70 protein-coding genes and 6 pseudogenes (2 of these 76 running past the window's edge) are annotated in these 55,841 nt (G+C 37.6%); 66 read left to right on the forward strand and 10 right to left on the reverse strand.

What is annotated here, in order from left to right:
* The 9 genes from NSQ37_RS15315 to NSQ37_RS15355 form a co-directional block, all read left to right on the forward strand.
* Nucleotides 1-87 carry the end of a DnaB-like helicase C-terminal domain-containing protein gene (locus tag NSQ37_RS15315; RefSeq protein WP_122503984.1) on the forward strand. 1,425 nt of this gene lie to the left of the window's left edge, so the window shows 87 of its 1,512 coding nt (coding positions 1,426-1,512); the start codon falls outside the window, past its left edge; its stop codon occupies nt 85-87.
* Nucleotides 88-101: 14 nt separating this feature from the next.
* The gene (locus tag NSQ37_RS15320; RefSeq protein ID WP_341124013.1) at nt 102-1,166 is read left to right on the forward strand and encodes a DNA primase; all 1,065 of its coding nucleotides are present in this window, start codon (nt 102-104) and stop codon (nt 1,164-1,166) included.
* A gap of 12 nt (nt 1,167-1,178) precedes the next feature.
* Entirely contained in the window at nt 1,179-2,867 is a 1,689-nt protein-coding gene (locus NSQ37_RS15325; RefSeq protein WP_341124014.1) for a DHH family phosphoesterase, read from the forward strand.
* A 19-nt stretch (nt 2,868-2,886) separates the two neighbouring features.
* A complete protein-coding gene (locus NSQ37_RS15330; RefSeq protein ID WP_341124016.1) occupies nt 2,887-5,178 on the forward strand; it encodes a DNA polymerase in 2,292 nt (763 codons plus the stop codon).
* Nucleotides 5,179-5,192: 14 nt separating this feature from the next.
* On the forward strand, nt 5,193-5,945 hold the full coding sequence (locus NSQ37_RS15335; protein WP_122503990.1) for a 3D domain-containing protein: 753 nt from the start codon (nt 5,193-5,195) through the stop codon (nt 5,943-5,945).
* Between the two features lie 113 nt (nt 5,946-6,058).
* Entirely contained in the window at nt 6,059-6,232 is a 174-nt protein-coding gene (locus NSQ37_RS15340) for a hypothetical protein (protein ID WP_240034130.1), read from the forward strand.
* A 255-nt stretch (nt 6,233-6,487) separates the two neighbouring features.
* On the forward strand, nt 6,488-6,691 hold the full coding sequence (locus NSQ37_RS15345) for a YorP family protein (RefSeq protein ID WP_122503991.1): 204 nt from the start codon (nt 6,488-6,490) through the stop codon (nt 6,689-6,691).
* 5 nt (nt 6,692-6,696) lie between these two features.
* Nucleotides 6,697-6,855, forward strand: coding sequence for a hypothetical protein (locus tag NSQ37_RS15350; protein WP_341124019.1), 159 nt, complete (start codon nt 6,697-6,699; stop codon nt 6,853-6,855).
* On the forward strand, nt 6,852-7,349 hold the full coding sequence (locus NSQ37_RS15355) for an AAA family ATPase (RefSeq protein WP_122503993.1): 498 nt from the start codon (nt 6,852-6,854) through the stop codon (nt 7,347-7,349). The genes NSQ37_RS15350 and NSQ37_RS15355 overlap by 4 nt, the downstream gene beginning before the upstream one ends.
* Nucleotides 7,350-7,387: 38 nt before the next feature.
* Here NSQ37_RS15355 and NSQ37_RS15360 read toward each other — a convergent pair whose 3' ends face one another.
* Nucleotides 7,388-7,735 carry a hypothetical protein gene (locus tag NSQ37_RS15360; RefSeq protein WP_072589229.1) on the reverse strand — a complete coding sequence of 116 codons (348 nt, stop codon included), beginning with the start codon at nt 7,733-7,735 and terminating at the stop codon, nt 7,388-7,390.
* Between the two features lie 78 nt (nt 7,736-7,813).
* On the opposite strand from NSQ37_RS15360, the gene NSQ37_RS15365 reads away from it, so the two are divergent.
* From NSQ37_RS15365 to NSQ37_RS15495, 27 genes and pseudogenes are all read left to right on the forward strand, one after another.
* Nucleotides 7,814-8,128: a hypothetical protein gene (locus NSQ37_RS15365; RefSeq protein WP_341124021.1), complete on the forward strand. Its 315-nt coding sequence runs from the start codon at nt 7,814-7,816 to the stop codon at nt 8,126-8,128.
* Nucleotides 8,129-8,175: 47 nt separating this feature from the next.
* Nucleotides 8,176-8,394, forward strand: coding sequence for a hypothetical protein (locus tag NSQ37_RS15370; protein ID WP_326252553.1), 219 nt, complete (start codon nt 8,176-8,178; stop codon nt 8,392-8,394).
* 1,030 nt (nt 8,395-9,424) lie between these two features.
* The gene (locus tag NSQ37_RS15375) at nt 9,425-9,580 is read left to right on the forward strand and encodes a hypothetical protein (protein ID WP_341124024.1); all 156 of its coding nucleotides are present in this window, start codon (nt 9,425-9,427) and stop codon (nt 9,578-9,580) included.
* A 49-nt stretch (nt 9,581-9,629) separates the two neighbouring features.
* Nucleotides 9,630-10,040, forward strand: coding sequence for a hypothetical protein (locus NSQ37_RS15380; RefSeq protein WP_341124025.1), 411 nt, complete (start codon nt 9,630-9,632; stop codon nt 10,038-10,040).
* 72 nt (nt 10,041-10,112) lie between these two features.
* Nucleotides 10,113-10,385 carry a hypothetical protein gene (locus tag NSQ37_RS15385; RefSeq protein ID WP_038458560.1) on the forward strand — a complete coding sequence of 91 codons (273 nt, stop codon included), beginning with the start codon at nt 10,113-10,115 and terminating at the stop codon, nt 10,383-10,385.
* Between the two features lie 36 nt (nt 10,386-10,421).
* Nucleotides 10,422-10,775 carry a hypothetical protein gene (locus NSQ37_RS15390; RefSeq protein ID WP_341124026.1) on the forward strand — a complete coding sequence of 118 codons (354 nt, stop codon included), beginning with the start codon at nt 10,422-10,424 and terminating at the stop codon, nt 10,773-10,775.
* A 219-nt stretch (nt 10,776-10,994) separates the two neighbouring features.
* Nucleotides 10,995-11,303, forward strand: a complete 309-nt coding sequence (locus NSQ37_RS15395; protein ID WP_341124028.1) for a hypothetical protein — start codon at nt 10,995-10,997, stop codon at nt 11,301-11,303.
* A gap of 21 nt (nt 11,304-11,324) precedes the next feature.
* On the forward strand, nt 11,325-11,684 hold the full coding sequence (locus NSQ37_RS15400) for a hypothetical protein (protein WP_341124029.1): 360 nt from the start codon (nt 11,325-11,327) through the stop codon (nt 11,682-11,684).
* A gap of 28 nt (nt 11,685-11,712) precedes the next feature.
* A complete protein-coding gene (locus tag NSQ37_RS15405) occupies nt 11,713-11,862 on the forward strand; it encodes a hypothetical protein (RefSeq protein WP_215532360.1) in 150 nt (49 codons plus the stop codon).
* A gap of 18 nt (nt 11,863-11,880) precedes the next feature.
* Nucleotides 11,881-12,231: a hypothetical protein gene (locus NSQ37_RS15410; RefSeq protein ID WP_215532359.1), complete on the forward strand. Its 351-nt coding sequence runs from the start codon at nt 11,881-11,883 to the stop codon at nt 12,229-12,231.
* Nucleotides 12,228-12,620, forward strand: a pseudogene (gene nrdI, locus NSQ37_RS15415) (class Ib ribonucleoside-diphosphate reductase assembly flavoprotein NrdI); the annotation flags it as partial. The gene NSQ37_RS15410 and the pseudogene nrdI, both read left to right, overlap by 4 nt.
* Nucleotides 12,586-13,728 (forward strand): annotated as a pseudogene (locus NSQ37_RS15420) (ribonucleotide reductase N-terminal alpha domain-containing protein); the annotation flags it as partial. The pseudogenes nrdI and NSQ37_RS15420, both read left to right, overlap by 35 nt.
* A 280-nt stretch (nt 13,729-14,008) precedes the next feature.
* Nucleotides 14,009-14,965 (forward strand): annotated as a pseudogene (locus tag NSQ37_RS15425) (ribonucleotide-diphosphate reductase subunit alpha); the annotation flags it as partial.
* Nucleotides 14,966-15,294: 329 nt separating this feature from the next.
* Nucleotides 15,295-16,269, forward strand: a complete 975-nt coding sequence (gene nrdF / locus NSQ37_RS15430) for a class 1b ribonucleoside-diphosphate reductase subunit beta (RefSeq protein ID WP_341124034.1) — start codon at nt 15,295-15,297, stop codon at nt 16,267-16,269.
* Entirely contained in the window at nt 16,259-16,996 is a 738-nt protein-coding gene (locus NSQ37_RS15435; protein WP_341124035.1) for a hypothetical protein, read from the forward strand. Before nrdF ends, NSQ37_RS15435 begins: the two co-directional genes overlap by 11 nt.
* A 24-nt stretch (nt 16,997-17,020) precedes the next feature.
* Nucleotides 17,021-17,269, forward strand: a complete 249-nt coding sequence (locus tag NSQ37_RS15440) for a thioredoxin domain-containing protein (RefSeq protein WP_341124037.1) — start codon at nt 17,021-17,023, stop codon at nt 17,267-17,269.
* Entirely contained in the window at nt 17,269-17,445 is a 177-nt protein-coding gene (locus NSQ37_RS15445) for a hypothetical protein (RefSeq protein ID WP_341124039.1), read from the forward strand. The genes NSQ37_RS15440 and NSQ37_RS15445 overlap by 1 nt, the downstream gene beginning before the upstream one ends.
* Nucleotides 17,446-17,822: 377 nt before the next feature.
* The gene (locus NSQ37_RS15450) at nt 17,823-18,185 is read left to right on the forward strand and encodes a hypothetical protein (protein WP_341124041.1); all 363 of its coding nucleotides are present in this window, start codon (nt 17,823-17,825) and stop codon (nt 18,183-18,185) included.
* A gap of 58 nt (nt 18,186-18,243) precedes the next feature.
* The gene (locus NSQ37_RS15455; protein WP_224988173.1) at nt 18,244-18,858 is read left to right on the forward strand and encodes a hypothetical protein; all 615 of its coding nucleotides are present in this window, start codon (nt 18,244-18,246) and stop codon (nt 18,856-18,858) included.
* Nucleotides 18,859-18,968: 110 nt separating this feature from the next.
* Nucleotides 18,969-19,133: a hypothetical protein gene (locus NSQ37_RS15460; RefSeq protein WP_224988171.1), complete on the forward strand. Its 165-nt coding sequence runs from the start codon at nt 18,969-18,971 to the stop codon at nt 19,131-19,133.
* A gap of 17 nt (nt 19,134-19,150) precedes the next feature.
* Entirely contained in the window at nt 19,151-19,456 is a 306-nt protein-coding gene (locus NSQ37_RS21265) for a hypothetical protein (protein ID WP_445661287.1), read from the forward strand.
* A gap of 19 nt (nt 19,457-19,475) precedes the next feature.
* Entirely contained in the window at nt 19,476-19,742 is a 267-nt protein-coding gene (locus tag NSQ37_RS15470; RefSeq protein ID WP_069007305.1) for a hypothetical protein, read from the forward strand.
* Nucleotides 19,735-20,034 carry a hypothetical protein gene (locus NSQ37_RS15475; RefSeq protein ID WP_124692967.1) on the forward strand — a complete coding sequence of 100 codons (300 nt, stop codon included), beginning with the start codon at nt 19,735-19,737 and terminating at the stop codon, nt 20,032-20,034. Before NSQ37_RS15470 ends, NSQ37_RS15475 begins: the two co-directional genes overlap by 8 nt.
* A gap of 473 nt (nt 20,035-20,507) precedes the next feature.
* On the forward strand, nt 20,508-21,347 hold the full coding sequence (locus NSQ37_RS15480) for a thymidylate synthase (RefSeq protein WP_341124047.1): 840 nt from the start codon (nt 20,508-20,510) through the stop codon (nt 21,345-21,347).
* Nucleotides 21,347-21,865 carry a dihydrofolate reductase gene (locus NSQ37_RS15485; RefSeq protein WP_341124048.1) on the forward strand — a complete coding sequence of 173 codons (519 nt, stop codon included), beginning with the start codon at nt 21,347-21,349 and terminating at the stop codon, nt 21,863-21,865. Before NSQ37_RS15480 ends, NSQ37_RS15485 begins: the two co-directional genes overlap by 1 nt.
* Nucleotides 21,866-21,963: 98 nt before the next feature.
* Entirely contained in the window at nt 21,964-22,290 is a 327-nt protein-coding gene (locus NSQ37_RS15490) for a hypothetical protein (protein ID WP_341124050.1), read from the forward strand.
* Nucleotides 22,291-22,307: 17 nt separating this feature from the next.
* Complete coding sequence (locus tag NSQ37_RS15495) at nt 22,308-23,039, forward strand: hypothetical protein (protein ID WP_341124051.1); 732 nt, start codon at nt 22,308-22,310, stop codon at nt 23,037-23,039.
* Nucleotides 23,040-23,706: 667 nt separating this feature from the next.
* Here NSQ37_RS15495 and NSQ37_RS15500 read toward each other — a convergent pair.
* Nucleotides 23,707-23,919, reverse strand: a complete 213-nt coding sequence (locus NSQ37_RS15500) for an alpha/beta-type small acid-soluble spore protein (RefSeq protein ID WP_341124053.1) — start codon at nt 23,917-23,919, stop codon at nt 23,707-23,709.
* 172 nt (nt 23,920-24,091) lie between these two features.
* On the opposite strand from NSQ37_RS15500, the gene NSQ37_RS15505 reads away from it, so the two are divergent.
* From NSQ37_RS15505 to NSQ37_RS15565, 11 genes are all read left to right on the forward strand, one after another.
* Complete coding sequence (locus NSQ37_RS15505) at nt 24,092-24,460, forward strand: hypothetical protein (RefSeq protein WP_341124055.1); 369 nt, start codon at nt 24,092-24,094, stop codon at nt 24,458-24,460.
* 38 nt (nt 24,461-24,498) lie between these two features.
* Nucleotides 24,499-24,861: a hypothetical protein gene (locus tag NSQ37_RS15510; protein WP_341124056.1), complete on the forward strand. Its 363-nt coding sequence runs from the start codon at nt 24,499-24,501 to the stop codon at nt 24,859-24,861.
* Between the two features lie 36 nt (nt 24,862-24,897).
* Nucleotides 24,898-25,050, forward strand: a complete 153-nt coding sequence (locus tag NSQ37_RS15515; RefSeq protein WP_116746180.1) for a hypothetical protein — start codon at nt 24,898-24,900, stop codon at nt 25,048-25,050.
* Nucleotides 25,043-25,477, forward strand: coding sequence for a hypothetical protein (locus NSQ37_RS15520; RefSeq protein WP_341124061.1), 435 nt, complete (start codon nt 25,043-25,045; stop codon nt 25,475-25,477). Before NSQ37_RS15515 ends, NSQ37_RS15520 begins: the two co-directional genes overlap by 8 nt.
* The gene (locus NSQ37_RS15525; RefSeq protein WP_341124063.1) at nt 25,478-25,903 is read left to right on the forward strand and encodes a hypothetical protein; all 426 of its coding nucleotides are present in this window, start codon (nt 25,478-25,480) and stop codon (nt 25,901-25,903) included. It begins immediately after the preceding gene.
* A gap of 1 nt (nt 25,904) precedes the next feature.
* Entirely contained in the window at nt 25,905-26,075 is a 171-nt protein-coding gene (locus tag NSQ37_RS15530; RefSeq protein WP_263625200.1) for a hypothetical protein, read from the forward strand.
* Nucleotides 26,072-26,335 (forward strand): hypothetical protein, encoded by a 264-nt coding sequence (locus NSQ37_RS15535; RefSeq protein ID WP_225046075.1) that lies wholly within the window; start codon nt 26,072-26,074, stop codon nt 26,333-26,335. Before NSQ37_RS15530 ends, NSQ37_RS15535 begins: the two co-directional genes overlap by 4 nt.
* 190 nt (nt 26,336-26,525) lie before the next feature.
* Nucleotides 26,526-26,741, forward strand: a complete 216-nt coding sequence (locus NSQ37_RS15540) for a hypothetical protein (RefSeq protein WP_072692888.1) — start codon at nt 26,526-26,528, stop codon at nt 26,739-26,741.
* Nucleotides 26,742-26,796: 55 nt separating this feature from the next.
* Complete coding sequence (locus tag NSQ37_RS15545) at nt 26,797-26,982, forward strand: hypothetical protein (protein WP_151280617.1); 186 nt, start codon at nt 26,797-26,799, stop codon at nt 26,980-26,982.
* A gap of 417 nt (nt 26,983-27,399) precedes the next feature.
* Complete coding sequence (locus NSQ37_RS15560; protein WP_341124070.1) at nt 27,400-27,936, forward strand: Holliday junction resolvase RecU; 537 nt, start codon at nt 27,400-27,402, stop codon at nt 27,934-27,936.
* Nucleotides 27,937-27,949: 13 nt separating this feature from the next.
* Nucleotides 27,950-28,219, forward strand: coding sequence for a hypothetical protein (locus tag NSQ37_RS15565; RefSeq protein WP_014417981.1), 270 nt, complete (start codon nt 27,950-27,952; stop codon nt 28,217-28,219).
* Between the two features lie 493 nt (nt 28,220-28,712).
* On the opposite strand, the gene NSQ37_RS15570 is transcribed toward NSQ37_RS15565, so the two are convergent.
* Complete coding sequence (locus NSQ37_RS15570) at nt 28,713-29,807, reverse strand: L-dopachrome tautomerase-related protein (protein ID WP_099566756.1); 1,095 nt, start codon at nt 29,805-29,807, stop codon at nt 28,713-28,715.
* Nucleotides 29,808-30,372: 565 nt separating this feature from the next.
* Between NSQ37_RS15570 and NSQ37_RS15575 the strand changes: the two genes are divergently transcribed.
* Entirely contained in the window at nt 30,373-31,764 is a 1,392-nt protein-coding gene (locus tag NSQ37_RS15575; RefSeq protein WP_007410362.1) for an MFS transporter, read from the forward strand.
* A gap of 42 nt (nt 31,765-31,806) precedes the next feature.
* Entirely contained in the window at nt 31,807-33,408 is a 1,602-nt protein-coding gene (gene xynB, locus NSQ37_RS15580) for a xylan 1,4-beta-xylosidase (protein WP_190664295.1), read from the forward strand.
* Between the two features lie 143 nt (nt 33,409-33,551).
* Here xynB and xylR read toward each other — a convergent pair whose 3' ends face one another.
* A complete protein-coding gene (gene xylR, locus NSQ37_RS15585) occupies nt 33,552-34,706 on the reverse strand; it encodes a transcriptional repressor XylR (protein WP_160241991.1) in 1,155 nt (384 codons plus the stop codon).
* A gap of 263 nt (nt 34,707-34,969) precedes the next feature.
* Here xylR and xylA point away from each other — a divergent pair, with 263 nt between their 5' ends.
* The 3 genes from xylA to ppsA all read left to right on the forward strand — a co-directional run bounded on the left by xylA (nt 34,970) and on the right by ppsA (nt 40,713).
* Nucleotides 34,970-36,307 carry a xylose isomerase gene (gene xylA, locus NSQ37_RS15590; protein ID WP_114354635.1) on the forward strand — a complete coding sequence of 446 codons (1,338 nt, stop codon included), beginning with the start codon at nt 34,970-34,972 and terminating at the stop codon, nt 36,305-36,307.
* Between the two features lie 135 nt (nt 36,308-36,442).
* Nucleotides 36,443-37,942 carry a xylulokinase gene (gene xylB, locus NSQ37_RS15595; RefSeq protein WP_015239910.1) on the forward strand — a complete coding sequence of 500 codons (1,500 nt, stop codon included), beginning with the start codon at nt 36,443-36,445 and terminating at the stop codon, nt 37,940-37,942.
* 173 nt (nt 37,943-38,115) lie between these two features.
* Nucleotides 38,116-40,713, forward strand: a complete 2,598-nt coding sequence (ppsA, locus tag NSQ37_RS15600) for a phosphoenolpyruvate synthase (protein ID WP_015239911.1) — start codon at nt 38,116-38,118, stop codon at nt 40,711-40,713.
* 730 nt (nt 40,714-41,443) lie between these two features.
* Here ppsA and NSQ37_RS15605 read toward each other — a convergent pair.
* The gene (locus tag NSQ37_RS15605; protein WP_072589120.1) at nt 41,444-41,542 is read right to left on the reverse strand and encodes a YjcZ family sporulation protein; all 99 of its coding nucleotides are present in this window, start codon (nt 41,540-41,542) and stop codon (nt 41,444-41,446) included.
* A 514-nt stretch (nt 41,543-42,056) separates the two neighbouring features.
* Nucleotides 42,057-42,479 carry a hypothetical protein gene (locus NSQ37_RS15610; protein ID WP_015239912.1) on the reverse strand — a complete coding sequence of 141 codons (423 nt, stop codon included), beginning with the start codon at nt 42,477-42,479 and terminating at the stop codon, nt 42,057-42,059.
* Between the two features lie 125 nt (nt 42,480-42,604).
* On the opposite strand from NSQ37_RS15610, the pseudogene NSQ37_RS21270 reads away from it, so the two are divergent.
* From NSQ37_RS21270 to NSQ37_RS15620, 3 genes and pseudogenes are all read left to right on the forward strand, one after another.
* Nucleotides 42,605-42,717 (forward strand): annotated as a pseudogene (locus NSQ37_RS21270) (class 1b ribonucleoside-diphosphate reductase subunit beta); the annotation flags it as partial.
* A 234-nt stretch (nt 42,718-42,951) separates the two neighbouring features.
* Nucleotides 42,952-43,137, forward strand: a complete 186-nt coding sequence (locus NSQ37_RS15615; RefSeq protein WP_003154035.1) for a hypothetical protein — start codon at nt 42,952-42,954, stop codon at nt 43,135-43,137.
* Nucleotides 43,138-43,483: 346 nt separating this feature from the next.
* Complete coding sequence (locus tag NSQ37_RS15620; RefSeq protein ID WP_051025518.1) at nt 43,484-43,945, forward strand: DinB family protein; 462 nt, start codon at nt 43,484-43,486, stop codon at nt 43,943-43,945.
* Nucleotides 43,946-44,095: 150 nt separating this feature from the next.
* Here NSQ37_RS15620 and adhP read toward each other — a convergent pair whose 3' ends face one another.
* Nucleotides 44,096-45,112, reverse strand: a complete 1,017-nt coding sequence (gene adhP / locus NSQ37_RS15625; protein ID WP_169509862.1) for an alcohol dehydrogenase AdhP — start codon at nt 45,110-45,112, stop codon at nt 44,096-44,098.
* Between the two features lie 1,198 nt (nt 45,113-46,310).
* Here adhP and NSQ37_RS15630 point away from each other — a divergent pair.
* From NSQ37_RS15630 to NSQ37_RS15680, 11 genes and pseudogenes are all read left to right on the forward strand, one after another.
* Entirely contained in the window at nt 46,311-46,514 is a 204-nt protein-coding gene (locus NSQ37_RS15630) for a hypothetical protein (protein WP_017417852.1), read from the forward strand.
* A gap of 92 nt (nt 46,515-46,606) precedes the next feature.
* Complete coding sequence (locus tag NSQ37_RS15635; protein ID WP_007611678.1) at nt 46,607-46,750, forward strand: hypothetical protein; 144 nt, start codon at nt 46,607-46,609, stop codon at nt 46,748-46,750.
* Nucleotides 46,751-46,931: 181 nt separating this feature from the next.
* Entirely contained in the window at nt 46,932-47,348 is a 417-nt protein-coding gene (locus NSQ37_RS15640; RefSeq protein WP_015239917.1) for a UPF0715 family protein, read from the forward strand.
* Nucleotides 47,349-47,382: 34 nt separating this feature from the next.
* Nucleotides 47,383-48,144 (forward strand): GNAT family N-acetyltransferase, encoded by a 762-nt coding sequence (locus tag NSQ37_RS15645; RefSeq protein ID WP_326365206.1) that lies wholly within the window; start codon nt 47,383-47,385, stop codon nt 48,142-48,144.
* A gap of 232 nt (nt 48,145-48,376) precedes the next feature.
* Nucleotides 48,377-48,919, forward strand: coding sequence for a GNAT family N-acetyltransferase (locus tag NSQ37_RS15650; protein ID WP_072589124.1), 543 nt, complete (start codon nt 48,377-48,379; stop codon nt 48,917-48,919).
* Nucleotides 48,920-49,192: 273 nt separating this feature from the next.
* A pseudogene (locus NSQ37_RS15655) lies at nt 49,193-49,432 on the forward strand (hypothetical protein).
* Nucleotides 49,433-49,561: 129 nt separating this feature from the next.
* Nucleotides 49,562-49,897 (forward strand): DUF3902 family protein, encoded by a 336-nt coding sequence (locus NSQ37_RS15660; RefSeq protein ID WP_169509858.1) that lies wholly within the window; start codon nt 49,562-49,564, stop codon nt 49,895-49,897.
* Between the two features lie 128 nt (nt 49,898-50,025).
* Nucleotides 50,026-50,504, forward strand: a pseudogene (locus tag NSQ37_RS15665) (DUF4944 domain-containing protein).
* A gap of 558 nt (nt 50,505-51,062) precedes the next feature.
* Complete coding sequence (locus tag NSQ37_RS15670) at nt 51,063-51,683, forward strand: DUF3885 domain-containing protein (protein ID WP_032871565.1); 621 nt, start codon at nt 51,063-51,065, stop codon at nt 51,681-51,683.
* Between the two features lie 224 nt (nt 51,684-51,907).
* Nucleotides 51,908-52,981, forward strand: a complete 1,074-nt coding sequence (locus tag NSQ37_RS15675) for an LLM class flavin-dependent oxidoreductase (RefSeq protein WP_326365204.1) — start codon at nt 51,908-51,910, stop codon at nt 52,979-52,981.
* Between the two features lie 207 nt (nt 52,982-53,188).
* Nucleotides 53,189-53,809 (forward strand): lytic polysaccharide monooxygenase auxiliary activity family 9 protein, encoded by a 621-nt coding sequence (locus tag NSQ37_RS15680; protein WP_015239922.1) that lies wholly within the window; start codon nt 53,189-53,191, stop codon nt 53,807-53,809.
* A gap of 164 nt (nt 53,810-53,973) precedes the next feature.
* Here NSQ37_RS15680 and NSQ37_RS15685 read toward each other — a convergent pair whose 3' ends face one another.
* From NSQ37_RS15685 to NSQ37_RS15695, 3 genes are all read right to left on the reverse strand, one after another.
* Complete coding sequence (locus NSQ37_RS15685) at nt 53,974-54,072, reverse strand: YjcZ family sporulation protein (RefSeq protein WP_003154022.1); 99 nt, start codon at nt 54,070-54,072, stop codon at nt 53,974-53,976.
* Nucleotides 54,073-54,851: 779 nt separating this feature from the next.
* Nucleotides 54,852-55,388 (reverse strand): hypothetical protein, encoded by a 537-nt coding sequence (locus NSQ37_RS15690; protein WP_007410338.1) that lies wholly within the window; start codon nt 55,386-55,388, stop codon nt 54,852-54,854.
* Between the two features lie 285 nt (nt 55,389-55,673).
* On the reverse strand, nt 55,674-55,841 hold the 3' portion of the coding sequence (locus NSQ37_RS15695) for a hypothetical protein (protein WP_257726787.1). Its footprint extends 18 nt past the window's final position; only the last 168 of its 186 coding nucleotides appear in the window; its start codon lies beyond the right edge, outside the window; its stop codon occupies nt 55,674-55,676.

Genomic DNA, 55,841 nt, shown 5'->3' on the forward strand with positions numbered 1-55,841 from the left:
CAGATTATTTATGAAGTCAATTACAGTATTAACTCTTTCGAAGAAGTTGCGTATGTAAAGGTTCCAAGACTCGGAGGAGCATTCTAAGAAGGTGGCGATTAATGTCCGATCTACAAACCATTAGAGAAAGAATTTATAGAGAAGAACAGATTCAAGAAGTATTAGAAGCACTTGGTTGTTGGGGTATTAGCACTGAACAAGGAGGTAAATTGTTTGTTGCGGGTCTTCCTGATGGCGATAACGAGCGGAGTGTGCAGGTTAAAAACACCGCCTCTTTAACATCAAACATCAGAAGTAAGGGAATATCAGGTTCGATATTTGATGTTATATCTTACATACTTTATGGAGCTACAACTGAAGATGAAAAAAAAGCATGCCTTTCCAAAAGCAAATTTTGGTTATGCAGTAAACTTAATTATTTAGAGTACATAGATGATTTTTATAAAATAACAGCGGAAAAAGAAAAACCGCAGCCTAATAAATGGTTGCACAAACTTCAGAAAGAACGAAATAAAGAAAATAGGAAAATAATAGAGAACGAAATAATGCCACAAAGTGTTTTAGATCAATATGGCATTGTCCCGTATTATGGTTGGTATAAGGAAGGGTTATCGATAAGCACACAAAAACTTTTTGGAGTAGGCATTGATGTAAGATCCGAACGAGTCACTTTTCCAGTACACAATAGGGACGGTCGATTAATCGGGGTTAAAGGACGTTATATTGGAAAAGACGAAGTTATAAAAGATAAATATAAGTATATATATATTAATTCGTGCAATAAGTCAATAGAATTTTACAATTTACATAGAGCTCTACCGTATATAAAGACCTTAAACGAGGTGATTATTGTTGAAGGCGCTAAAACAACATGGTTTTTGAACCAGTGGGGCTATAAAAATTGTATCTCCATAGAGGGGGACAGTATGTCTGATGAGCAAATAAGAATACTTAAAGAGCTGGGTATTGGGATCAAATTTGTATTTGCTTATGACAAAGACAAAGATGCCAAATTCATTGTAAATGAAGTGTCGAGGGTTACTGGCAGGATACGCTATGGAATTTATGATAAGGGTAATCTGTTGTCCGGTAAAGACTCACCAACAGATAAAGGACAAGCTAGTTGGACGGCCTTGTACGATAATAAATATAAAATAACAAGGTAAGAGAGGAAAATAATGAATTATAAACTTATAGGGGAGAACAATTACAAAGAACCAATCTCAACAATAATAAAAAATAGGGATTTTGATTCTGATTTGTTCTTTAATCTGAATGAATCAGCTTTAAACCATTACTCTTTATTAAACAACATGAAAAAAGGTATTGATTGTTTAATCAAGCATATTGAGTTACGGAATAATATTTTTATTCAGGTCGACTCAGATTGCGATGGTTACCTTTCAAGCGCGATTCTTATTAATTATCTTAACCGGGCTTTTCCTACGCTTGATGTAAGATGGAGGCTTCATGAAAAAAAGGAACATGGAGCCTCCCTTGAGACAATTCCAGAAGATACACATTTGCTAATCATTCCAGATGCGGGCAGTAATCAATATGATTTGCATGAAAAGTTACAAGAGCGGGGAATAGATACACTGATCTTAGATCATCACGAATGTGAGAGGGAATCCAATGTTGCTATTGTTATTAATAATCAACTCTCAAGTAAGTACCAAAACAAAAGCTTTTCTGGAGTAGGTATCGTTTATAAATTTTGCCAAGCGTTAGATGATAAATTGGGAATACGTTTGGCAGATGATTTTTTGGATTTAGTTGCAATAGGAAATATTGGAGATGTAATGGACTTAAGGGAACCGGAAACACGGTATTACGTAAAAAAGGGCTTAAAACAAATAAAAAACCCTTTAATACAGGAAATCGTGGATAGGCAAAAATTTTTCTTGAATGGAAATATTAATATTCATTTCACGGGGTTCTCTATTGTCCCGTTCATAAATGCTACTATTCGTTATGCAACCATGGATGAAAAGATAGACATGATGAAGGCATTACTGGGTAGTCAGGAATCTGTTTATTATTCAAGAAAAAAAATATACGAACCGATTGTTAAGTCAGTAGCCAGAAGAATTGCAAATACGAAGAACAGACAGAAAAAATCACTCGAAAAACCAATTAGTAGCCTGATTGATCAGATTTACGTTGAAAAGAAAATAAATGATAAAGTTGTAGTTTTGGACGTTACCGGTGAATTGGAACCTTCATTTACAGGTCTTGTAGCTACACAATTAGCAAAAAAGTTTAAGCGTCCCGTAATTCTAGGAAGGAAAACGAAGGAGGGGAAATTCGGAGGATCTGCTAGAGGGTATGAAAAATGTGGAGTTGAGAACTTTAAACAGGTATTAACTGAATCAGGTCTTTTTAATTTTTGCGAAGGCCATGCAAATGCATTTGGGTTTGAAATTGAACCGGAATATTTTGAAAGCTTAAACATTCAACTAAATAGTTTAATTGATTCAGAAATTGCGCTAGAGGATATCCATGAAGTTGACTTTATTATCCCTGCCCAAGACATGAGCGCTTCGATAATAAAAACTATACATAAATATCGAGATGAATGGGGATCGACACTTAAAGAGCCGTTATTAGCCGTAGAAGGGATCCAAGTTAATAAATCAGATATTCAAGTGCATAAGAATAGAACAGCAACATTCGTTATTAAAACTGGCGAATATAAGCTAATTAAGCCGTACTATAAGGGTGATTTCGATGAGATGTTTGATAACGGTGACGAGAACTTTTATATCAACATTGTTGGCAAGTGCAAGGTTAATAAATATGAAGATAGGTTAACCCCTGCTGTTGAAATTGTAGATGTCGAAGTAACAGACAGTTTTTTATTTTAGGTGAAAATGGGGTGAAGCAATGATAATAAAACCAAAGTTAGAAACAGAAGTCACCGAAAAGTATGAGAAACACTGGGTAGAGGACTTTGAACAAATAGAGAGCCTCTTTCTCAAGGATAACCCCAAATTATGTGTACTTGATTCTGAGACGACTGGGTTGCACATAATTAAGGATCGTCCTTTTATGTGGGTTTTTAGTTGGTTGCTGCCCAGGGATAAAAGAACAGCTCAGTTAAAGGGGCGGAGTTTTGCATTTAATTCTGATAGGGACATGTTATTAAAAGTAATTAATCTTACTAAAAGATGCATGATGACAGTAGGTCATAACGTAAAATATGATTTGCATATGCTCATTAATGGAGGAGTTAACGAAGAGGTTGTATATGGCTTAAGAAACATTGTCGATACTATGGGGCTATGCAGGTTAAGTTTTGATGCTGTTTCTGCAAGAGATGGAGGGGATGTATTAGGACTAAAAAAAGTTTCGGAGAAGTATATTGATCCAAGGGCAGCTGAATTTGAAAAAGAGGTAAAAAAAGAGCTTAGAAAAATAAATGATGAAAAACGAAACGTCTTAAAGGAGTTGCTAAAGCCTTACAAGGGTTGGGGATTAGGAAAAATTAAAGAGGCATATAAAGTTAAGAAACGTAATGAAATGGATTACTTTACTAAAGAGAAAAAGCAACGTTGGCTCAAGGTTCCTGAAGAGATTGAGACGGTCTATTTTAAGTGGATGGAAGAGAACCCCTTTGCTGATTATTCTGAGGTAGACAGAAATGTAATGATGGAATATGTTCATAGTGATGGAATATATACATTAGAGTTAGTTGAATTTACATACCCTACAGTATTAAAAAGAAAACAAAAAGCCATTCTTGAACAAGAAAATAAACTAATAATTGAGTTATTAAAAATGGAACGTGTCGGTATGAAAGTAGACATGCCTTATCTTCACACCTGCTTTAAAAAATGTGAGGACGAAATTCAAAAACTATACGAGGAACTGTGGGAGATCGTCGGAGAATATTTCACTGTTTCTCAAGGGACAGTAATTGCTGATTACTTTGAGAAAAAACTTGGAGAGAGACCAGAAACTACTGATAAATCATTTCTTAAAAAGCACAAAGAGGATCGTGTATCTCAATTAATTACAAGACTTAGACGACTTGAAAAGTGGCAATCAACTTATATTTCAAGGATTATTGAAGTAGCGCAATATGATAATCATTTTTATACACAATATGGGCAGTTTAACACCGTGTCTGGAAGGCTAGGATCTGATGCGCAGCAATTTCCTAAAGAAAGAATTCTAACAGAGGAAGGAGAGCATTACGAGAAAGAAAATGGAGAAGGTAAGGCACCGATTGAATATGAACTTTTCTCTCCGAGACGAGCATTTATAGTGGAGGGTGGAAATTACAATAAAATTGCGTACTTCGACTTATCACAAATAGAGTTAAGAGTACAGGCAAACTATACAGTTTTGTTGAAGAGACCTGATTTAAATCTATGTAGAGCATATATGCCTTTTAAATGCACTCATTACATAACTGGTGAAGAGTATCGTTTTGATACGAAAGAAGAAAGAGCGAGGTGGTATGAAAAAAAAGAAGATGGAACATCAGTTTGGCTTCTGGAAAACGGAGAAAGCTGGACTCCTACTGATGTGCATAGCGAAACATCCCATAATACGTTAATGGCACTGGCGTTTAAATGTGTGGACAAGTATAAGCAATATGATCATGAAAAAGAATCTCCAGTTGATGAAAAATCTTTTAAAAAGTTTTGGAGATACATAGGAAAGATGTTTAACTTCATGCGCAACTATGGCGGGGGTGCTAAAAAAGCATCAGAAGCACTTGAAGTCTCAATGGAAATTGCTAATGCCCTTGTCTCAGGTTGGTCAAATACCTTTCCAGAGGTGTCTTATTATCAGAAACAAGTTGCAACTAAGGTGCAAAAGAGTGGCTATGCAACAAATATGTATGGGAGAGTTTATTTCCTTTCAAATACTGATAAAGCATACAAAGTAGGGAACTATAATGTCCAAGGATCATGCGCAGACATGTTAAAACGATATGTTATTAGAATTGGAGAATTTTTGAGAGAAAACAATTGTAAAACCCTTCCCTTAGCCAACATTCATGATGAATTGCAGTTTTTAGTGCACAAGGGTGAGGAATGGATTTTCCCTCATATTAAGAGAATTATGGAAGATGTGGAATGGATGCAAGTGCCCGTGGTGGTTGACTTAGAGATCACAGAAACCACTTGGGCTGATAAAAAGGAAATAGAAATACAGGTATCATAAATTATGAGGAAGTGATGAAAATTTTCAAAAAACTCATAGACAAAAATAAAAAATATGTATATTATAATATTAATAGCATAAAATTAACAGCAACTGTAATGCTCTTGTTTGCTGGGGTAGGGGTAAGTGTAAAGAATATCAACAGTGAAAAAAGTGAAGTTGATGCGAAAGATGAATCGTTACATAATAAAAAGCAAAAAGAATTATTAATTGAAAGACTTACGCATAAAAAGGAGCATAACTGCCAACCACTTCCTAAAACTAAAAGTAGCCTGGATAAACGCATCGAAAGCCAAAAGAAGTACATCAATGCAAAAATAATACAAACAAAAAAGCTCAAGAAGGCGCAACATAGACGATTGCCCATAAAAACTAAAAATAAGTATCCAGTAGGCAAAGAAGATAAAGCTGTAATAAAGGCTACTGAAAAAACACGGAAGTCTTCACATTCATTGCATTCAATAAACGTTGTAGCGACAGCTTACACTGCATTTTGTTCATCTGGGTGCATTGGGAAAACTAGGACAGGCTATGATGTATCAAGCACGTCATATTTCAAAGGGAAGAGGATAATAGCGGTGGATCCTAAAATAATTCCCTTAAACTCATTAGTTGAGGTTAGCTACAAAGGAAACAGCTTTCAAGCCTATGCAATTGATACTGGTGGAGATATAAAAAACAATAGAATTGACATCCTTATGAATACAGAAGATGAAGCAAGGCTATTCGGAAGAAAGGCAGTTAAGGTGAATGTGTTGAAAAATTAATGATCAGGGTGTGGTAAATGTAACCAATGGATGGGATGCTGTAAACTTTTTGAAAGTGTGGACGATGCAATAAGTACATAGAAAAATATTACATAAGAGAGTGTGGGGTACTCATGTTTGCTCTAGATCAGGAAGTATATGTGAAATCAACTGGTGAATTAGGAATTATAGTAGACATTTATCACGAAACAAATAGTGTCGAACTTTGGTATTACGATGGTACATATGATGAACGGAAATTTGATGACATTATAGGAGGTGATAACACACAAAAATCTAACGATTAAAAGTAAAGTATAAGGGGATGATCAGGTATTAGAGGGGATTTGAAAGTCGAAATGTCGTTCACTGATGAATATAGCCAAACAACGAGATTAGAAAGAGTCATTACTTCATGCGCTTTAGATGATCATCAAGATGGTACCCTGGGATTCCTGTTAGATGAATTTAAAAAGTTCTTGTTAAGCTCAGGTATATCCTTTGAAGATGTTTCAAAAATCAAGTTAGAAGATTAATAGTTGGAATCGAAAGGGGGTGGTTAATTGCCGAAGTTTTGGTCTTATCCAGAAGGGTTAAAAGTCATCATAAATGAGAATGCAAAGAACGCTTGTCCTCATCATGTTGGTCGGGAGGGGGAAATTATTGAGTTGCTTCACTCTGCCACATATGATTACGCAGTCAGTGATGAAACAGGTGATATTACATTCTTCAAGGAGCATGAATTAAATCCAGCTAAAGGAGGTTAAATTGTATGTTTAAAAAGGGAGAGAAGGTGATTGCTGGTTTCACAGGAGAGATTGGTGTTGTTGCGCAAGTTGATAAAGGACATGAGCAATTAGAAGTTGAGTATCCAGATGGTTCATATAGAGTGATCGGCTTCAACAGTGTAAGAAGGGCGGAAGATAAATGACGATGTTAATTTTAGAAGGCACTGACTGCTGCTACAAATCAACAGTAGCAGAAAAGCTAAGCAAAGAACTCGGATACCCGGTAATAAAAGGATCCAGCTTTGAATTAGCTAAGAGCGGTAATGAGAAGCTGTTTGAACACTTCAACAAGCTGGCCGATGAGGACAATGTAATTATTGATCGATACATATATTCAAATTTGGTCTATGCGAAGAAGTTCAAGGATTACTCAATCTTAACGGAAGAGCAGCAGAGAACAATCGAGAAGAAGATTAGAGATAAAGCCAAGGTGATCTACTTACATGCTGATCCGAAAGTTATTAAGCAGCGGTTACATGAACGTGGTGATGAATACATAAATGATCGAGATATTGAGCCGGTCTTAGAATTATACAGAGAAGTAATGAGCGATGCAGGATTATATACATATTCATGGGATACAGAACAGTGGGGTAGCGATGATATTGTAGAGGATTTGATTCAATTATTTGAGTAAAACAAAGAGAGAAGGAGTGAATTAACACTCCTTAGTAACTAACGTGCTTCTACTGTAATTTTATAAATCACATAATTGTCGTTAATGTCATACGCATAAACCAATGCTGTGCCCAATGTTGAATGAGAGGATACGACACCGCTGGAACTAATGCTAATAAGATTGCTTCCAGAAACAATTTCCCACCGGGTGTAACCTTTTAATAGAGATACGTTAGAATTCCTAAGCATGTGGTAATCAACTGTACCGAGCGGATCGCCTAGCTGCTTAACTTGGTCAACTGATTTGACAGGTGTTAGGGCTGAAGCTTGTGATGTGAATGCAGGGAGAGCTAGTGTTGTAAGCGATAGAGCAGAAACAATCAATCCTTTGTAAAACTTTTTCATAAGAATTACCTCCTGGGTTTTGATTGTGATTACAACTTAAGTCTAGCATGTTAAATATTTGAAATGTGTGAAGTGTTTGTGAAACTGATTAAAATATCTCATTTATTTAGAAAGGGTGAAAAAATGAGGCTCAAAATAAAATTTAGAGATCAAATATTAGAGTTGCGTAGAAAAATGTCATTGCAATTACATCGTTTATTAGAAGACTCGGCATTTTGGACTTTCAATGAATATGAAGTTCAAAAATGTATTGATGAGTATGCATTAGAGTTAGTCGAGAAGAGAACAGGCAATAAATATAAGCTTCAAATTATAGACAAGAACAAAAACGTTTGGGGCGAATTAAAACCTGAAAAGCCAGGTTGTATTGGGTATTTTGTACAATCTAAATAAAAGATCAATTTTATTTAGAGTAAAAATAAAATATAAGAGGTGAGTCTGTGGCGAACTATCCAGAAAGCTTAAAAGAGGAAGCCGAAAAAATTAAAGACGAAGTAAGAAGTGGAAAATTAGACGAGGAGAAAATAAAAGCCATTGCAAAGTCTGCAGTTGAGTTTTTAAGATCTCAAGAAAAGAGTCATGCTCATTGTGCAGAAGTTGCTGGAGCGATTGCTGCAAACCTAGATGAGTTTTTTAAGACTTACCTAAAAGCGGATTAATTTAACAGGATTAAAAGAAAGGATAAAGGGATGTTTATTGAAAAGGTACTATGTTAGATGTAAAGATCACAAAGGCGAAAACGCGTCTATGGTAATTGAAGCAACATCTGTAGAAGAGGCTAAACAAGAGGCATTAGACATACATAAGGTGAAGACTGTTTATAACGTGAGTATTGGCGAAGGAAGAGGGACAAATCATCTTCAGAGAAAGCACTCACCATACATAAAGAATGACAATGGAAAAGTTATAATAATATTCTCATAGAGGAGGTAATAGCAATCAATGAAATCCAAAACGAAATGATTGGTAATGATATTGATAATATTGAATCCTTGCTAGACAGTTTATATGTTTATTTAGAGAACAACATCCGGTATGAAGATAAACACGTATGGGAAAGGACAGATAAAACGCTCTTACAAGCATTTGCAGCACTAAAAAACATCAAAGAAATAATTTGAAAAACAGTAGACAAAAATAAAAAATAAGTATAAAATAAAATTAATAAGAACCTCAAGGATAGGATAAATGAACAGAATATGTGATATCTGTAGCGAATACATAGAAGGCCAAATCATATGCCTCAGAGTAAGTGACTTGAAGACTTATGTAGATTTCAATTGTTGCAATGATTGCGCACAAGAACAATCTAAGCGCATTAAGAACGAATGTAGTGAAATGACTGTTTCAAAAACTTTGAATCATTTAAATTTAAAAATAAAATAAGGGTATAATTCCTTTTATCGAGAATCGAGGTGAATGAAATTTCATATTTAGTACTGGGTCTGATCTTATTCGGCTCAATATTCTTAGGCAATGGAATGGCATGCTTGGTTGAGAATAAGAACTTTAAAGAAGGCAGACCATTCTATTTTACGGTTTTCTTAATTGGAGGGTGTTCACTCATTCTTGGAGTTATTCTTACAGTGATATGAACAATGTGAAGGGAAATAGTCAGAAGGCAATATTCATAATTTCCCGGGCAACCGCAGTATACGACAAATTAGAACCAAAGGAGAGAAAAAATTAATGGCTATGATTAAGCATATTACTCACGAAGAGGACATTTTTGAGGTGTATGGAACGAGAAGAAACGATGTAAACCAAGAAGAATTTTTGATTTATAAAAAACATTATGGGGGTTGGAAATGGGTTCCTGTAAGCGATTTTGAGCCATTTGAATAAATTTTAAATGAAATTCAATTTTTAAAGAGACTTATAAGGAGGTGAATAAGTGGGACGCCATAAAGCAACGATTGAAGGATTGGTTATGAAAGAAAGTTATTACTCACACCGTGCCCCAGGTACAGAGAGGTGGATTACTCAGCCAGTGTGTAAGGTTACTCACACTGAACCAATCTTCGAAGGGCATATAGATATTGAGCCTATAGAAATTGGAGGCAAGGTTTATATCCCCGGACTTAATGAATATGTCATAGTGACTGACAGGCAGCGAAACATACATAACGAATGGACATATCAAACTGACAGAGTGATTAAGACAATTGTAGATGAAAAAAGCTTAAAGGAATGCGAAGAACTTCATGAGGAGCAAGCAAAAAGCAATGATGGTCTAAAACAACGGCCTATAAAAGTATCCTGGTGGAAAAGGTTTTGGGAATTCTGTGTAGCAGGTGAGATATAAATGAAGGAGTTGACTTTCTTCATAAAAGTCTAAATGAAAGTTTTATTTGAAACAAAAGAGGAGATGGAAATCATGGATTACGCAAAAGTCAAAGGGAAAAATGTAGTCATTACTCTACCGATCGATTTGTTAGAAGTGGCATTCAACAATAATCCAAACAACTGGGATGAATCAATTAAGGTTAAATTTAAAAGACAATTTGCTAAAGGGTTTGCTGAAAAGATTAATGAAACCTCAACAAATAGTGAAACCGGGTTAACTGTATTTCAGGAAGCAATTGACGAAATATTTGATGAGATGCTAGAGGAAGCTCCAAATTATATTAAAGTCCCTCAAGAGGATTAACCAGAAAAATAGTTTTTTGCAAAAGGAGAGTCAGATATGATTTTAAAGGAAATCTCTGTTTATAAAGAAAAATTTAATAATTATTTACCGAAGGAAACGAAAATTGTCCTTCACTGCCAGAACATTGAAGCTGTTGAGGAGGGGGACAAAATCATAATAAACACTGGTAAGGATTCATTAGCTTTTAAAGTGTTTTGTTTAGACGGAACACATACAGACCCATTGAAAATGAAATTGACAAGCTATGAGGGAGAAACAAAAGTGATCAAGGTTTACTTAGATAAAATTAAATTCAACACAGATGGAGACTTGGCAGTTAAATTAGAGCTTAAAGCACTTAATTCATTAGGGGACGACATAGGCGAACCTGGAATTTATTCATTACATTAAAAGGATGATTTTATTGAGAAAGGGAAATGAGAAATGATATGTAGAGAATGTGGGAACTCAACTGATTCTATGTTTTGCAGTAAGAAGTGCCGAGAGTCTTATTTAGGCTATCTCAACAGTAATTCGTCGTTGACCCCAGAAGACAAAAACAATAAAGGATGATGGAGCCTGGAATACATTAAGCATGGGAAATCTGTAAAAGGATACATAGACTATAATTTGCTTTTTGATTCAATTGAAGGAGAAAACAGTTATGTTGAACAAAGAATATTCAAGAATTCTAACGAGCTGTTTGAACACATGCAACCAAGTTTCTTAGAAGAGCTTAAAGATGAGCACGGTGCTGATGATATCGAGGTCTTTGGTGTTTCGTTTATCGCCGAAGAAAAGGGGATCGAATCTGTAATTACTGTGTATGATACAAGCTCACAATTTAGAGTTTCAGTAGAATTAGATGTAAGTAATTTAGACAGTGAATATAAGCAAACATTACAAAGCATTAAAGGCATTGTAGATAAAAAACTCTAACTGCAAGAAAGGATGAGGAAAATGAACATTAGAGAATTTATTAATGAGCAGAGAAAAGATGAAAAGTTCTTGGGTTTGAGATCAAAAATAAGGGAACTAATTGAACACAGAAGATTAGAACTTGTTGAGATGCTTGGTTATAAAATCGATAATTTGAATCACGAGCAACTTATGGAATTCAAAGATAAATTCAGTGAATTAACTTCATTTAAAGAAAAGGTAGGTAATGATCCTTTCAGCATTAGCCTGGATGATCTTGGCGAACTCCTCTGTTTCCAAAAAAATAAGGAAGGCAGATACAAAACTCTGGAGGATGTGTTGAGAAAAACGCTTGATCCATACATTGATAAACCAAAACGAGATACAGTTATTTCTGGATAAAATCAGTTTCATAGGAAGGGGAAGTAAAATGAGTGCAGCAAGAAAGTGGAGAGATCTAAGAAGCAAATTAATTGGTTATAAGGCATTCGGTAAATTTAGCGATGTTGTTATTAACCATATTCTCAATGATATGAATGAGTTGGACGTAAGACACGAAAAAGATAAAAACAAAAAATAAAGAAAAGGGAGTTGTGGAATGGGAGCTGCTAAACAGTTATACGTTAAGCGCAGTCACTTTGTAACCTTGGATGAAGCAAAAGAAAATACGCAAGTACATATGAAGAATGGTGGTTCATACACTGCTTTAAAAGGAGAACTGATTGCGACAAATTTAGAAGGGGATCAAATGGTTATCACGCAAGAGCAGAAGGATAACTACGTTCCAGTACCGATGACAGAGCTATCAGACTATGAAGCTCAAATGGCCAAAGGCTATGCTGAGATGGCTGAGATCAATTTAGAAATGTCTGAAGCATTCCATCATGCTGAAAATGAAGCAGAAACAACTACGAATAGCTTAGTTAACGGGGAATATAAAGAATATTGATTATTACATATGAAAGCAAGACAGGTAACGTTAAAAGGTTTGCTCAAGCATTACAAAGGGAGTTAAACTTTGACATCATTGAAATTACAGATGACTTAATTGTTGAAGAAGAATTCTTACATATTACATATACGATAGGCTTTGGGGAAGTACCTGAAAGGACTTTAAATTTTATTATTAATAATAAAAATAAAATAAAAGGAGTTGCTGTGAGTGGTAATAAGGTTTGGGGTGATAACTATGGTTTAGCTGGGGACAAGCTTTCAGCAATGTTCCACATACCATTGTTATTAAAGTTTGAACTAAGTGGATCAAAACAAGACTTACAGAAGATCATTCAGGAGGTACAACTTATTGACAAACACAATACCAAAGTGGATCAAGCTCAACAACGAGATCATGATTCAGAAAGATGGGAAGTATCAATTCGAAAAGGACAAGGAGGCCGTACATAGTTACTTTGTTGACTATATCAATCAAAACACAGTCTTTTTCCATGATCTAAAAGAGAAACTTGATTATTTGATTAAAAATGATTATTACGAAGAGGAATTCTTGGATCAATATACATTTGAGCAAATTAAATCGATTTTTAAAATTGCTTACAGTTACAAATTCAGATTCCCATCTTTCATGAGTGCCTTTAAGTTCTACAATGACTATGCTTTGAAGACAAACGACAAAACAAAGATTCTTGAAAGATATGAAGATCGCGTCTCAATTGTAGCTTTATTTTTCGCAGGTGGAGACTATGAGAAAGCGGTTAAGAATGTGCATACTATGATGAAACAAGAGTATCAACCAGCTACACCTGCTTTCATTAATGCTGGTCGCAAGCGAAGAGGAGAAATGGTAAGTTGCTTCCTACTAGAAGTAGGCGACAGTTTGAATGATATTTCACGTGCTATTGATATTTCAATGCAGCTGTCTAAGTTAGGCGGTGGCGTAGCATTAAACTTAAATAAATTAAGAGCCAAAGGTGAAGCCATTAAAGATGTGGAAAATGTAACAAAAGGCGTCGTAGGCGTGATGAAACTTCTTGATAATGCTTTTAGGTATGCAGATCAGATGGGACAAAGACAAGGATCAGGAGCAGCTTATCTAAGTGTATTCCATCCCGATATTATAGACGTCCTTGATACCAAAAAAATTTCAGCAGATGAGGATGTCCGAGTTAAAACACTATCCATTGGTGTAGTGGTTCCTGATAAATTCATTGAATTGGCAAGAGAAGATAAGGACTTTTACATGTTCTATCCTCATTCAGTTTACAAAGAATATGGACAGTATCTTGATGAGATGGACATCAATAAAATGTATGATGAGCTTGTTGAAAATCCAAGGGTTAGAAAAGCAAAGGGGAATGCTCGGAAGCTGTTGGAGCAATTGGCCATTCTGAGAAGTGAATCTGGCTATCCTTATATTATGTTTGCTGACAATGTAAATAAAGTGCATCCAAATGAACATATTTCAAAAGTGAAGTTTTCTAATTTGTGTTAACTGTAGCACCTTCGGTCAGGAATGATCGTAGCAAACCCGTCTAAACGGTGAAACTCTATTCAATAGACAATACCGTGCTAAACCGCACCTTGCGGAAATGCCGAACGACTATCGAAACCACGCATACGCGTAAGGGAGTAGAGTACATCGCAAGCATATGGCGATGGAAACGGCGGGCGGCCTTATAGGTCGATGATATAGTCTATTCTTACGAGTGATCGTAAGCAGTTCATAAGAGAACGGACGAGAGTGTTGCGCCTTTCGTTGAATATTAAAGTCAGAAGTACTCCAAGCATCACAAGTGTCAGTTTATACAGATTACGATCAGGAAGATGAAATTGGATTAGATATCTCATGTAATCTTGGATCCATGAACATTGTAAATGTAATGAGTAACCAATCAATTGCTTCAACGGTCAGAATAGCAATTGACTCACTGACAACTGTCACAAGGAAAACAAACATTGTAAATGCCCCAGCTGTTGCGAGAGCAAATACACTAATGCGATCAATTGGTCTAGGGCAGATGAACCTGCACGGTTTTCTAGCTCAAAATAAAATTGCTTATGAAAGTGAAGAAGCAAAAGACTTTGCAAATACATACTTTATGATGGTTAACTTTTACTCCCTGCAGCGTTCAATGGAAATTGCAAGAGAAACAGGGAAGACGTACTACAAGTTTGATGGATCAACCTACAAATCAGGCGCGTATTTTGATAAGTACGTGACAAATGATTATAGCCCTAAATATGAAAAGGTTAAAATCCTGTTTGGAGATCAACATATTCCTAACATTGAAGATTGGATAAAGCTTAAAGAGGATGTTATGAAATATGGCTTGTATCATTCATATAGACAGGCTGTTGCACCTACCGGTAGCATCTCATATGTTCAATCATCTACGGCTGGTGTAATGCCTATTATGGAGAGAATTGAGGAACGTACATACGGAAACAGTAAGACATATTATCCGATGCCAGGTTTATCGGCTCAGAATTGGTTCTTTTATAAGGAAGCATACGACATGGATATGTTTAAGGTAGTTGATCTTATTGCGACTATTCAGCAGCACGTTGACCAAGGGATTTCATTTACATTGTTCTTGAAGGATACGATGACGACGAGAGATCTAAATAGAATAGACCTCTACGCTCATCATAAAGGAATTAAGACGCTGTATTATGCTCGAACGAAGGATACTACCCAAGAGGGATGCTTGTCCTGTGTAGTTTAATAGGTGCGTTTACGTTTTGGTTCAAAATTAACAGGATCCCACGGACGTCGCTTACACTTAATTTTTTTAAATATTCTCATTAAAGCGTTACAAAGTAAGCCAAATATAAGCCTCAACATATATTCGATTAAATATGATAAAAGCCTATCACGCCACCATCCTTTTGATATGACGGGGCTCTCTAACAAAGATATAAGGTTATCTAAAAAGTTCACTGTCTTTCATTCCTTTCGAATGTTTAGACAGTAATATAGGAGTCTGTTAATTCAGCTTTTAAAATGAACTGCATTTTTTACGAAAAAATATTTCAATTGAAAGGACATGATTAATTGACAAAAATTTATGACGCAGCAAACTGGTCAAAGCATGAAGATGATTTTACCCAAATGTTTTACAACCAAAACGTAAAGCAGTTCTGGCTTCCCGAAGAGATCGCATTAAACGGCGATCTCCTCACTTGGAAGTACTTGGGTAAAAATGAGCAGGATACGTACATGAAGGTGCTCGCCGGCCTGACACTGCTTGATACAGAGCAGGGGAACACGGGCATGCCGATTGTGGCCGAGCACGTCGAAGGCCATCAGCGAAAAGCGGTTCTTAATTTCATGGCGATGATGGAAAACGCGGTGCACGCAAAATCATATTCAAATATTTTTATGACACTTGCTCCGACTGAAACGATCAACGAAGTGTTTGAATGGGTGAAGCAGAATAAATACCTGCAGAAAAAAGCCCACACCGTCGTCGGACTGTACCGCGCCATAAAAAAAGGTGATGAGATTTCGCTGTTTAAAGCGATGGTCGCTTCCGTTTACTTAGAAAGCTTCCTTTTCTACAGCGGTTTCTATTATCCGTTATATTTCTACGGACAGGGAAAACTGATGAATAGCGGTGAAATCATCAACCTTATTATCCGTGACGAGGCACTGCACGGCGTATACACTGGATTACTGGCTCAGGAAATCTATAGCAAACAAACTGAAATCAAGAAAAAAGAGCTGTATGAATGGGCTATTGATTTGCTGCTCGACTTATATGAAAACGAGCTTGATTATACAACAGATTTATATGATCCAGTTGGGCTAACTCATGATGTAAAAAAGTTTATTCGTTATAACGCAAATAAAGCCTTAAATAATCTGGGATTCAACCACTATTTCCATGAAGAAGAAATTAATCCAGTAGTGTTGAACGGATTGAGTACAAAAACCAAGTCTATGGACTTCTTTAGTCAAAAAGGGAATTCTTACAGGAAGGCTACTGCTGAAGCCTTAAAAAATGAGGATTTTTACTTTGAGAATTGAAAAAGATCTGATCGGGAGTGTGTTCTCGAATAATCATGGTCAGAAATATAAGGTTCTACGGACAAATGGACAAAAGAAAAATGGAACAAAATTATTTAGAATACGATTCATAAAGACCGGATACGAACGGGACGTAGAAAAGGTTGAAATTAAACGTGGAAAAATAAAAGACCGATATGAGCGCTCAGTGTTCGGAGTAGGGTATCTTGGCGATGTAAAGATGGTAGATGTGAAGAATGTATACTCCGTTTGGAAGGGGATGCTAGAACGGTGTTACGATGTCAGTTGTCCACAGTATTCTAACTATGGCGGTTCAGGGATTAGAGTTTGTGAGAGATGGCATTGTTTTAAGAATTTTCTAGAAGATGTTTCAAAGATAGAGGGATATGATGAGTATCTTTTCAATAAGCGAAAACTCTTTCTTGATAAAGACATGAAACAACAAAGAATACCGAAAAGTCAAAAGATTTATTCCTTAGAAACTTGTTGCTTTGTCACCAGGGAAATCAATAATGCTTATCGAGATTTAACGAATGCTCGTTTGCACTTTATGGCCAAATCTCCTGACGGTGAAATTATACGAGTAGAGGGACTTCGACCTTTTTCTAAAAAGTTCGGCCTGCACCGTGCAATAATACAGAAATGCTTACGAGGGGAGCGTTCGGACTACAATGGTTGGACTTTTAAACTAATTAAGAAATCTAATTGGAAAAATAAAAGTGCTTAAGTACTTTGAGGAGGTATCAGTATAATGAGACTGATTAAATTAGAGCAACCGAATTGCAATCCATGTAAAATGGTATCCAATTATTTAAATGATGCAGGAGTTGAATATGAGACCGTTGATGTAACACAGAAGTCAGAAGTGGCAGCGCAATATGAGGTAATGGGTGTACCGGTAACCATTCTTCTGAGTGTTCAAGGAGAAGAAGTAAAGCGGAGTATTGGCTTTAAGCCTGGTGAGTTAGACACCTTAATAAATGATTTAAGGGGTCAATAATGGGATTATTGATATTGGCTGGGATTGTTCTTGTTGCAACAACAATAGTTGTTTTAATAGATACATACGGGGAATTGATTTTATCTGTAATCTGTGGATTCGTTGCTGCAGTTGTTGTACTAATTGTTGCTGGACTTATTGCAGTGTTTTCCCCTTTGATAACCACGCAGTATTAGAAGAAAAGGTAAGTGTTTATTCAATTAAAGACAACATTAATGTCAGTGGAAAATTTGTACTGGGTTCAGGGATCATCGACGATACACAATATTTGTATTTCGTAATAGAAAAAGAAGGGTTTAAGTCAGTACATAAAGTTAAAGCAGAAACTTCTAGAGTAAAAGAGGGAAACTATAAAACTCCATATGTGAAAAAGTATTGTTATGAATATACGAATAAATTTGTAAGGTTCATATTTGGGGAATCTCAGCCTTTTAAGGATAGCTCATACGATTTCTTTTTACCTGAGCATACGGTTACCCAGGAATATAAAGTTGACCTTGAATAGTCAATAAACGGGTAAGTTTAAACAAACTAAAATTAAAGGAGCTAATAAATGTATTTCATTGAAACTCAGGAAGAATTAATTGGAAAAGAAGTTGCTTATGTATGGGCAAATCAGTTTTGTGAGCAAACAACGATTATTACTAAGGATGGAGGTGTGTTTATGGTTTGTCAACAAACTGACTGGGATGATGTCTATGAAACAAGAATTTTATATCCACATGAAGCTAAAAAAATCTTACATCCTCTGAAAAGAGACTTGCATGAAAAAGGTGTGATTAATGAATCAGAGTGGGAAGAGTACGAGAATGAGCTAAAAAAGAAGCAAGCTGCTGAAAGAGAGAAGTATCTCAAGGAGCAAGAAGAAAGAGAGCGTAAACGTTATGAGGAGTTGAAAGCAAAGTTCGAACAATAATGGGTTGTTTATTAAATTGAAAAAGATAATGCATTAAAAAACAAAAGGAGAATGTTAAATGGGGAAAATGGATGAAGTAATTGTTGTAGCACCTAGAGATAAAATATTTGATAATGGAAAGCTGGACTTTCAAGGGATTGAAGCTGATCCAAATGTAATTGATCAAATAATTAAAAACCTTGCTGAGAATATGCTCACTATGAGGAGGGGAGATGCCGAGAAGGATCAGAGCTGTAAGCAACCAATCCCTTATGCCGTTTTGCAAAAAGGAGACCAAGTATTTGCTTACGAGCGTTTAAGGAAAGGCGGGGAAAAGAGGCTTCATGATCAATTATCAATTGGTGTTGGCGGACACATGAATATAACTGAAGCAACAAATTTTTGGGAAGCCATTGATGAAAACTTAAGGAGAGAGCTTTCAGAAGAATTGTTTATCTCAACTTCTAATTTAAATTTAGAAGTTGTGGGATTTATAAATGATGACTTAAATGAAGTGGGGAAAGTTCATTTAGGCATAATGATTATTGTTAAACTGCCTGAAAATACAGAGGTATCAGTAAGAGAAACAGATCAATTAAAAGGCTTCTGGTTAAATGAACAAGATTTTGATAATCCAGCAGTATTTAATCGTTTAGAATCTTGGTCTAAATACGTGGCTGATATTATTTATTAGTTTAAACCCCTGGCTTAGATCATGATGTTTGTCCAGTGGAGGGTCTTAGCCAGGGTACAACTTAAAATACTCAAAAAATTCAACAATTATACCTACAAAGGAGATGCTGGATGAAAAAAAGATTACGCAAAAAGGCGTGGATGACAGGGAATATAAAACAGGGCGAATTCATGTTTAATGTAATTGATAAGGTAAATGCAGATGGATATATATATTATCCAAAAGGACGCTATCATGTAGACAGAAAAGGGAACATGTACAAGTTTAAAATTTAGAAAAAAGCGAAATTGTGATGCCTGAAGTTTATAAAGAACTTAGGGATACCAAAGGGTGTCGATTGAACGAACATCTCTATAAAAGAAGACTTTTATCTAAAACAATAAGGAGGAAAAAGATCATTAACAATAACAGTCGTAAAGATTTACAAGCAAAGTATGATGACATGCTCTTCAGAAACGGACTTTGTTTGGGATTTATTCAAAAACAAGGGCTTGAGGATAAGTTCTTTGAGCATATGAAACAAGTTGCAACTTATGAAGAAGACCAAAGGTATAGAGTTGCAGCAGTTAATTTTTTGAGTTTATTAGAATCAAATTAAAACAAAAAGGGGAAAAGATATGGAGAATACTTATCATTATTATAAATTAAACAAAGAACTACAGGCAGTAAAAGTTGTCTCTGGATTGCTTCCCAAAGAAAGCGAAGCTTATAGAGAACTGATTAAAATTGAAATTGGAATTTTGGAGGAAAAGAGAGATATTCTTAATGGCAAAGGAAAAATGAACAAACTGGATCAGGAACAAACAACAGACCTGGGAAGACAGCTAACGGATAAGCTCGCTGAAGTTTTAGAAATTGTTGAAAGGTTTAACCATCATGGATAATCACATAGAAAAAATAAAAAATCATCTAAAAGAAATAAACAACCTTGAACAGGGTCTCAAACTTTTCAGTGAAGACGATGAAGAATATATAAGCTTATTAGCTAAGATACAACGGCTGTTTGATTTAATATCAGACGAATCAATGGAGGCCTTTAAAGAACTAACAATACATATAAGAAACACAGGTCAGAAAAGAATACAACGAGGAATTGACCGGCTACCTCATGTAATCAAAGAAAGTGTGAGTGAGGAAATCAAAGACATGAAGAGAGCCGGCGAGCTGTTTGATTAAGCATAGTTATTTATAGGGTAAAAATAAAATAAGGAGATGTATTATAATTACATACTTTACGTTATTACTTGCAGCATACTTGTTTGCACTAAACATTAATGAAATTAGATTAATTACACGAGGAGAACAGAACGTATTCGCTAAAGTTACACATTTTCTTTCTAACACCCCGTATAATGAACTGAAGAAGAATAAGAACTTAGTGTATGTCATGACGTTATTCAAGGGGATTTCCTTCATCATCCCCTTGGCTACTATTGGACTGATTACACATGGAAACTTGCTAATGTTAGCTTGGACAGCTTTTGCTTTAATTTATACCGGTTTAACATTGTTTAAAATTCTTGATGTTTTGGACGGTGACTCAAACAATAAACAAAACAAGTTCGTGTACATGTTGTTTGTTTGCGGTAATATTGTCTTCGTGATTAACTTTATTATTAGTTGGTTTCAATAAAGGAGAGTAGAAATATATGACTCAGTTTGATATGCAGTACAACACAATCATAAATGACATAATTAATAATGGAGTATCAGACGAAGAACTCAATGTCAGAACCAAATGGGACACTGATGGAACACCAGCACATACATTAAGTGTAATCAGTAAGCAAATGCGCTTTGATAATTCCGAAGTACCGATTTTAACGACTAAAAAAGTCGCCTGGAAAACAGCAATCAAGGAATTACTTTGGATATGGCAACTTAAATCAAACAATGTTAACGAATTAAACAAGATGGGTGTGCATATCTGGGATCAATGGAAACAAGAAGACGGTACAATCGGCAAAGCATATGGATATCAGCTTGGTAAGAAGAACAGAATGCTAAACGGTGAGAAAGTTGACCAGGTTGACTATCTTATTCATCAGTTGAAAAATAATCCATCATCACGCAGACATATTACAACGCTTTGGAATCCTGATGAATTAGACTCAATGGCATTGACGCCCTGTGTTTATGGCACTCAATGGCTTGTAAAAGGAGGGAAGTTGCATTTAGAAGTTTTCTGTCGCAGTAACGATCTCGCGCTCGGGAATCCGTTTAATGTGTTCCAGTACAATGTTTTACAGCGTATGATTGCTCAAGTTACTGGATATGAGCTTGGTGAGTATATCTTCAATATTGGAGATTGTCATGTATACACTCGCCATATTGACAATTTGAAAATTCAAATGGACAGAGAGCAATACGAAGCACCTGAGCTATGGATTAATCCGGATGTAAAAGACTTTTATGATTTCACAATTGATGATTTCAAATTGGTTAATTATAAGCATGGAGACAAGCTTTACTTTGAGGTAGCGGTATAATGCTATCTCTTATTGCTTGCTGCGACAAATCAATGGCCATCGGGTATGAGAATAATCTGCTTTACCATATTCCTGAAGACATAAAACGTTTTAAAGAACTCACTACAGGAAAGTTGTGTATTCAGGGAAGACTTACATACGAATCGATCGTAAACATTACAGGAAAGCCACTTCAGAACCGAAGGAATATCATATTGACTAAAAATAAGGATTTCAAGCCTGATCACTCTTCATTTGTTTATCATTCGGTTAACGATGTATTAAAGCTCATACGAGGGCAATTGGATACAGATGAAGAAGTAATGGTCATTGGAGGAGGCGCTATATACGAGGCATTCTTACCTCATGCAGATAAGGTTTATTTAACGATTGTTGATTCAGTTGTTGCGAAGGCAGATTCCTATTTTCCAAGGTTAAATGATGATTGGAGAATAATTGAAAAGGATCATCGGAGTGCACTAACAACAAAAGGACAAGATTATTCATTTATTACTTATGAAAATTTCAGAAAAGCATAGACAAAAATGAAATATAAGTATATTATTATCATATCCTCAATAGAGAATTTGTATTGTAACAAGTTATAAAAATAAAAAATAAGTATAGAGGTGATCTATTGAAACAAAAAGAGCAAGAATTGTTATCAAAGAAAGAAGAGCTTGAAATTGATGTCTTAGAAAAGGAAGCAGATTTGCTCAGATTGGAAGTGGAACAAGAACATTTCAATCTCCACAAAATTGGGGAGATCGGAGTACTTATAGATTTTCTTTTATACATAAAGAAATACAGAGCAATGTTTACTGTGCAGCAAGCAGAAGAATTTAGAAATATGGATGGCCGAATGAAAGAAATCATCAAAATCCAAGATGGACAAGTAATGGTTGATGAAGAAGCTTTAGAGGCGTTTATTGAGGAAATTGAGAATCAAATTAATTTAATATAAATTGGAGGAGATGAGGAATGAAAAACGTAAATCAAACGGTGATCAATAATGCGAATACGGTATTTGAAAAGAAGGACGATAAATATTTCGGCTATAAATCTCGTTTTGGAGATGTCGTTATTGGTGGAGCATATTCGTATAGGTTCGTAGTTCACTACGCAAAAACGAACCAAGACGTTGTTATTATGCCTGGCGATGTGAATACAGTAACGACTCCGCTCTGTACAACGTTAGAGGAACGTTTATGGAAGCCAGAGAAAACCGCCCAAGCCCGCCGTGATGAAATCGTTAAGCAGGCGAAGGCAGACGTTTGGGAATTAACGAAAAACGGTGATGGAGTCAGATATAAATTAGACGCATTCTACCACGCATCCTGTGAAGTTGAATTCGTAGTAAATCGCCATAAGCGAACTGTTGTCGTCTTGTTGAAAGGGATTCGTACCCGAGAGGTCTACGCAAGAGGAATCGCAAAAGCCGTACCTGACGACTGCTTCAACGTTCACATCGGAAAGGCGATTGCGCTAAGACGTGCGTTAGGCTTGGCGGTGCCAGACGAATACTTGAACGCTCCGCAGCCGACTGAGGTTCGTGTGGGCGACGTTGTTAGATCAACCGTAGATAAATCGAAAAAGTACGAAATAGCGAAAGGCGAGAAAGCATGGTGCGATGGTATGGCAGGTATATCGTCGATGGTCGCTAAATATGGAAGAATCGTTGACGACTCACGCGAAGAGGTGGGAGGTGAGTGACGTATCATAGACGCCTGAAGACGACGGTGTTTAAAAAGTATAGCGGATATGATTGGACTTGCGATGGAATGTTTCAAACACCAAAAGTTAAAGGAAGCAACAAAAGAAGGAGATCGAAACATGAGCGAATAATCCGAAAAGTGATGGATAAAAAAGAAATTAGGTATTACGACTAAGTTAATATGAAATCTGTATTTTAAAGAGAGTGTGAGTTATCGAGAGGCTGAAAAGGGAGATGAGAAAATGGAGCATACATTGCACAATCCTGGCCGTGGAGCTTAATAAATAAGAACATAAAAGAGAGGGGAGTGATACCCCCTCATTACTTTATCATTTTGCTTTGTTCGATCTACCAAAAATGTCAGGATTGATAATTGATATATTTGTGCCGATCACATTGCTGAACACAATATAAATAAAAAAGCCAATAAACGCTCCAGGCATTCTTCCAAACATAAAAATACTTAAAGAAACTAAAATGATAGCCATTATTACATCAACAAGAAAACTTATCATGCGATGCAGTTTAAAGTATTCTCTTAATTTTATTAGCTTGTTCATCATGCACCTCTGGATGAATTTTATATAGAAAATTGTACCATTGTAATATTAAGGCATGCAAGAAAGTTATAAAAGAAAAAGGAGTAACATAGTCACTCCTCAAAAATTAATGAAATTGACCATTCATGCTTTGTTGAGCTAAGCGAACTAAACGTTTTGTAATTTCTCCGCCTACTGAACCGTTTGCTCGGCTACTTGTCTCTGGCCCCAAGTTCACACCGAACTCAGAAGCAATTTCATACTTCATTTGTTCAAGTGCACCAGCAGCTTGAGGAACAAGTAATTCATTGCTGTTGTTTGATCTGTTTTGTTGAGCCATATGATCATCTCCTAAAGTAGTATGTAAACAAGCTTGTTCAATTGTATTATGTGGAGATGATTTGAATTTATACACATTAATTTGAAAAGAGGTGATTTAAATGACTATTGGTCGTGGCTGATGAATTGACACAATATCTAATCATGAAGTCAGACAGAATGGGGAGCGAAAGATGATTAAAAACACTTGTGAATCCTATGTGTTAAGTGAGGAAAATATTGAAGAAGTAAGCGTTAAGATTAATGAATTTTGTAAGAATGGATTTAGCCATGCTCATGATTGGATGGAGTATAGTGATATGCCAAGTAAAAGGTTTGATCAATTAACATTTGAAAAAGATTATCCTAGTTATAAATACAATAGTGAAGCTAAATGGAAAAAAGGAAAATATAAAGATGAATCCGTAATTTGGTTAAGCTCATCTCAAAATAAAAGGATATTCCATGCAATCGGTATTGGCACTGAAATAATGTTTGCTGATAATGCTATATATTACATTGAGAAAACAAGAGACTGTAAATATGTTGGTAAAATTTATTAATGAAATTCTAATTTTAAACAAAGAGGTATTGAAGTTAAATGTTTAAAAGAAAAACTTTTGAAAATAAAAAATGTGTTTCTTCAAATGATTTTACACAACTAATAAGTGATTCACTGTATATCAACAAGAATATCAGTAAGCTCGATTTTATTGGCGGAGTAATGATATCCAAAAGTTCTTTAAAAGGGGTTGTCTATATATCTAATGTTCAACCATCACTATCAGAAATAGATGATGTAAATTCAATCTTAAACAGAATCGATTTAGTGAATATGCTTTATTTATTTACGGATAGCGATAAAGCAGAGGTCTATCAGAGCAAATATGATAGTCATGTGGTAACTGATTCATATATTGAAATTAACCTCAAAGGTGGTCAGACAAAGCGATTAAATTATTGATAAAATGTTGATTTCATTTAGAAGGGATAAACCTCAATGAAAGAAATTGAATTTGAAGAAATTAAGCAATTCGTTGAAGTAATGTCTCGGCAAGCTGGATCGACCAAGGTGATGAAAATTCACATTAGTTATGCAGAATGGTTGGTCGCTGAAGTCGAACGCTTAAGGGGGTTAACCAGTCATGGATAATGGATCAGGCACAAAGGTAAATATTCATTTTAATAACGGTTCTCTAATTGAGGGTTTCAAAGTGTCTAGTGAACTAACCGAACCCTTGACTATATATGAACAGATAATGAATCATCCGGAAAGCAAAAAGGCAGCACTAATCAAGTTTGGCTTTGGACAATTGTCACCAATTAAAGTTGAAAAATGGTTTAAGTCTTATAATCCGCCCAAATACTATGCATTTAGAAAAGCCGCAAACAACAATAAAGTTACTGACTTACATACTCAAGCAATGACAAAGGAACACCGGACACGCCTATTAAATCTTGAAGAGGTCTTTAATGACGAAAAGTCTAGAAAGGCATTATTAAATTTAGCTGAACAAAACACCAAGAGAAATAGGGATCGACTAACTGTTAATGAAAAACATGATTCTTGGAGGGATTAAATGAACAATGAAAACTCTGCAAAATGGTTTGATATAGACTTCAAGACTAAAACAGACAATAACATTGATGAAGCTCTACTGCGATTATTTGATCTCATGAAGAAAAGTCTCCACATTTATTTCAATATTGAAAACTCTTCTGATATTCATGAGTTTTTAAAAATCGCTGCAACAAAGAGCAATGTTGATTATTCCTTCATTGAATGGATTAGGGGAAAGGGCATCCCAAAATTAAAGAAAATTGATTTCGAAAATTTACCAAGCAATGATCAATTTCTTGCAATGATTGAGATCGATGAATACTGTCTTGAATGTGAGATGGATTTTAAAGAGCCAGAAGAGGTAAGGGGTTGCATCATCACGATCATTAATAGCATTCAGGAATATACTAATATTTGCAAACAGTTAATCAAAGGGGGCGAGTAATCTGATTGTGACAGCTTGGATATTGTTCGTTGCATTTGGGCTAGTGTTGTTGGCAAGAATGGATTCCCAAGGAGATATTAAATTTGCAGTTTATATTGGTGTAATAAAATTTGTTTCGGTTTTCATTGTTGCTATTGCAGCAGGAGTGATTTGGGGAGGTTTATTTCAATGAGTGATGTTAAAGCAATGGGCTTACATATTGAAGGAGTGTTGTTTAATGAAAATGACACCAAATTCACCTATGAAGATTTCATCAAGCTAATTGAATCTAATGGTATTGAATTTTGCGGACTGACATGTGCTGTCACAGACGAAGGTGAGTTCTTAGATGAAACAGGTAAAAAATTTACCAAAGGTAAGCCGATCAAATTTAATCAAAAAGAAGAATTTCGTGAAGTGACGAATTATGAACCAGTGGAATTAAGTAAATGAATAAACCGGTACTGACGTTAACTTATGGTCTTGGTATTTCCGAAGCGTTTATTATGGGTTTTACCTTATCACAGAAGTATTTTGTCCCGGCCGTCATAAGTGGGATATTGACTTTAATCATCGGTTATTTCCATGTATGTAAAGGCTCAAAAACTGAATAAATAACAGATTCTTTAGGAGGTGAAATTAAGTGATCGTATACACTACACTAGGTTATTTCCCTGTGCTGAGAAGAAAATTATCCAAAGAATTTAAACGATTAGGTTTTAATAGCTTGAAAGAAAAGCGTTGGTTTTTAGCTAAGGTCTTAGGATATGCGCCAAATTTCAAAGAAATGTCTATAGCTGAAATGGAAAGAGTGATTGATGAGCTTACTAAGTACGAAAACGTAAATGAAATCATATAACTAAATTTAAATAAAATCGGTCTTTTAATGAAAGGCATAAAGGGGGGAATCGGTCATGTCAATAGTTAAGAAAGGGGACAAGATTAGAGTAACAAAGGAAGCACAAGGTCATTGGGGACACATTATCTACCCTGTTGGAAGCGAATGGGTAGTCAAAGAGGTAATTACACCTGACACAGGAACGGTTTTCTGCAAGGGGAATGATTATGGAATACCACAGACACATTATAAGGTTATTTAGGATAAAAATAAAATGAGGTGAAAGGTATAAACGAGAAATATAAAACAATTCAAATACTGTTCAACAAAATGGAAAGACAAATGAGTACGGTGAAAGAAGCTCTCGAGAACAAAGAATACGAAAGAGCCCACCGTAACCTTATTAACCTTTCAGATAATAATGAAGAATTAATGCAGGAAATCAGATGGGCTCGGAAAGGGATTAAGATTTAACTTTTCTTCTTTCTTTATGGTTCCATTCGTACAGCTCTTCAATTGAGCAACCAATGGCATCAGCAAAAGTCATGCCCGTAGCTAAGTTCATATTTGCTTTAGCTCCACTTATATAATCGTGGATACGTTGTCTTGACATAAAACAGTGTATCAAAGGTTTATTTTAATATCAATTTCGGTTTCAATATTTTAGGAGAGTGATTGATTGGGAGGTACAAACCAAGGTAAGGTTTTTGAAGCAAATATAGAAAAATCAGCTGCAGATCAAAAGCTGTTCTTCTATAGAATTAAAGATGTTAATCCAATGTTTTTAAAAAGGGGAGCTGCAGTATCAAAAAACAAATATGATTGCTTCCTGCACTATAAAGGTTATCTTTTTCCTTTTGAACTTAAATCAACAAAGAACAAGTCTGTATCCTTCAGTGAAAAGATCATCAAGTCACAACAGATTAAACACTTAAAAGAGGCAGCGCAATATCCGAACATAATCCCTGGCTTCCTGTTTCAGTTTAGAGAGCCAGAAAACAAAGTTTATTTCGTACATATTAATGATTTCCTTACATATAAGAACATAGCTGAAAATCAGTTGTCACATACATATAAGAATAAAGTAAACAAGTCCAGCATTCCGATTGCCATATGCGAAGAGATCGGAACAGAAGTACGCTGTATGAAGAAAAAAGTTAACTATACATATTACTTGAACAAGCTTTGCGATGATTTGATTAAGAAGGTGAAATAAGTGGGAGGGTTATATGCTAGAAGTTAAGGTGAATGAATCGGAGATTAAAAAATTATACCTTGAAGAATTGGAGAAGCATTTAAATAAGCTAGATAATGAATTGCTTTTCTGGGATACTGATGATTTAATTAAAAATACAAAAATGTGCTGGAATACAATACAGGAGAAATTCTTCTTTGACCCAAGATTTCCTAAAAGAAAAGTGGGGAGAAAGTGGATGTTTCCTGCGAAACAAACAAAAGAATTTCTTCTTGAATGGTTATTGGAACAGCCGACTGAATAGGATCGAATTTTGTTAAATCCCTCTTGAAAAATAGAGGGATTTTTTGATTACCTTTAGTCGGAGGCTTGACCACCAATGACCACCATCATTGACCACCGTTTGACCACTGGAACATTATAATTAATGAAATTTGATGAAAATATGACCTCTAAACAACTTTGTAAACCTTGTTAAATCAACATTTTTGAACCTTGATAATATAAAAAGATATGTTCCGCACACAGGTTCATCCGTGGGAGCGCGAACAATATATGTCTCAGTATTAATCTCTCAATCCCTTGGCACTATTGGTGTCAGGGGGTTTTTTGGTTTTGGTCATAAGATTAAAAGAACAACATTTTTGGTCCTTGACCAAAATATGACCAAAAAAATTGAAGTTATGAATCTAACTACATAATTGAGGACACGTATTTATTGTAATCCCTTATTCGGTTTAGGATGAAGGCTAAATGAAGCCAATTATGTTCTAAAATTGAACCGGCCATTTTTATTTTTAAAAAGCAGGAGCAGGAAATTCATCAATTTTGATACGAAGTAAACTATAAGGTTTCTGTCGTAAGTCCTTTCCATAATGAAATCTAGCCTGCCGATGTAATTGGTTCACGATGACATATAAGTATTCATCCGGACCAATCGAAAAAGTATCCGGCCATAAAATTCTCGGATCATGTGCGATGGTTTCCATTGTGCCATTCGGCAGCATCTTTCGAATACTATTGTTCTCATAATCTCCGGCATAAATGGCTCCTTTTGCATCTGTAATCATTCCATCAGACGCGCCTTTTTCTCCCCAATACGCCACATGATAAAGTAAATCCATGTCCGGTATATTTCTATCTCTCAGGGCTTCTGTTGAGATCGAGAATAGATGACGGCTGGTCAGTGGACAAAAAAATAATACCTTTCCGTCAGGAGAAATCGCAATACCGTCGGATGCCAGCCTAAATGGGGAAGTTGAACCATCCCTGTTACGATCCATCAAAATTTTGCCTTCTACTTTCGGTATAAAATAGGAATCCGGTGAAGTTGGATTTGCTCCATTTAACCGTCTAAATGCGTTTCCGGTTTCTAAATCCACGACGATAATAGCTCCTGGTCCTTTGGCAGAAGAATCCGTTATATAGGCATAACCTGCAGTTCCAACACGAAAATCAAATCGGACATCATTCAGGTAAGTTGTTGGAAGGACAACATCTTCTGTAAAGGTATAAACTCTTCTGATTGTATTGGTTTTTAAATCAACAGCGACTAATTTTGCCCCGCCTTTAATTGGTTCAGAAAAATTGGGTGCCGCCGTATCTAGTACCCAAAGCGTTCCTCTTCCATCAGTAACTACACTTTGGACACTGATGAAAGTCATTTTGATATTCTCAGGGTTAACCAAATTGGTTTGTAAATCAGGATAAGGCTGCAATTTATCCCCAACTATCTCCGCCACCGTAAATTTAACATCGTCTCCCCATTTCGGAAAACAAATGAAAATACGACCAGTTTCTGAAACAGTAACACCGGTAGGCATAGCTCCATAAAATGCATAAACCAGTTCTAAATCCCCAAAATATTTTTCAAAAGGCAGCATAGGTTTCATAATATCCTCCTCAACCAATTAAACGGGATATCACTTATATATGATTCGCATTTTTTCTAGTGCATGTTTCTTATTAAGTTTTTCTAAACAAAAGATGATGGAAGTGCTTATCATTTAATAAATCAGTCAGGTGACACAGGGGGGTTTACTTAACGTCTGTCGAAGCAGTCGGCAATTACAACATGGTATGTCCTTTGGTCGGTTTTAAATTCTCTGAAAAAAGAGTTGAAAAAGCAGAAAAGATTTTATAATATGAAATCAAGTTAGTTTGTTCGGGCAACAAACTAATAAAACCACTTTAATTGTCCATCATGTAAAGGTCTTAAATGGGAGGGGGATAAGAGGCTCGATTTAATTGGAGGTATATAAAAAGCGAAAGCCAAGCTTTTATCCTGTTCACTGCTATCTGATCACCATTTGGATGTTGAAAATGCTCTGTGAAAGTAAACCGCTATCATTTTTTTTGAAAGCGCTTTTATATACCGCTCACTGGCCGATAATTTTAAAAAAATGTTATACCATTTCATCATGTTCCTTATGTAAAGGATCGAAAAGGGGAGAAATCATGCTCAGTGAAAATGTAAAGAAGATCAGCATGGTTGAAAAAGTTGGATATGCGTCTGGAGATTTTGCATGTAATTTAATTTATGCAACAGTGTCTACGTATCTTTTGTTCTTCTATACAGATGTTTTTGGTTTATCGGCAGCAACAGCCGGTACGATGTTTTTAGTGGTTAGAATCATCGACGCTCTCGCTGATCCTTTTATTGGAACAATAGTTGACAGAACAAATAGCAGGTTTGGCCGCTTCAGACCGTATCTTTTATTCGGAGCTTTTCCCTTTGTCATATTGGCAATACTCTGTTTTACAACCCCGGATTTTTCGGATATGGGGAAATTAATATATGCCTATATCACCTATGTCGGCTTATCGCTTACATACACCATGATAAACGTGCCATATGGCGCGTTAACATCTGCAATGACCAGAAATAATCAAGAAGTTGTTAGTATAACGTCTGTCCGTATGTTATTTGCGAATCTTGGAGGACTTGTCGTTGCATTTTTTGTTCCCTTACTGGCTGCTTATTTAAGCGATAATTCCGGCAGCGAATCTCTTGGCTGGCAGCTAACCATGGGTATTATGGGAGTTATAGGCGGGTGCCTTTTAATCTTTTGTTTTAAAAGCACAAAAGAGCGTGTCACGCTTCAAAAATCGGAAGAAAAAATTAAATTTTCGGATATATTTGAGCAATTTCGTGTTAATCGGCCTCTAGTTGTATTAAGTATTTTCTTTATTATTATTTTTGGAGTGAATTCAATCAGTAATTCGGTTGGCATCTATTACGTAACGTATAATTTAGAAAGAGCGGATTTAGTGAAGTGGTACGGTTTGTTGGGAAGTTTGCCTGCTTTGGTCATTTTACCGTTTATTCCAAAGCTTCATCAATTATTAGGGAAGAAGAAATTACTAAACTATGCATTATTACTGAATATGATCGGCCTCTTAGCTTTACTTTTCGTTCCGTCAAGTAATGTATTCCTGATACTTTCCTTTCGATTGCTGGCTGCTGCAGGAAGTCTCACTGCCGGGGGATATATGTGGGCGCTTATTCCTGAAACAATAGAATATGGAGAGTATAAGACCGGGAAAAGAATGGGCGGTCTCATATACGCTATTATCGGATTTTTCTTTAAATTCGGCATGGCCTTGGGAGGGGTTGTACCGGGTTTGGTTCTAGATCAGTTTGGATATGTGGCAAATCAGGTGCAAACGCCGGAGGCATTGACGGGAATTTTAATTACAACAACCATTATTCCCGTGTTCTTACTGGTTCTGGCCATGATTGATATTAATTTCTATAACTTAGATGAGAAAAAATATAAAAGCATGGTTCGAGAATTAGAGAATAGAGACAAAGTTTATTTGGATCATATTGACGATTTCAAAGCTTAAAACATGATGAGTCAACAGAAAATAGCTGAGGAGGAGTTCAAAATGAAGATTATCAATCCAGTACTTAAAGGATTCAACCCCGATCCGAGTATTTGCAGGGTTGGAGAGGATTATTATATCGCTGTATCTACATTTGAGTGGTTTCCGGGAGTCCAGATACACCACTCAAAAGATTTAGTCAATTGGCACTTAGTTGCACATCCATTAAAGAGAGTTTCGCAATTAGACATGAAAGGAAATCCTAATTCAGGCGGGGTCTGGGCGCCATGTTTAAGTTACAGCGACGGAAAGTTTTGGCTGATCTATACGGATGTTAAGGTCGTAGATGGCGCCTGGAAAGATTGCCACAATTATTTAGTGACTTGTGACACGATTGATGGTGATTGGGGGGAGCCGATCACATTAAACAGCTCGGGTTTTGATGCTTCTTTGTTCCATGATACGGATGGGAAAAAATATTTATTAAATATGTTATGGGATCAGCGTATTGATCGGCACTCCTTTGGAGGCATTGTCATGCAGGAATATTCTGATAAGGAGCAAAAACTAATCGGTAAACCGAAAGTGATTTTTAAAGGAACTGAAAGAAAGCTGACAGAAGCGCCGCACCTTTACCGTATCGGGAACTATTATTATTTATTAACCGCAGAAGGAGGAACGCGGTTCGAACATGCTGCTACAATTGCCCGTTCTGCAAATATTGAGGGCCCATATGAAGTTCATCCCGATAATCCTATCTTAACGTCATGGCATGCGCCGGAAAATCCGCTGCAAAAATGCGGACATGCATCCATTGTACAAACACATACAGGTGAGTGGTATTTAGCTCATTTAACAGGACGTCCCATTCATCCGGACGATGATTCAATTTTTCAGCAGAGAGGATATTGTCCTCTGGGCAGAGAAACAGCTATTCAAAAGCTCTATTGGAAAGATGGCTGGCCTTATGTAGCAGGCGGAAAAGAAGGGAGCTTGGAGGTGGATGCGCCTTCTATACCTGAAACAATGTTTGAAGACACGTATCCGGAAGTTGATGAATTTGAGGATGCAACATTAAATATTAATTTTCAAACGTTAAGAATTCCGTTTACGGAGAAATTAGGATCATTAACTCAAGCGCCAAATCATTTACGATTATACGGCCATGAATCCTTAACTTCGACATTTACTCAGGCATTTGTAGCCAGACGCTGGCAAAGCCTCCATTTTGAAGCGGAAACGGCTGTTGCGTTTTATCCGGAAAATTTTCAGCAAGCCGCTGGTTTGGTGAACTATTACAATACAGAGAATTGGACGGCTCTTCAAGTCACGTATGATGAAGAACTTGGCCGTATTCTTGAATTAACGATATGTGATAACTTTTCTTTTTCACAACCGTTAAAAAATAAAATTGTGATTCCTCGTGAAGTCAAGTATGTCTATTTAAAAGTGAATATTGAAAACGAAAAATATTATTATTTGTATTCATTTAACAAAGAAGATTGGCACAAAATCGACATTGCATTAGAATCGAAAAAATTATCAGATGATTACATCCGCGGCGGGGGATTCTTTACAGGAGCTTTTGTAGGGATGCAATGCCAAGATACGAGCGGTCATCATATTCCGGCCGACTTCAGATATTTCCGTTATAAAGAAAAATAATTAGCACATGAAAAAGGAGATTTCTATTTTAGAACTCCTTTTTCATATTAGAAGGTGCCCATGTCAGTATTGATTCAGAAATACTCCTAGAATAAAAAAACTCATCTTTAAAGATGAGCGTAAAACATAGAAGTATGTACATTTCAGTTATGAGCCATGTCGAGAAAATGATCAATAACAATAGAGGACATTCCTAAAGCAGGTGCATTTTTTCCTAAGGTAGATGGTAATAATTCATAGCTATTGTCTAGGTGAGAATAAACCCTGGATGACACTTCGCTTTTAATTGAATGTAAAACCATAGGATGCGACTCAATGATGCTGTTTCTTAAAATGATGGCTTGCGGATTAAATGTATTTAAAATATTGGTCAGGCCTATTCCTAAATAGAAACCAAAATTCTGTAATGCCTGTAAAGTTCCAACATCATTCAGATGGGCGAGGTCTATGATATCTTGGCTGGACACTTTTTTCTCTTTCGTCTGAAGAGATGTTAATAAAGCCTTCTCTGAAGCATACAATTCCCAGCAGCCTCGGTTTCCGCAGCTGCATTTAGGACCCTTAAAGTCTATTGTCATATGTCCCATTTCTCCAGAGAATCCGCCAACCCCTCTATATAAATGATTGTTGATCATAACGCCGATCCCTATTCCTGTACCGATACTTGCATAAATAATGTTATCGTGATTTTTTGCAGCACCAAATACTTTTTCTCCATATGCGCCGGCATTTGCCTCATTTTCAATAAAAACGGGCACATTGAACTTCTTTTGGATGAAAGATTTTAAGTCAATATCTCTCCAGTTGGCGTTCGGAGCGAAAACAATTTTTTGATTTTTGTCAATCAGCCCGGGCGCGCATATCCCTATACCAATAAGACCGTATGGAGATTGCGGCATTTTTGCAATAAAGTGATGAATCATCTCAATTAAAATATCTTTAGTGATTTCTGGAGAATTGCATTCCAAATGGTGGTGTTGATCAAGGACGATCGTCCCTTCAAGATCTGTTAAAATGCCATTAACATAATCCACGCCAACATCTATTCCTACGGAGTATCCTGCTTTTTTATTAAAAACAAGCATAACAGGTCTTCTGCCGCCGCTTGATTGTCCCTGACCGATTTCAAATACGAGGTTTTCTTTCATTAATGTGTTTACCTGTGAGGAAACAGTTGATTTATTTAATCCGGTCATTTCAGATAATTTTGCTCTTGAAATAGGAGAATTCTTAAGTATTTCGTTTAGTAATAACTTTTGGTTAACTTTTTTGACAAAGGCTTGATCAGCGATATCCACTTCATCCACTCCATTTGTATAATCTTTAAATTAAGTTGAACGTTCTGTGTTATCGTGCGAAACGCAGTACATAGCGAATCCAACCTTTATTATATCTAATGTGTTCGTAAAAAACTAAAAAAAATATTGAAAATACTGATGAGGTTATATAAGATGAAAATAAGTTAGTTTGTTTGGGCAACAAACTAATGCGCAACATGACATAAAAGCATCTGTATTTGAATGATCATGTTTAGAATTTATTTTTAAGGGGGAAATCACACATGGCTCACTCTCATTCCGGTTCGGTCAACTATTTTGAAAGCGCAAACAAAGTGATTTACGAAGGGAAAGAATCCACGAATCCTTTAGCATTTAAATACTATAATTCTCAAGAAGTAATTGGCGGAAAAACGATGAAAGAGCATTTGCGATTTTCTATTGCCTATTGGCATACATTTACCGCTGACGGCACAGACATTTTTGGCGCAGCTACGATGCAGAGACCGTGGGATCACTATAAAGGCTTGGATCTGGCGAGAGCGAGGGTAGATGCAGCGTTTGAGCTGTTTGAAAAACTGGATGCGCCATTTTTTGCTTTTCATGACCGGGATATCGCACCGGAAGGAAGTACGTTAAAAGAGACAAATCAAAATCTGGATATAATCGTGGACATGATAAAAGACTACATGAGAACCAGCGGCGTTAAGCTATTATGGAATACTGCAAACATGTTTACGAATCCCCGTTTCGTCCATGGTGCGGCGACTTCTTGTAACGCAGATGTATTTGCGTATGCCGCAGCCCAAGTAAAAAAAGGATTAGAAACAGCAAAAGAGCTTGGCGCCGAGAACTATGTATTTTGGGGCGGACGTGAAGGGTACGAAACTTTGTTAAATACCGATTTAAAATTTGAGCTTGATAATATGGCCAGATTTATGCATATGGCAGTGGATTATGCGAAGGAAATCGGGTATACAGGGCAGTTTTTGATTGAACCAAAACCAAAAGAGCCGACTACCCATCAATATGATACGGACGCAGCAACAACCATTGCCTTTTTAAAGCAATATGGCTTAGACAATCATTTTAAATTAAATCTCGAAGCCAATCATGCCACATTAGCCGGGCATACATTCGAACATGAATTACGCATGGCGAGAGTGCATGGCCTTCTTGGCTCTGTTGACGCGAATCAGGGTGATCCGCTTTTAGGCTGGGACACAGATGAATTTCCGACAGATTTATATTCTGCGACATTAGCAATGTACGAAATTCTGCAAAATGGCGGTCTTGGAAGCGGAGGATTAAACTTTGACGCAAAGGTCAGGAGATCTTCTTTTGAGCCTGATGATTTACTATATGCCCATGTTGCAGGGATGGATACATTTGCAAGAGGGTTGAAAGCCGCCCACAAATTAATCGAAGATCGTGTGTTTGAAGATGTGATTCAACACCGTTACCGCAGCTTTACTGAAGGGATTGGTCTTGAAATTGCAGAAGGAAGAGCTGATTTTAAAACACTTGAGCAATATGCGCTGAACAATCAGCCAATTAAAAACGAATCAGGGAGACAGGAGCGGTTAAAAGCGATATTAAATCAATACATTTTACAGGTATAACAAATGAAAAAAGAAGCTCCAGATCCAGCTGTAAAAAGATGCAGGCAGCCAAGTTCCCGGAATTGCCCGTCATGAAGTTACTGTTATGGCGGGTCAATTCAATGGGGATCTATTTAGAGAGGAAGGAGTGAAAAAATGAAGTATGTCATTGGAATAGATCTTGGTACGAGTGCCGTTAAAACCATTTTAGTCAATCAAAACGGCAAGGTTTGTGCAGAAACGTCCAAAAGTTACCCGCTCATCCAAGAGAAGGCGGGATATAGTGAGCAAAATCCTGAAGACTGGGTGCAGCAAACAATTGAAGCATTGGCTGAATTGATTTCGATATCCGACGTTCAACCCGGGGATATTGACGGGATTAGCTATTCAGGACAAATGCATGGGTTGGTACTGCTTGATCAAGATCGGCAAGTGCTGCGTCATGCGATTCTTTGGAATGATACCAGAACGACGCCTCAATGTAGCAGGATTACCGAGACATTTGGCGATCGTCTGCTTGATATCACAAAAAACCGTGTCCTTGAAGGGTTTACATTACCTAAAATGGTATGGGTGAAGGAACATGAGCCTGAACTTTTTAACAAAACCGCTGTTTTTTTGCTTCCGAAAGACTATGTGAGATTCCGCATGACTGGCGCCATTCACACTGAATACTCCGATGCGGCGGGAACGTTACTTTTACATATGACCCGCAAAGAGTGGAGCGATGAGATCTGCAATCAATTTGGTATGTCAGCGGAAATTTGTCCTCCGCTTGTTGAATCCCATGACTGTGTAGGATCGCTGCTTCCGAGCGTTGCGGCGGAGACTGGGCTGTTGGAAAAAACAAAAGTGTACGCCGGGGGAGCAGACAATGCTTGCGGTGCTGTCGGAGCCGGTATTCTTTCTTCCGGAAAAACATTATGCAGTATCGGGACGTCAGGAGTCATACTTTCCTGTGAAGAAGACAAAGAAAGGGACTTTAAAGGGAAAGTGCACTTTTTTAATCATGGAAAGAAGGATTCTTTTTATACGATGGGAGTCACGCTCGCTGCAGGGTACAGCTTGGACTGGTTTAAAAGAACGTTTGCGCCGAACGAATCGTTTGAACAATTATTGCGGGGAGTGGAATCTGTTCCGATAGGAGCAAATGGACTGCTGTACACTCCTTACTTAGTCGGTGAAAGAACGCCGCATGCTGATTCATCTATTCGGGGAAGCTTGATCGGAATGGACGGAGCCCATAAAAGAGAGCACTTTTTGAGGGCGATAATGGAAGGCATCACATTCTCTTTATATGAATCAATTGAACTATTCCGCGAAGCGGGAAAATCAGTTGATACGGTTGTCTCTATTGGCGGGGGAGCTAAAAATGAAACGTGGCTTCAAATGCAAGCTGATATTTTCAATACGAGGGTGGTTAAGTTAGAGAATGAACAAGGTCCCGCCATGGGGGCTGCGATGTTAGCTGCCTTCGGAAGCGGGTGGTTTGACTCTCTTGAAGAATGTGCAGAGCAGTTCATTCATGAAGCAGCTGCATTTTATCCAAAAGAACAAAATGTTCAAAAATATAAAACACTATTCGAGTTGTATAAGAACATTTACGTTCACACAAAAGATCTCAATACAGCTTTAAAGAGCTTTCGACAAAAATGAAGAAAGAACCTCGCCAAATTGGCCAGGTTCTTTTTATATTGCACAAAAACAGACACGGTGATATAATCAGAACACGCGCGCTTTTTGTGTGAAAGTCATAGTTATCCATCTTATATTATGATTATATCATGCTGAAAAGCTCTTGTCAAATTTTTTTGAAGGGGAGATATAGAATGAGTTCTTTGGTTCTCGGCATTCACGAAATTGAAAAAACACAGCCTTTGCTCGTTGGAGGAAAAGGGTTACATTTAGGGGAATTATCAAAAATTCAAGGAATACAAGTACCGGAAGGATTTTGTGTCACAACCGCAGGATATCAAAAAGCCATTGAACAAAACGAAACGTTACAAGCGCTGTTGGATCAACTGACCATGCTGAAAGCGGAGAATCGCGATCAAATTGGTGAAGTCAGCAAAAAAATCCGGCAAACCATTATCGAAGCAGAAATTCCTTCAGATGTAGTCAAAGCAGTTGCTTGCCATCTCTCCCGGTTCGGCGAAGAACATGCCTATGCCGTACGTTCCAGTGCGACAGCTGAGGATTTGCCGCATGCCTCTTTTGCCGGTCAACAAGACACCTATTTAAATATTACCGGCGTCGATGCGATCTTGCAGCATATCAGTAAATGTTGGGCGTCCCTATTTACGGATCGCGCGGTCATTTACCGTATGCAAAATGGGTTTGATCACAGCCAAGTTTATTTATCCGTTATCATCCAAAGGATGGTGTTCCCACAGGCTTCGGGAATTTTATTTACCGCTGATCCGATGACCGGAAACCGAAAGCTGCTATCCATCGATGCCGGTTTTGGACTTGGTGAAGCACTGGTCTCCGGCTTAGTCTCTGCCGATTGTTATAAAGTACAGGACGGGCAAATCGTCGATAAGAGAATAGAAACTAAAAAATTGGCTATCTATGGACGAAAAGAAGGCGGAACAGAAACACAGGAGATCGCTCTTGATCAGCAAAAGATTCAAACACTGACTGATGAACAAATTTTACAGCTGGCACGTATCGGGAGACAGATCGAAGCTCATTTCGGCCAGCCGCAAGATATCGAATGGTGTTTGGACCGCGATACTTTTTATATTGTCCAAAGCCGTCCGATCACAACGTTATATCCCGTTCCTGAAGCGAACGATCAAGAAAATCACGTCTATATCTCTGTTGGTCATCAGCAAATGATGACGGATCCCATAAAACCCCTTGGATTGTCTTTTTTTCTGTTGACGACTGCTGCACCCATGCGTAAAGCCGGCGGAAGGCTATTCGTTGATGTCACACATCAACTGGCATCCCCTAATGTCAGAGAAGTTTTCTTAAAAGGCATGGGGCAGCACGATCCGCTCTTAAAAGACGCACTTATGACCATAATAGAGCGAGATGATTTCATTAAGCCGATACCTGGTAAAACGGCACCGATTCCCGGCAAAGGCAATGCAGATATGCCGGATCAAGCTGAAAACGATCCGGCAATTGTTTCTGATTTGATTAAGAGCAGTCAAGCATCGATAGAAGAGTTAAAACAAAACATCCAGACGAAATCAGGAGATGATTTATTTCGTTTTATTTTGGAAGATATCAAGGAATTAAAGAAGATTCTATTTAACCCAAAAAGTTCGGTGTTGATTCGAACTGCAATGGATGCTTCATCATGGATTAACGAAAAAATGAACGAGTGGTTAGGTGAAAAAAACGCAGCAGATACGCTTTCTCAATCTGTACCCCATAATATTACTTCAGAAATGGGGCTTGCGCTATTGGACGTCGCCGATGTGATCCGCCCTTATCCAAAAGTAATTGCCTATTTAGAGAATGTAAAAGATGATCACTTTTTGGATGGGCTGGTGAAGTTTGAAGGCGGGCGGGAAACCCGTGACGCTATCTATGCTTATCTCAACAAGTACGGAATGCGATGTGCCGGAGAAATTGATATGACAAGAACTCGATGGAGCGAAAAACCAACTGCACTTGTCCCTATGATTCTTAATAATCTCAAAAACTTTGAGCCAAATGCCAGCCAGCGGAAATTTGAGCAAGGTCGGCAGGAGGCGTTGAAGAAAGAACAAGAGTTATTAGACCGATTGAAGCAATTACCGGATGGTGAACAAAAAGCCAAAGAAACTAAACGAATGATCCGCATCATCCGGAACTTCAGCGGGTTCAGGGAATATCCAAAATACGGCATGATCAGCCGCTACTTCGTTTATAAGCAGGCTTTACTGAAAGAAGCCGAACAACTCGCAGAAGCGGGCGTTATTCATGAAAAAGAAGACATATACTATCTCACTTTTGAAGAACTTCAGGAAGTCGTACGCACAAATAAATTGGATTACCAAATCATCAGCACACGAAAAGGCGAGTACAAAGTATATGAAAAACTAGCTCCGCCGCGTGTTATCACGTCTGACGGTGAAATCGTTACAGGCGAGTACAAACGAGAAAATCTCCCGGCCGGAGCGATTGCAGGGCTGCCCGTTTCATCGGGAGTCATAGAGGGGCGGGCACGGGTTATTTTAAACATGGAAGATGCCGATTTGGAAGATGGGGATATATTAGTTACCTCCTATACTGATCCCAGCTGGACACCATTGTTTGTATCCATAAAAGGCCTGGTCACTGAAGTTGGCGGACTGATGACCCATGGAGCGGTTATCGCGCGTGAATACGGCTTACCTGCAGTTGTCGGAGTTGAAAATGCAACCCAATTGATAAAAGATGGGCAGCGAATCCGCGTTCATGGAACAGAAGGCTCTATTGAAATATTATAATAGCGGGGGTGTGCAGCACGTCACCAGATATTTCCCGCATTTTACTAAGAAAAGCCGGAACCTCTTAGAGGAGGAATCCGGTTTTTTTTATGTGAAAATGACTCAATGTGTGAATACCGCATTTTGCGGGTGAGCCCTTCAGTGACTAAATCTTTTTATGAAGGTGAGTAATATCCTTTTTAAGTTCACAACATCTGTAATCCGATGAATTAAAAACGCCTTAGTAACAATTATTTAGGGGCTATGTTCATGAACAAGTCTTTATTCAAAACAAAATGACCTATTGGGTTAATGGCGTTAAAGATGAAGATAAGTCTGGTGTCTTTGAAAGAGAAAAGTCTGCAGAAGATACAACGGGCCCATCATCAAACATGCTGAGTGCTAAGTATTGGACGGAATATGTATCAGATTGTTTAGGCGATAAGAATATTAGCCAATGGGCAATCACTGGTTTAGCTATTTTTATATGGAACTGCTTGCGAATTGTTGATTTTCGGAATCGTTTTTAAAGAATGGATCACAACGCCTTTTGGATTGTTCGCCTCATTCTTCATAGCGGCAATATTGGCGCAGGCAGGGGTGGAAACTCTCCCGCTTACCAGAGTAAAAATAAAAAATGTTTATCTCAGATTGGTTTTTTTTAAAAGTAAAAACGCCATAAAACTTCTTATGGCGTCTGTCCGAACTAAGGGATGCAATGTTTGGGAGACGAATATAAATCGTCAATGTGCTAGAAAAGGAATGCAGCACCTACAATGATTAACAAAATGAACAGCACAACGATCAATACGAAAGAGTTTCCGCCATAATTTCCACCGTAGTTCCCCATATTATTGCCACCTCCTGTTGTTAGGATAGTACATAATATGCCGGACGATAAAATTCGACATAGATTTAAGTCTAAATAAGAAAAAATGGATGTTAATGTCTAAAATGAAGAGCTTCTAAAACAATAAAATAATGGGAGGTTAACTGAAAGAGAGAAATGGATGGGACGGTTTGCTGTTTAAAGAGGAGGGATATGGCTAAACATGCAATAAAACTGTGTATGAAAGTGGTGAGCCATGAAGTTACTTCATCATGCAGAGCCACATACGAAGAGGTACAGGGAAATTATAGTAAACGAAAATATCCATCATTTCCCGGGCAAGCGCAGTATACGACAAATCAAAACAAATCACAAAGGGACGGAAGGTAAGATAAAAGGAGGCTGCTTGCGGGTTTGTGGTGCAGATAAAGTTTCCGTTTCATAAAGGTCATATGTTTATTCGAAACTTTACGTTTATTCCTGCAGAATGCTTGTAAAAGAAAGTCGGCAAAACTGCCGACTTTCCTAACGGAATTTAGATCTCAACAGATCTAAAGAAACCATCGACACTATCACCGGTGCCGCTATCATATTTCAGGATGTATTCTCCTTTTTGGTTAACGCTGAATTCTTGAATGAACGTTTTCCCCGCATTTAATGTCGTAGAGGATAAGAGTGTATTCCCATTAGGATAATTAATGGTAAATTTGAAAGATTTGCTGCCGTCATTCGCAACAAAAACTCTGATTTTTCCTGGAGAGCTGCCTTGATAGTTGAATGAAACCTTACCGGTACCGCCAGAAAAAGGCTGACACGCAATATACGGAGCGTCACATGACCAACCAGCAGGTTTCATAACTTTATCTGGATTTGGCAAGGATTTTGCAGTAACATCTGCAGTCCCCATTAATGGAATTAACCCAAAAGCAAGAGCGCCGGCAATAATTTTCTTTTTCATTCGTATTCCTCCTCTTAATAGTGAATGTGATACAGCTATAAATTTACAATATTTATAAAATAATTCCTTCTTTTTCAAGTTGAGAAAAGAAGAAAAAATTTAAAGAGGACAAATAAATGTCACAAATTAACAATCCGTACACTGCAGTAAACTGGTCAAAGCATGAAGATGATTTCACTCTAATGTTTTACAATCAATATGAAACGCAGAGATTGCATTGAACGGCGGTCTCCTCACTGGAAGTATCTGGAGTTAAAACGGGCGATCGTTAACCCTGCGCGGGGACATCAGCGTATCTGCCAGTTCAGAATAAGGAAGAAGCTGCCTGATTGAGTGAGGTATAACGATGACCGGGGCGGATGCGGATCAACTGAAACAAAGTAAATTCCCAGGCAAGAAGTATTTCTTTAACCTGAAACTTTTATAAAGCATTAACGTATTACTTTATAAAGGTAAATAAGGAGGCTTATGAATGGGATTAAAAAATTTCTTTAATACTGAGTTAAAATGCTCTATCTGCGGAAAAACATTAAAATCAGGGGATGAGATAACAGCTTATCTTACACTTCCGAGTGAGAAGAAGATGCCTGTGGGGAGAATGGATAAAGTGTTAAGCAAACACTCTGATAAGGTCTGCTGTAAAAAGTGCAGTGAGTAGGTTTTTAGTGTTATGAGGAACCTCTGGCGGGTTTCCTCATAACAAATATCAACCAATTAAATTAGAAAAAAGCGAAATTGTGATGATTAAAGTAGATAAAGAACTGAGGGATACCAAAGGGATCATTTTTCGTTTACTTTGCTTTTTTGAAGGTTTGTTTAGCTCGTGGATCACTGCACCCCATAAAAGCATGGATGCTAAAATGATAAGACTCATATGTAACAACACTCCTTTGTTTCTATAAATTTTACCATATATATCACAAGGATGTCGATTGAACGAACATCTCTATAAAAAGAAGATGTTTATCTAAAATTGTTGAGAGATTCAGTGAACTATTATGTAGATTAAATTAGAGAAGTTCGAAAAAGGCCTCAAATTACTCAGTGAAGATGAATATGAAGAGGTTCACAGTTCATATCCTACAATTGCTCAAACGTTCAGTCACATCTGCGCGGTGGATGTTATGTGGCTGCAAGTACTTAAAGGAATAGACATGCAGGAAGCATTGGAAGGTTCTATGGCTTATGCAGAAAGGGCTCATTTATATTCTGCAGATGAATTTGCGGCGTCTTATGATGAACTGGCTTCACAGTTTGAAGAATGGATGAATAGCCAAACAGATGTAGAACAAACAATGAACTTACATAATCCTTGGTTAGGTTACAGAGAAACTGCTTACTCAGAAATTTTATTCCATGTTGCCAATCACGGAACTTATCATCGGGGCAGCATAACAACTATGTTAAGACAGCAGGGCTACGCTTCGGCAATGAATGACATTGCATTATATTGGTATCAGGATTAGTTCAGAGAGTACTTGCAAAATGCATAACCGCCGAATGATCTGTAGAGCTTCTTTTCTGAACTAAATGACAAAGTCTCATTCAGTCTGGGTGGGGCGCCGAGCAAGAATCGAGATCAAAGGCTGCCGTATCATTCCCGGCAGCCTTAATGATTAGGAAGTAAAATCGATAACCATGCGGCCGGTCACTTTACCTTGCTCCATTTCTTCAAAAATATCATTCACATCTTCGATCGGGCGTTTTGTCACTTTAGGTACAACTTTACCGTCTGCAGCAAATTGAAAAGCTTCCTTCAGGTCTTCTCTGGTACCTACTAATGAACCTACTACCTGAATTCCATCTAACACGAGACGGGGAATATCTAAATCCATTTTGTCCACCGGTAAACCGACAGCGACTACGCGGGCTCCTGCTTTTACAACATCAATCGCTTGATTGAAAGGGGTTTTAGAGACAGCTGTGATGACCACAGCATCAAGCCCTAAATCGTTAGTCACTTCTTTTGCTTTAGCGACGGGGTCTTCGTTTAAACTGTTTACAACCGCATCAGCGCCTAAGCTCTTAGCAAAATTCAATTTTTCATCGCTAATGTCGAAAGCAATCACTTTAGCGTTAAAGACATTTTTTGCATATTGAACAGCCAAGTTGCCTAAACCGCCGACTCCAAATACACCGATCCATTGACCTGGCTTAATTTCACTGACTTTAACGGCTTTATAAGTTGTTACACCTGCACAAGTAATGCTGCTTGCTGCTGCAGGGTCTAAATTTTCCGGCACCTTTATTGCATAATCAACCGCTACGATTGCTTCTTCAGCCATTGCGCCGTCAACTGTATAACCGGCATTTTTTACATCCCGGCACAAGGTTTCACGGCCAGTTAAGCAATATTCACAGCAGCCGCAGCTTTCAAACATCCAGGCAATAGAGACGCGGTCGCCCTTATTCAGACTTGTTACACCTTCACCAATCTCAGTTACAATGCCTATTCCCTCATGACCTAAAGTGACGCCAGTAACATCCCCGAAATCAGCATTTTTAACATGCAAGTCAGTATGACATACACCACAGTATTCCATCTTAACTTTGGCTTCACCATGTCGCAAAGGACGTAATTCTTTTTGTACGATCGCTATACTTTTTTCTTTTGTTGCTACTACTGCTTTCAAATCATGCACCCCTTTCGAATATTAGCAGAAAATTTTTACTTATCTTACAATTTAGCACACTGCTCTCCTTTTGAAAACCCTTACATTTTTTGCGGACAAGTGTCTCTACAAAAGTTGAGGGAGCCATGCAGGGAGGAATCTATGGATATCATGTGTCATCTCCAAATGCACAGAATTTACATATATACATAAATGGATGCGTTTTCAAAAGAGGCTTTTTTTGAGCGATAAAAAGCTGACGGAAGATAAATTTGACAATCACCGGCTCACTAAGTTTTTGCCCTTTATCAGCCCTAACCCTATTACATCATGTAATCCGGTTCAAAGATACCTTAAAATCGATAAAACCTCGTTCATAAGTCCGTTTTCCAGCGTGAAAGGAGACGTGAGTTTAAGTAGCGCCAAATGCTGCTATTCGTGCGATTGGTTCAAATACAAATCTTCAAGAGGGAGTCATTTTACATGATTTGTTAAAACAATTTGTTTCAATCAAAGATAAGGCATATTCCATTTATATCGGAAACAATGTAAGTGTCGGACATGATACTCTCATTTATGGCCCTTGTTATCTTGGAAATCACACGTTCATCGGACGAAAAGCAAAATGCGAATATCCTGAATTAAATTGATGCATGAGAATTGGCGCCCCACGATGCAAGGTCAGATAAGTTTTGAGAGTCAGATTTCGGTCAGGGATTCGCAAAGGGAAGAGTTAAAAGCTGTTCATCGGATATTTGTGGGGAAGCTGCAAGAAGGGTCGAAGGTGAGCAGGGCGGCGGATTAAAACTGACCTTCCCTCAAATTTTACCCCAATAGGATTGACAGGAGGATACAATCATAAAAATAAAATGATGCTTCGCGAATGAGCCTAAAAGCGGCTCTTTTATAATCCGTCTTTAACGCTTTAACGTAGAAGTTCAGCACTCATGGTTCTGCTGGATAAGACAGCTTTTCTTATACAATTAGCATATTGAAGTTACTTATTTTTACATAACTGTTGGAAATGGTCTTTCCATCTGAGATAATAAAATTCATCTTGATTGATACATGGGGGAGTAAGGATGGGCCGTTTTTATCAAGCGGCACGCAAACCATTTTACAAACAAATTCCTCAAGCGGTTTTATAACCGAAGAAATTAGTGCTTTGGATAAACGCTGTAAGAAGGACTCTCTGTTTAAATAAACGAGGTGAAAATCAATGAATGGTATAGAATTCTTAGAATCTGTGTCGCGACTTGGACAACTCATTTTGGTGTTTTCCTGCTACGCCGTTTATTGGAAATTGGGTAAAACGAAAAGGGAGCGAAGACTTACAAAATTCGAAGCTTTGCTTAGGTTCTTTGTAATGTTTGGTCTATCTGCATGGGGGCTGTCGTTTCTTGCTTTGAATTTGTGGTCATAATCTTTCTGCCGATATTTGAGCTTAAACTGCAGAGAATTACACTGGCAGGAGATAATTTTACCCTTAGTGAAAAGAATTTCACGGGTAATCATTTGAACTTGAGCGCGGCTGATAAGGTGAATGGTGATGCAAACAGAAATCATTACTTATTGATCACAAAAGGAGCCGGCTGCGGAGATGTGTGGATTAAAGGCTTTTACGGATTCGAACACGATGAGCCGGATGCTGATTGGTGAGCGATACACAGTCAAGGTATTTCCTTGACCTTTTTTAATGGCAAAAAATTTCTGGATATTAAGATAGTGAATTGATGATCTGCCAAAAAAACATAGATCTTTTAAAGTGATGGATATATACTGATTTTAAACAATAGGAAAAAAATGAAAAATATATTTTTATAAAAAGCAGGTGAAATATATGGGAGCGGCGACTTGGAGCAAAAGGCAAAGCTATACTTACACATTGGTTTTTTCAAGTTTGTCGTATGGTTTGATCTTCGGGCTATATATGTTTGTATACTCGGGTTTTGTGCCATTTGCATTGGTTACTGTGGTTATCATTGCTTTTTACGCATTTATTACTTACTTTTTGTTTGCTGTTCCTGTGCAACTATGGCTAAGAAAGAAGCCTAAAAAGTTTAGCTTGGTTCATCTTTTCATTTATACAGCAGTCGCTTTTTTAGCTGTGTTCTTGTTCTGGCACATAGATAATCCGTCAATTGATTTCACAGTTTTCAGAAGTTTCATTTATTACATAATGAGCATTGTTGCTGCGTTCATATATTGGTTCTGGGACTCTATATTTCTGAGAAATTACAATGTTCACTGCAAGTAAAGCTGGTGTTCCAAAAGAAAGCGGGTGAGGAAAAATGAAATACATTGAGTTGACTAGAGGCAATATTGATGACAATCATATTTGCTGTGCATTAGGTACGAAACAATATGAGGATGCGGTAAATGAAAAGAAGAGCTGGCTCAAGGATCGGATGATTGATGGCTTGGTGTTCTATCGCCTAAACGAACGGGCAAAAGTTTTTATTGAATATTTACCTGCAGAAGAAGCGTGGGTTCCGGTAAGCGCACCTCATTTTATGTTTATTAATTGTCTTTGGGTCTCAGGTAAATATAAGAATAACGGACATGCGAAACACTTGTTAGAAAAATGTGTGTCAGATGCAAAATCCCGCGGTATGGATGGGATAGTTCATATAGTGGGGAAGAAAAAACTCCCTTATTTAAGTGATAAGCATTTCTTTGAACATATGGGATTTGCTGTGCAAGATGAAGCAGAACCCTATTTTCAGTTGATGTCACTGACGTGGAATAAACATGCATATCCTCCTGTATTTAAAAAACAGGTGAAAAGTAATTCCGTTAATGATGAGGGAATCACAGTATTTTATACAGCTCAATGCCCATTTGCAGTCGGATTGTTAAAGGATTTAAAGGAACTGACTGAAAAGAAAGGACTTCATTTTCAGGCCCGGCGAATAACGTCAAAAGATATGGCGCAAAAATCCCCGGCAGTTTGGACGACTTTCAGCGTGTTTTATAATGGGACATTTCTCACTCATGAGATGATGAGCGTGAATAAGTTTGAAAAAATACTTAATAAGCTTTTAATGGCTTAACTTTGTTTTAATTACTATTCCTCGTTTCTATATTCGATACTGAGGGTTTTTCACGAAAATTGTTCAGTACTTTACATCGCGGGCGGCAAATGAATGATTATTGTTTTTGACAAAGATGATAACGTCCATCATTATAGTAAAAATAGATTGAGATAAGTTCTTCAACAAACGAATAAGATCTGTTGAAGAAGTTCTTTTCAAAGATCGATAACAATGAAACAGGAGACTGCAAATGCAAAAAATTGAAACCCATCGCTTAATTTTAAGAAATTTTACGGAGAGAGATGCGCAAGGTCTGTTGGAATATTCGGCACATCCGAGAGTGAATTGCTTTCTTGATGACAGAATGTCTACGTTAGAAGAAGCTGCCGTAAACGTTCAAAAAAGAAGCCGAGATGACTCTTATATTGCAGTTTGTTTAAAAGACAGTAATGATCTGGTCGGAGAACTATTTTATTTAAAAGAAGAGCCAGATACCTATTCCGTTTGCTGGAATTTCAATGCCCGTTTTGAAGGGAAGGGATACGCAAGTGAAAGTGCGAAGGCTTTCTTTGAGTATCTCTTTATGCAAAAAGAAGCAAGAAGGCTTTATGCATATGTTGAAGATGATAACTGCAGGTCACAAAAATTATGTGAAAGATTAGGAATGCGTAAAGAAGGTTATTTTCTTGAATTTATTTCATTTACTGCACACGAGGATGGAACACCTAAATATGAAAACACTTACCAATACGCATTGCTAAAGAAAGAATGGTTAAAACAAAAACATAGTTAATAGAATTTGTGGGGAAATAATCTCCCCTTTGTCGAAAAAACCTTGCTGAAAGCAGGTTTTTTTGTATTTAAGTTAAATACTTCATTAGGTTACCGATCATACCAATGGATTATGGAATTGAAAAAAGTACTTAGATTAGTAACGATCAAAAAGATTAAGCTTGAAGGTTGGGAAAAACATAAAATTCGTTATAGCAACGTTGTAAAATTGGAGAGAGGATGAATGTGATGGACATTTTGCAGTTTAACGACAGAAGGAGCGGGAAGTAATCGAATCAGCAATGATGCGCTCGAGAATGGAAAAGTGGTTGATAATCAAAATGTTAAAAGCTGTTCAGAATGAAATCACCAGTTTGATTATTGGAAATCCAGAATAACTGGTGGACGAGCTGTAACTGAAACTGATAATCAAGTGCTGGATATCATCAAACAAGCATACAATCTTGGAATGGTTGCGAAAGATAATATGCTTTTGAGAAATCAAGCAATTAACGCTTATAAAACATCTATTTAATTTTAAATCGGCGTTTCAGGTGAACTTTATATGATTTCTTTTTTCGTAAACATATTTAAAAACGAAATAAGAATTAAAATATGCAGACAAAGCAGCGAAGCATATCGCATAAAAGGTGTTATCAGATGTATGACCGTTCCTAAAAATAAAACTTATGAAGAAAGGAACTCTAACGTGAAATCAAATTTAGTTTCGTTTCTATTAGCATTGTCAGGATTTATATTCAGTATTTATATGCAGTCAATGGCTTACTGGAGCAATGACTCTATGCTGTGGTATTGGGTCGGTGCGGTTTTGTCGTATCTATTTGCTACAGGATCAATGGTTACTCTGATTCTTAACAAAAACAAAGACTCAATTCTAACAATAAGTTGTCTCATTTTAATGATTGTAACCGTTATGCTTATTTTAGTCACAACTTTTTGGACGACTTTTATCATTATTGCATGGCAATCTGGGATGTGAAGCTAAGGGGAATATGATCTTCTTAGTATTTTTTTATTCCTGGGATTAGAATCCCTTTTTATTATTCTTTCAAATTAAATGTAACAATTCTAATATTCATACGTTCTAAATGATAAAGGCGGGATGTCATGAAAAAACGTAAAGTCATTAAAACATTGCTGGTTATTATCACTGTTCTCATAATAGCAGCAGGATTTGCACTGTTTTCTTTAATTTCAGGAGAAAAAGTTAAATATATCGGCTATAGCCAAAGCAAGACTGGGAAGCGTCAATCGAAAAATCAGGCAAGACATCTATCGGCCCTAACTATTTCTTGAATTTGTATTACAGAGGTAATAAAGTGAATGAAAAGAACACGGTGATTAAGAGATTAACATTATTTGTTGACGGCCGGAAATATGGTGAAGATAAAGACTATCATCTTTCAGAATACACCGGAGAGAAATTAGAAGGCGGCGGAACGGGAGAAGACCATATTCAAACGTTTGAATATATGCCGGAACATGAAGTGATCGGTCATGAAATCACTGTTGAAGCAGCATGGAAAACCGATCATGAGTCCTATTCAGAAAAATTCAATCTGAAAAGAACGCATTGGTATGACTGAAAGAATAAAAAGAGGGCGGTATAACCTTCTTTTTGACGCAGAGCCTTTATTTTTGTCTGTTTTTCCTCGATTTGCTGAAGTCGATAAAAGAGGCATTGGAGCCGATAAAATTACTTACTAAGACATACATAAAGAAACCATTAAAAGCTCCCTGCCGGCATCCGTAAAAAAGAATGGATAATGAGATAAGCAATACAGCCGTAAGCAAGTCTGCAGCCAGACCTATTTTACGGTGAGACTGAAAATATGCTCTTAATCTTCTGGTGTTGTTCAAAGCGGACACCTCTTGATGCTCATGTATAAGAAAATAATACCATTGAAATATATGTAATATCAATGAATAGGGTTGGAACGGAGGGGTTCAAAGTTGGGGCGATCTTGTGTAAAAGAAAGGATCAGGATGAATGTGACCAGCATCCACCCTGATCAATGGGGTTCACAGTGTTCTATTTCATTGTATTCCAATCGGAATAATATTACAAGGGTGAAAAAGAAATAAGCGGAATGTTTTCGGCTTCTTCTGCTTCTAGAGCGGGAAAAGGAAAGTGAGATGTTTGAATGAAAATAAATGATTATCTGAAGGAAAGGTTTCCGACTTTAAAATTAGTGCCCGGCATTTATCATCAATGGGACGTGGGAATTCATTTTTCTCTCGGCGGCAATATGTATCAATTTAATGAAAGCGGTGCTTTGAATCTTGAGTATTTTCAGCTTGTCCATCATCAAACCGCAGCACTTTTCAATGAGCTGTTTGAACATAGCGATGACTTGTTTCTTGTTGCCAACGTGTATAAGCACAAAACTCAAGGTAATCACGCGAGAAAATTAAAGGTTTATAAGCCGTTTCTGAAGTGTAAGGATGATTTATATCGGATTCAAGTGAAGACCTGTCCATGCCCGGTCGAAGAAGAATATGAAATGCAGCAGTTTTCTCTATTATGTAAACGGAAAGATCTGCGTATCGCCAAATTACTTAAGGCAGCCGTCCACGAAGATTTTCCGCTGAAGCCAAGGTTCGGGGGCTGTTCCGTTGGGTATCCCGATGTTTTCTTTGTGAATATGACAAAAGATATTATTTTCTTTCTGTATGATGACAGAGGGTGTGAAGTCATTGCTCTTGATGCCGGAAGAATACGAAAGCTTTATGATCAATATCACGATTGGATTGAATTGGACTGAAAATGAACACATGAATTCGATTCCGCTTGTGCCGGCTTTGTTCTTGCCTAGTCCGGCTGCATGAGTATAATGGCAGAATTGAAGGGTGCCTGAAACTTTTTTTTCTCTCATACCGACCTTCTGCATGTTAAGCTTCTGTATTTATTTTGAACGAATTCCTATTTGTAAAACGGCTGAATAGAATAACATAAAAGCTTTTTTACACAGTGCAGGAGGAGAGAAATGTGAGGGCTGAACACCGTGATTGTATGGAAATTGGAATTTATTCATTTGCAGAATTATATCCCGATCCTCTGACAGGGAAAACAGTCAGCGCAAAGCAGCGGATAGATGAATTGATGAAGCTGGCGAAACTGGCTGACGATGCAGGGCTTGATGTATTCGGTGTAGGCGAGCATCATCGTCTTGATTATGCGGTATCTTCGCCGCCGGCCATCTTATCAGCGATTTCACAGATCACTGAAAATATTAAGCTGACCAGTGCCACGACTGTATTATCCACCGCAGATCCCGTCCGTTTATTTGAGGATTTTGCAACGCTTGATCTGATTTCAGACGGCCGGGCGGAAATCATTGCGGGACGGGGCGCATTTTTAGACTCGTTTCCTCTTTTCGGTTATGACGTAGGCCATTATAAAGAACTGTTTGAAGAACACATTGACCTTTTTTTAAAATTAAATTCCGGGGAAGAATCGGTTACCTGGAAAGGACGTTACCGGCCGCCGCTGCGCGAGGCAGAAATTTCTCCTCGGCCTTTTCGCGGAAGCATTCCGCTATGGTTAGGTGTTTCGGGGACTCCGGAAAGCGCAGAACGGGCCGGGCGTGCAGGTGCGGGGTTGGCATTAGCTGTACTGAGCGGTGATTCGATGTCATCTAAGCCGCTTGTTGACAAATACCGGGAAGCGGCTTCTAAAGCCGGTCATCCTCCGGAAAATGTGAAGGTTGCCGTAACCGGACATATGTTCATTTCAAAAACGAATGAACAGGCAATACAAGAATTTTATCCGTATCATTCAAATTACTGGTCTCACGTTCATTCATATCACGGGATCGATGAGCCTTTAACGAAGGAAGATTTTGAGCGGGCGTCCGGAAAAGAAACAGCTTTATTTGTGGGAAGCTCACAGCAGATCATTGAAAAAATCATGCATCAATACGAGTTATTCGGACATCAGCGATTTCTCGCGCAAATCGATATAGGAGGTATGCCGTTTAAAAAAGCCGCGGAAAACATCGAACGATTAGCAGCTGAAGTAGCACCGGTTATCCGAAAAGAAACCGGCAAATCCAGCGAATGAAGTTTTGAGCAAAAGGGGCGGGCCGGTCAATCGCGGATTCGACAACAGAATCGGCCCGGCTTTTTCTTTATGATTATAAAAAACAAAGGGAAAAGCGCCAACCTCATTGCTTTTTCCTATCAAGAAAAGGAAGGTCATTTCATCCTCTATCGTGAAGTGTATACACTGAAAGGTTTTTATTAACAAAAGAGGGAGGATGATGCAGTAATGAAGGGTTTAGTCAAAGCTGCAGTTTTAACTGTTACTCTTGGTATTGGAGGCGCTTTCTATTCAAGTGGTGCATCTGCGCACGGGTATATAAAAGAGCCCGTCAGCAGAGCGTACATGGGAGCATTAGAGAAACAAACATTGGGCTGGACGGCCGCTGCGCAAAAATATGGCTCTGTCATTGATAATCCTCAGTCTGTAGAAGGGCCGAAAGGATTTCCGGCTGCTGGTCCGCCGGATGGAAGAATTGCGTCTGCAAATGGGGGATCGGGACAAATTGACTTCGGTTTAGACAAGCAGACTGCAGATTATTGGGTAAAACAAAACATCCGCGGCGGTTTTAACACCTTTACTTGGTACTACACGGCCCCTCATGCGACATCAAAGTGGCACTATTATATCACCAAGAAAAACTGGAATCCGAATAAACCTTTGTCAAGAGATGAATTCGAATTAATCGGAACGGTAAACCACGACGGTTCCAAGGCAGATACGAATCTGACTCATAAGATTTTTGTGCCGACTGATCGAAGCGGGTATCATGTCATTTTAGGGGTATGGGACGTTGCGGATACTTCCAATGCCTTCTATAACGTCATCGATGTAAACCTTACACAATAATCTATGAATTACTGATCGGCTGCATGTTGATACATCGGCCGATCTTTTTAGTTTTAATGTGTGAATGAAAAGGGGAAAAACAGCAGAGCGCCATAAACATTTCATTTATGGCGCCGTACGATCATGGAGGTGCTGCTGACATGGATGCGGAGGTAAGAGGATTCTTAATAACCGCCGAGGAAAGAAGCCCCAACGATGATTAATAAAATGAATAGCACCACGATTAACGCAAAGGAGCTACCATAACCACCTGAGAATCCCATATAATCTCACCTCCTAAAGAGGATTAATACATATTATGCCGAAATGAAAAGTTTGATAGGGATGCTAGTTTACTTTTTGAAAAAAGTTTTTTTAGTCTATATTTCCTTTACATGACCATCCGTTAAAATGAGTAAAAGGAGGCATCGTACTGCTTCCTGTAATAGAAACGGGTAGGCTCATACATTGAGAAGTTGCGAAGAGGATGCGCAGCTGGCTTGTTTTTTAAAAAATGAAAATGTAACACGCTATTAGGATTGGAACCTTTTGATTCAACGGAACAGGCTGAAGAAATGATTGGTTGGTTTCAAGAGCAGTATCATGAAAAAAGGGAATGTGATGGGGAATCGAGAAAAAAGATGCGAAGGGCATAATCGGAACCATGTATCAAAACGGATTGCCTGATGATACACGCGTATACTCCATTCCGAATGGGAACGTTAACGATCTAAATAGAAGAACTTCAAGTGTTCTGCGGTAAATAAAAAAAGCCGATGAAGGCTTAACATGGATTAGACGCTGTAAAGCATTTTTTTGCTGTGCTTTCTGCAGACGGAGTTTGATTGTAAGAAACGATTCCGATAATCACTAACAAGATGATGAACACCAATATGCTCTACAACACTATTTTTAAAGACTTTGACATGGTATACCCTCACTTTGAAAGACTTTACCGGGGCTGCGATCGGAGCCCGCACTTCAAGTATAGTCGTTATAACGGTGAAAAATGTGCAGTCCAGTTAAAAAAAACTTGCGGGCGCTGCCGCAAGTTTTCTCCGTATTAAGGTCTGTGGAATTCAATATGCTGATTATCACGATCGAACCACCCTCTGAATGCCCAATTGATCCAGCCCCCGTCTCCTTTGTTATCGAAGGACCCGTCTTCGAAGACCCAGATTCCGTAAGTAATACCGTCATAAACGGCTGATCCGTAAAACTGAACGCCGTTAAAGCGGTCTTCATATTCTTGATTTAAATTGAACACCATGACGTTGTACTTCTGTCCTGATGCGTAAAATGTTGTTTCCATGACATTTTTTACCCAGCCGGTTCGGTTTTGATCTGACTTAACCGCTTCAGCAATGCGATCTGAAATTCCGAGAACATCTACGTTTACGTTCAGCCCGGCATCAACACCTGCTGCTTTTACGTTTTGGTCTGCTGTTTGGGATAATTTACTTTCTAATGGATTTGCAACGGGTGAAACGTGAGGCGCGTTTGCGTGTTCAGACTGACTGGCTGCTGAGGCACTGGCTGTGAAAGGAATTGTTAGAGATAAAGCTAAGCATGATCCGACTATCGTTCTGGCGATTTTCATGGCTATGACCTCCTGAGGAAATTTTTAAAAATTGTTGCAAATTCATGGTATCGCAGAAAAATTGCCCAAGCAAAGAGTAGATTTTCTCAAAAGTCATGTCATTCTATTTGTGTTGTTTTCTGTAAATGAAATACTTTTAATTAGGCGAAAAGGGAAGAAAATAATAGAGTCTTTTTATGTATTGTGATAGGATGACCGGATTTTGGGTGAAAATAGCCCGGAGAAACGCCATAATAAGAAAAACACCCGGAGTTTACCGGGTGTAAAAAGTGTTGATATGTCAAGTTAGCAGCATTTTTTACATTTTTTGCATTTTCTTTTATAAACAACGATGTAATCATAATCAAGATGCTTTTTATCTTGTTTCTTCTTTTTTTGTTTAGGCTGCTTTGTGTGGTGATCATAATGTCCGTTCATATCCATGTTCATATCCATGTCCATATCCATACCCAT

Source organism: Bacillus sp. FSL P4-0334, assembly GCF_038004825.1.
GTDB lineage: Bacteria > Bacillota > Bacilli > Bacillales > Bacillaceae > Bacillus > Bacillus velezensis.

What these genes read in the sequence shown, in the direction of transcription:
- NSQ37_RS15320 (WP_341124013.1), top strand. Translation starts at nt 102, where the DNA reads ATGTCCGATCTACAAACCATTAGAGAAAGAATTTATAGAGAAGAACAG.
- NSQ37_RS15325 (WP_341124014.1), top strand. Translation starts at nt 1,179, where the DNA reads ATGAATTATAAACTTATAGGGGAGAACAATTACAAAGAACCAATCTCA.
- NSQ37_RS15330 (WP_341124016.1), top strand. Translation starts at nt 2,887, where the DNA reads ATGATAATAAAACCAAAGTTAGAAACAGAAGTCACCGAAAAGTATGAG.
- NSQ37_RS15335 (WP_122503990.1), top strand. Translation starts at nt 5,193, where the DNA reads ATGAAAATTTTCAAAAAACTCATAGACAAAAATAAAAAATATGTATAT.
- NSQ37_RS15340 (WP_240034130.1), top strand. Translation starts at nt 6,059, where the DNA reads ATGTTTGCTCTAGATCAGGAAGTATATGTGAAATCAACTGGTGAATTA.
- NSQ37_RS15350 (WP_341124019.1), top strand. Translation starts at nt 6,697, where the DNA reads ATGTTTAAAAAGGGAGAGAAGGTGATTGCTGGTTTCACAGGAGAGATT.
- NSQ37_RS15355 (WP_122503993.1), top strand. Translation starts at nt 6,852, where the DNA reads ATGACGATGTTAATTTTAGAAGGCACTGACTGCTGCTACAAATCAACA.
- NSQ37_RS15360 (WP_072589229.1), bottom strand. Translation starts at nt 7,735, where the DNA reads ATGAAAAAGTTTTACAAAGGATTGATTGTTTCTGCTCTATCGCTTACA.
- NSQ37_RS15375 (WP_341124024.1), top strand. Translation starts at nt 9,425, where the DNA reads ATGGCTATGATTAAGCATATTACTCACGAAGAGGACATTTTTGAGGTG.
- NSQ37_RS15385 (WP_038458560.1), top strand. Translation starts at nt 10,113, where the DNA reads ATGGATTACGCAAAAGTCAAAGGGAAAAATGTAGTCATTACTCTACCG.
- NSQ37_RS15390 (WP_341124026.1), top strand. Translation starts at nt 10,422, where the DNA reads ATGATTTTAAAGGAAATCTCTGTTTATAAAGAAAAATTTAATAATTAT.
- NSQ37_RS15400 (WP_341124029.1), top strand. Translation starts at nt 11,325, where the DNA reads ATGAACATTAGAGAATTTATTAATGAGCAGAGAAAAGATGAAAAGTTC.
- NSQ37_RS15405 (WP_215532360.1), top strand. Translation starts at nt 11,713, where the DNA reads ATGAGTGCAGCAAGAAAGTGGAGAGATCTAAGAAGCAAATTAATTGGT.
- NSQ37_RS15410 (WP_215532359.1), top strand. Translation starts at nt 11,881, where the DNA reads ATGGGAGCTGCTAAACAGTTATACGTTAAGCGCAGTCACTTTGTAACC.
- NSQ37_RS15440 (WP_341124037.1), top strand. Translation starts at nt 17,021, where the DNA reads ATGAGACTGATTAAATTAGAGCAACCGAATTGCAATCCATGTAAAATG.
- NSQ37_RS15445 (WP_341124039.1), top strand. Translation starts at nt 17,269, where the DNA reads ATGGGATTATTGATATTGGCTGGGATTGTTCTTGTTGCAACAACAATA.
- NSQ37_RS15450 (WP_341124041.1), top strand. Translation starts at nt 17,823, where the DNA reads ATGTATTTCATTGAAACTCAGGAAGAATTAATTGGAAAAGAAGTTGCT.
- NSQ37_RS15455 (WP_224988173.1), top strand. Translation starts at nt 18,244, where the DNA reads ATGGGGAAAATGGATGAAGTAATTGTTGTAGCACCTAGAGATAAAATA.
- NSQ37_RS15460 (WP_224988171.1), top strand. Translation starts at nt 18,969, where the DNA reads ATGAAAAAAAGATTACGCAAAAAGGCGTGGATGACAGGGAATATAAAA.
- NSQ37_RS21265 (WP_445661287.1), top strand. Translation starts at nt 19,151, where the DNA reads ATGCCTGAAGTTTATAAAGAACTTAGGGATACCAAAGGGTGTCGATTG.
- NSQ37_RS15470 (WP_069007305.1), top strand. Translation starts at nt 19,476, where the DNA reads ATGGAGAATACTTATCATTATTATAAATTAAACAAAGAACTACAGGCA.
- NSQ37_RS15475 (WP_124692967.1), top strand. Translation starts at nt 19,735, where the DNA reads ATGGATAATCACATAGAAAAAATAAAAAATCATCTAAAAGAAATAAAC.
- NSQ37_RS15480 (WP_341124047.1), top strand. Translation starts at nt 20,508, where the DNA reads ATGACTCAGTTTGATATGCAGTACAACACAATCATAAATGACATAATT.
- NSQ37_RS15485 (WP_341124048.1), top strand. Translation starts at nt 21,347, where the DNA reads ATGCTATCTCTTATTGCTTGCTGCGACAAATCAATGGCCATCGGGTAT.
- NSQ37_RS15495 (WP_341124051.1), top strand. Translation starts at nt 22,308, where the DNA reads ATGAAAAACGTAAATCAAACGGTGATCAATAATGCGAATACGGTATTT.
- NSQ37_RS15500 (WP_341124053.1), bottom strand. Translation starts at nt 23,919, where the DNA reads ATGGCTCAACAAAACAGATCAAACAACAGCAATGAATTACTTGTTCCT.
- NSQ37_RS15505 (WP_341124055.1), top strand. Translation starts at nt 24,092, where the DNA reads ATGATTAAAAACACTTGTGAATCCTATGTGTTAAGTGAGGAAAATATT.
- NSQ37_RS15510 (WP_341124056.1), top strand. Translation starts at nt 24,499, where the DNA reads ATGTTTAAAAGAAAAACTTTTGAAAATAAAAAATGTGTTTCTTCAAAT.
- NSQ37_RS15515 (WP_116746180.1), top strand. Translation starts at nt 24,898, where the DNA reads ATGAAAGAAATTGAATTTGAAGAAATTAAGCAATTCGTTGAAGTAATG.
- NSQ37_RS15520 (WP_341124061.1), top strand. Translation starts at nt 25,043, where the DNA reads ATGGATAATGGATCAGGCACAAAGGTAAATATTCATTTTAATAACGGT.
- NSQ37_RS15525 (WP_341124063.1), top strand. Translation starts at nt 25,478, where the DNA reads ATGAACAATGAAAACTCTGCAAAATGGTTTGATATAGACTTCAAGACT.
- NSQ37_RS15535 (WP_225046075.1), top strand. Translation starts at nt 26,072, where the DNA reads ATGAGTGATGTTAAAGCAATGGGCTTACATATTGAAGGAGTGTTGTTT.
- NSQ37_RS15545 (WP_151280617.1), top strand. Translation starts at nt 26,797, where the DNA reads ATGTCAATAGTTAAGAAAGGGGACAAGATTAGAGTAACAAAGGAAGCA.
- NSQ37_RS15565 (WP_014417981.1), top strand. Translation starts at nt 27,950, where the DNA reads ATGCTAGAAGTTAAGGTGAATGAATCGGAGATTAAAAAATTATACCTT.
- NSQ37_RS15570 (WP_099566756.1), bottom strand. Translation starts at nt 29,807, where the DNA reads ATGAAACCTATGCTGCCTTTTGAAAAATATTTTGGGGATTTAGAACTG.
- NSQ37_RS15575 (WP_007410362.1), top strand. Translation starts at nt 30,373, where the DNA reads ATGCTCAGTGAAAATGTAAAGAAGATCAGCATGGTTGAAAAAGTTGGA.
- xynB (WP_190664295.1), top strand. Translation starts at nt 31,807, where the DNA reads ATGAAGATTATCAATCCAGTACTTAAAGGATTCAACCCCGATCCGAGT.
- xylA (WP_114354635.1), top strand. Translation starts at nt 34,970, where the DNA reads ATGGCTCACTCTCATTCCGGTTCGGTCAACTATTTTGAAAGCGCAAAC.
- xylB (WP_015239910.1), top strand. Translation starts at nt 36,443, where the DNA reads ATGAAGTATGTCATTGGAATAGATCTTGGTACGAGTGCCGTTAAAACC.
- ppsA (WP_015239911.1), top strand. Translation starts at nt 38,116, where the DNA reads ATGAGTTCTTTGGTTCTCGGCATTCACGAAATTGAAAAAACACAGCCT.
- NSQ37_RS15605 (WP_072589120.1), bottom strand. Translation starts at nt 41,542, where the DNA reads ATGGGGAACTACGGTGGAAATTATGGCGGAAACTCTTTCGTATTGATC.
- NSQ37_RS15610 (WP_015239912.1), bottom strand. Translation starts at nt 42,479, where the DNA reads ATGAAAAAGAAAATTATTGCCGGCGCTCTTGCTTTTGGGTTAATTCCA.
- NSQ37_RS15615 (WP_003154035.1), top strand. Translation starts at nt 42,952, where the DNA reads ATGGGATTAAAAAATTTCTTTAATACTGAGTTAAAATGCTCTATCTGC.
- NSQ37_RS15630 (WP_017417852.1), top strand. Translation starts at nt 46,311, where the DNA reads ATGAATGGTATAGAATTCTTAGAATCTGTGTCGCGACTTGGACAACTC.
- NSQ37_RS15640 (WP_015239917.1), top strand. Translation starts at nt 46,932, where the DNA reads ATGGGAGCGGCGACTTGGAGCAAAAGGCAAAGCTATACTTACACATTG.
- NSQ37_RS15645 (WP_326365206.1), top strand. Translation starts at nt 47,383, where the DNA reads ATGAAATACATTGAGTTGACTAGAGGCAATATTGATGACAATCATATT.
- NSQ37_RS15650 (WP_072589124.1), top strand. Translation starts at nt 48,377, where the DNA reads ATGCAAAAAATTGAAACCCATCGCTTAATTTTAAGAAATTTTACGGAG.
- NSQ37_RS15660 (WP_169509858.1), top strand. Translation starts at nt 49,562, where the DNA reads ATGACCGTTCCTAAAAATAAAACTTATGAAGAAAGGAACTCTAACGTG.
- NSQ37_RS15670 (WP_032871565.1), top strand. Translation starts at nt 51,063, where the DNA reads ATGAAAATAAATGATTATCTGAAGGAAAGGTTTCCGACTTTAAAATTA.
- NSQ37_RS15680 (WP_015239922.1), top strand. Translation starts at nt 53,189, where the DNA reads ATGAAGGGTTTAGTCAAAGCTGCAGTTTTAACTGTTACTCTTGGTATT.
- NSQ37_RS15685 (WP_003154022.1), bottom strand. Translation starts at nt 54,072, where the DNA reads ATGGGATTCTCAGGTGGTTATGGTAGCTCCTTTGCGTTAATCGTGGTG.
- NSQ37_RS15690 (WP_007410338.1), bottom strand. Translation starts at nt 55,388, where the DNA reads ATGAAAATCGCCAGAACGATAGTCGGATCATGCTTAGCTTTATCTCTA.